Origin of the sequence: Plantibacter sp. ME-Dv--P-122b, from assembly GCF_030209375.1 — a bacterium.
Lineage (GTDB): Bacteria > Actinomycetota > Actinomycetes > Actinomycetales > Microbacteriaceae > Plantibacter.
In genome coordinates, this window is record NZ_JARVSC010000006.1 from 1 (window position 1) to 56,943 (window position 56,943).

A 56,943-nucleotide genomic window follows, 5' to 3' on the forward strand; every position below is an offset into this window, starting at 1 on the left:
ACCGCGGAGGTGCAGGGACCCTGGGAAGCGGGTCACGATCAGGTCTCGCGACGCGACCGCTGCTCGAGTTGCAGCTCGGCCCAATCGCCGATGGCCTTCGTGGTCTCCGCCGGGCGGTCCCGGTGCACGTTGTGACCGGCCCCTTGGACGATCGTCAGGCTGACCTGGCGATTGGCGAGGACCTCGGCGGCGAGCGCGCCGCGGAAGAGGCTGTACACCTCCGGGTCGGAGGCGATCACGAAGGTCGGGTTGCGCAGAGCGGCCGCCGCGGGGCGGACGTCCCACGGATGGTTCTGCTCGCTCGTCTGCTCGATCGCCCATCGGCTCGCCTCGGACACGGCCTGGACCTTGATCTCCACGTCCAGCGGGTGCCACTCGGGGTTCTTCGCGCGGACGGATGCGATCGTGTTGTCGGCGAAGGCGGCCTCCTGGCTGGCCCGGATGATCTCGGCGTCGTGGTCGTCGAGCGCGATGGCGGGGTCGAGCAGCACGACCGCCGCCGCCCATCGCGGATCGGCTGCGGCGGCGACCGCCGTGGCGGCGCCTCCGAGCGAGTGTCCGACGACGAGGTCCCACGCGGCGTGCCCGACGCCGGGCGCCGGTGCCGGCCTGGTGGCCAGCAGATCGGCGGCATAGGCCTCGACCCGGTAGTCGAGCGCACGCGGGGCGACGCCGTGGCCGCGGAGGTCGACCGCCTCCACGAGCCAACCGCGGTCGGCCAGGGCTGCGCAGATGCGCCAGGTACTCGGACCGTTGCTGCCGAGTCCGTGGACCACGAGCGCCCGAGCCGGAGCATCGTGACGACCCCAGCGGTGACGCGGGAGTTCCACGGGCGTGATCGTGCGGGCGGCGAGGCTGGAAGCGGTGTCGACGACGGGCTCGGTCATGCGTTCAGCCTACGGTCTCGCGTCAGTCGAGCCGGTCCGGGTCGGTGCCGGTGCGCTCGCCGTTCTCGAGCGCCGAGATGGCGGCCAGGTCGTCGGCGTCGAGGCTGAAGTCGAACACCGCGAAGTTCTCCGCGATCCGCGCCGGCGTGGCCGACTTGGGGATGACGATGTTGCCGAGCTGCAGGTGCCAGCGCAGCACCACCTGCGCGACCGTGCGTCCGTGCTTCTGCGCGATGGCTCCGAGATCGGAGGTGACGTCGGACCCGTCTGCGGCGGGCGTGAAGAAGCGGCCGCGCGCGAGCGGCGACCAGGCCTCCGTCGCGATGCCGTGTGCCGCGTTGACGGCGCGCAACTCCCGCTGGGGGAGGAACGGGTGGAGTTCGATCTGGTTGACGGCCGGGGTGACCTCCGCCGACTCCAGGAGCCGCTCGAGGTGGCTGCGGTGGAAGTTGGAGACGCCGATGGAACGCGTACGTCCTTCGGTCCGCAACCGCTCCAGCGCGCGCCAGGTCTGGCGGTACCGGTCCTGCCCCGGTGCCGGCCAGTGGATGAGGTACAGGTCGACGTGGTCGAGGCCGAGGAGGTCCAGGCTCGTGTCGAACGCGCGCAGCGTCTCCTCGTACCCCTGATCGGTGTTCCAGACCTTCGTCGTGACGAAGAGTTCGTCGCGGGGGATGCCCGACTCGCGGATCGCGACGCCGGTGCCGCGCTCGTTGCCGTACAGCGAGGCGGTGTCGATGTGGCGGTACCCGACCTCGAGCGCCGTCCGCACGATGTCGGGGCTGTCGAGGTCCGGGACCTTGTACACGCCGAAGCCGAGCTGGGGGATCGTGTGCCCGTCGTTGAGGAGGACGGTCGGGGTGGTGTCTGCCATGGCACCAGTATCCTCGACAGGGCCACCGTCACCGTCGAAAGGGAGCCCATGCCGCAACTCATGATCGTCACCGGGAGCGTCCGTCCCGAACGGGTGGGCGGTGCCGTCGCCGATTGGGTCACCGGCGTGGCCGAGGCGGACGAACGGTTCACCGTGGACGCGGTCGATCTCCGGGAGCTGGCGTTGCCGTTCATGGACGAGCCGGCGCACCCGCGGAAGCGCGCCTACGTCCACCCGCACACGATCTCCTGGAGCGAGCGGGTCGACCGGACGGACGCCTTCGTGTTCGTGACGCCCGAGTACAACTACAGCTACGCACCCGCCCTCAAGAACGCGCTCGACTACCTCATGCACGAGTGGGCGCGGAAGCCGGTCGGGATCGTCAGCTACGGCGGGCTGTCGGGCGGAACGCGCGGCGTCGTCGCGCTTCGACCTGTCCTGCAGGCACTCGGCCTCGTCAGTACGGGTGCGAACGTGGAGATCCCCTACGTCTCACGGCAGATCGTAGACGGCGTGTTCACGCCAAACGACCGCCAGACGACCATGTTGCCGATGATGCTGGGCGAACTGGCCGCACTCGACGGGGCCCTCGCGCCGCTGCGCGCCGCCGACTGAGGCGAGACAGCTCAGGACGGGTGGGTGTTGATCGGCTCGGTGTCGGGGATCGGGCTCGCATCGCGGCCGCGGAGGTCGGGGTGCCAGCGGTGACCGATCCACGGGATCACGAAACCGAACAGCGCGAACGCACCGGCGACCCAGAACGCGCCGACCGCTCCGGAGCCGTCGATGAGGAAGCCGGCCGCCGCCGACCCCATCGCGGCACCGATGAGCTGACCGGTGCCGACCCAGCCGTAGGCCTCGGCGGTGTCGCTGAACTTCACGCTCGCTGAGACGATGGCGAACAGCACGGCGAGGGCCGGAGCGATGCCGATGCCCGCGATGAAGAGGGTGACCGAGAGCCACCAGGCGTTGAGGAAGAGGCTCGCGACGGCGAGTCCGGCGAAGACGATGAAGATGCGGCGCGCCAGCGCGTAGGGGCCGATCGGGGTGTGTCCGAGGGCGAGGCCGCCGGCCAGTGAGCCGACCGAGAAGATCGCGAGCACGATGCCCGCCTCGAGGCCGTCGTGCCCGAAGGTCGCGACGACGCCCGCCTCGACGGCCGAACAGGCGCCGATGAGGAGGAAGCCGACCACGGTGGCGAGGAGGACCGGCGGGCGCTTGAGCACCTGCCCGAGTTTGCGACGGCTCCGCGGGATGCGGACGCGCCCGACCTCCGGTGAGGAGATGAACCACAGGCAGCCGACGACCATGATCGCCGCCGCGAGCGCGATGCCCCAGACGGTGCCGACCTGGGTGGACACGAAGGTGGTCACGACGGGCCCGAGCACCCAGATGATCTCCTGGGCCGAGGCGTCGAGGGAGAACAGCGGGGTGAGCTGCTGGGAGGTGACGAGCTTCGGGTAGATGGTGCGGACCGCGGGCTGGACGGGCGGGGTGCTCAGCCCGGCGACGAATCCGACCGCCATGTAGGCGGGGACGGTCATGGTGACGAGGGCGATGGTCGTGACGGAGACGGCACACACCGCGAGGGTGAGGAGGAGTACCTTGCGGATGCCCCAGACGCCCATCCATCGACTCGTGAGGGGCCCGGCGATCGCCTGCCCGATGCTCGTCGCGGCGAGGACGAGCCCGGCGGCCCCGTAGGAGCCGGTGACCTGCTCGATGTGGAGGAGGAAGGCCAGGGAGAGCATCCCGAACGGGAAGCGTGCGGTGAGCTGCGCCGCGATGATCCGGGCGACGCCTGGGGTACGAAGAAGGTCACGGTAGCTGCTCACAAGGACACCAGTCTAGGGACCGGTTCCGACACGCGCGACACGCCCGCGACACGCCCAAGCCGACAACTGATGTCGGAGGTGCGGAGGAGAATCTCGCCTGTGGATAGATATCCCTCAGACGGGGGAGAAAAGGCCGTCAATCCGGGATTTTCGTGTCGCCCACGAGCGTTGTACCCAGTGGAGAACCGGTGGATAACTCGCCCGAAACGGTGGAGAACCCGGTGGAAAACTACAGGGCTGTAACTACTAGCCCTTGGGGTTGGCCTGAAGGTCGCCAACTATATGTAGTATTGGAACCCCGGCGCAGGACGCCGCGGGAATCACCAGATTTTGAGGGGAAGGCACGAAGAGCTATGGCAATCACGGTCTACACGAAGCCCAGTTGCGTGCAGTGCACCGCGACGTACCGCGCACTCGACAACAAGGGCATCGAGTACAACATCCTCGACCTCTCGGTCGACGAGAACGCGCTCGAGCAGGTCAAGGCCCTCGGCTACCTGCAGGCACCGGTCGTCATCACCGAGGAAGACCACTGGTCGGGCTTCCGTCCCGACAAGATCGAAGAGCTCGCCGCACGTCTGGCTTGAGCCCACGGTCGCAGGCGTCATCATGAGCCGGCTCCAGCAGCACCGCACCATCCGCCCGTCCGGACGGCGACGAGGAGGCCTCCCGTGCAACCACGGCTGATCTACTTCTCCAGCATTTCCGGCAACACGCATCGCTTCATGCAGAAGCTCGACCTGCCCTCGTTGCAGATCCCGCTGTATGCGAAAGACGAAGCCGTGCACGCAACGGCACCCTACGTCCTCGTGACCCCCACCTATGGCGGGGGCAACGGCGACGGAGCGGTGCCCAAACAGGTGATCCGGTTCCTCAACGTGGAGGCCAACCGCTCCCTGATCCGCGGGGTCATCGCCGCCGGCAACACGAACTTCGGCGAGGCCTACGGGCTCGCCGGCGACGTGATCGCCAGCAAATGCAAGGTCCCGCACCTGTACCGCTTCGAACTCTTCGGAACCCAGGACGATGTCACCACCGTCCACAATGGATTGGAATCATTTTGGCAGCAGCGCCAGTTTCAGTGATCGACGCACCGTCGACGAGCCAGATGGACTACCACTCGCTCAACGCGATGCTCAACCTCTACGGCCCGAACGGCGAGATCCAGTTCGACAAGGACCGTGAGGCCGCGCGGGAGTACTTCCTCCAGCACGTCAACCAGAACACCGTGTTCTTCCACTCGCTGAAGGAACGGCTCGACTACCTCGTCGAGAAGGAGTACTACGAGCAGGCAGTGCTCGACAAGTACTCGTTCGACTTCATCCAGGAGCTCAACGACCTGGCCTACTCGAAGAAGTTCCGCTTCCAGACCTTCCTCGGCGCGTTCAAGTACTACACCTCGTACACGCTGAAGACCTTCGACGGCAAGCGCTACCTCGAGCGCTTCGAGGACCGCGTCGTCATGACCGCCCTCGGCCTCGCCGACGGCGACCAGCAGCTCGCGGTCGCGCTCGTCGAGGAGATCATCGCGGGTCGGTTCCAGCCGGCGACGCCCACCTTCCTCAACTCGGGCAAGGCCCAGCGCGGCGAGCTCGTCTCCTGCTTCCTCCTGCGCATCGAGGACAACATGGAGTCGATCGCCCGTGGCATCAACTCCGCGCTCCAGCTCTCGAAGCGTGGCGGCGGTGTGGCGCTCTCGCTGTCGAACATCCGCGAGTCCGGTGCGCCGATCAAGCAGATCGAGAACCAGTCGAGCGGCATCATCCCCGTGATGAAGCTCCTCGAGGACTCCTTCAGCTACGCGAACCAGCTCGGTGCCCGCCAGGGCGCCGGAGCCGTGTACCTCAACGCGCACCACCCCGACATCCTCCGCTTCCTCGACACCAAGCGTGAGAACGCCGACGAGAAGATCCGGATCAAGACGCTGTCCCTCGGCGTCGTCGTCCCCGACATCACCTTCGACCTCGCGAAGAAGGGCGAGGACATGTACCTGTTCTCCCCGTACGACGTCGAGCGCGTCTACGGTGTGCCGTTCGGCGACATCTCGGTGAGCGAGAAGTACCACGAGATGGTCGACGACTCCCGCATCAAGAAGACGAAGATCAACGCCCGCGAATTCTTCCAGACCATCGCGGAGATCCAGTTCGAGTCCGGCTACCCGTACATCGTGTTCGAAGACACGGTGAACAAGGCGAACCCCATCAAGGGCCGCATCAACATGTCGAACCTCTGCTCGGAGATCCTCCAGGTCAACACGCCGACCACCTACAACGAGGACCTCTCGTACAAGGAGATCGGCAAGGACATCTCCTGCAACCTCGGCTCGCTGAACATCGCGCTCACGATGGACTCGCCCGACTTCGGTCGCACGGTCGAGACCGCCATCCGCGGCCTCACCTCCGTGTCCGACCAGAGCCACATCTCCTCGGTGCGTTCGATCGAGGACGGCAACGACAAGTCGCACGCCATCGGCCTCGGCCAGATGAACCTCCACGGCTACCTCGCCCGCGAGCGCGTGCACTACGGCAGCCCTGAGGGCATCGACTTCACGAACATCTACTTCTACACGGTGGTGTTCCACGCGCTGCGCGCCTCGAACCTCATCGCCAAGGAGCGCGGGGAGACCTTCGACGGTTTCGCCGACTCGCAGTACGCGTCGGGTGTGTTCTTCGACAAGTACATCGACCAGGTCTGGGAGCCCGAGACGGCTCGCGGCCGCGAGCTCTTCGAGCAGGCCGGCGTGCAGATCCCGACGCAGGCGGACTGGACGGCTCTCAAGGCGTCCATCCAGGAGTACGGCATCTACAACCAGAACCTCCAGGCCGTCCCGCCGACCGGTTCGATCTCCTACATCAACAACTCCACGTCGTCGATCCACCCGATCGCGTCGAAGATCGAGATCCGCAAGGAAGGCAAGCTCGGTCGCGTGTACTACCCGGCTCCGTTCATGACGAACGACAACCTGGAGTACTACGAGGACGCCTACGAGATCGGTGCCGAGAAGATCATCGACACGTACGCCGCGGCGACGCAGCACGTCGACCAGGGGCTGTCGTTGACGCTGTTCTTCAAGGACACCGCCACCACGCGCGACATCAACAAGGCGCAGATTTACGCATGGAAGAAGGGCATCAAGACCATCTACTACATCCGTCTCCGCCAGCTCGCGCTTGAGGGCACGGAAGTCGACGGCTGCGTCAGCTGCATGCTCTAACCCCTTCGACAGGCTCAGGGACCGGACGGTCCCTGAGCCTGTCGGCGGGCCACCCGCATCACCTCGGTCCCTGAGCCTGTCGAAGGGCCAACCCCACTTCCCGATAGAGGACACCAATTCATGTCAGAGAAGCTCAAGCTGGTCGACCGCGTCCAGGCGATCAACTGGAACAAGATCGAGGACGAGAAGGACGTCGAGGTCTGGAACCGCCTCGTCAACAACTTCTGGCTGCCCGAGAAGATCCCGCTGTCGAACGACGTCCAGTCGTGGAACACCCTGACGCCGCAGGAGCAGCAGCTCACCATGCGCGTGTTCACGGGCCTCACGCTCCTCGACACGATCCAGGGCACCGTCGGCGCCGTCGCCCTCATCCCCGATGCGATCACCCCGCATGAGGAGGCCGTCTACACGAACATCGCGTTCATGGAGTCGGTGCACGCGAAGAGCTACTCCTCGATCTTCTCCACGCTCAGCAGCACGAAGGAGATCGACGAGGCGTTCCGCTGGTCGGTCGAGAACCCGAACCTGCAGAAGAAGGCGTCCATCGTCCTCGACCGCTACCACGGTGACGACCCGCTGAAGCGGAAGGCCGCCTCGACCCTCCTCGAGTCGTTCCTCTTCTACTCCGGCTTCTACCTCCCGATGCACTGGTCGAGCCGCGCGAAGCTCACCAACACGGCCGACATGATCCGCCTGATCATCCGCGACGAGGCCGTGCACGGGTACTACATCGGCTACAAGTTCCAGAAGGGCCTCGAGAAGCTGACGCAGGCTGAGCGCGACGACGTCAAAGACTACACGTTCTCGCTGCTCTACGAGCTCTACGACAACGAGGTGCAGTACACGCAGGACCTCTACGACGAGGTCGGCCTGACCGAGGACGTCAAGAAGTTCCTGCATTACAACGCCAACAAGGCGCTCATGAACCTCGGCTACGAGGCCATGTTCCCGAAGACGGTCACGGACGTGAACCCGGCGATCCTGTCGGCGCTCTCCCCGAACGCCGACGAGAACCACGACTTCTTCTCGGGTTCCGGCTCCTCCTACGTGATCGGCAAGGCCGTGGTCACGGAAGACGAGGACTGGGACTTCTAGTCACCGCGCAACTGCGCTGAACGCACGAGGGCCGGATGGAATCATCGATTCCATCCGGCCCTCGTGCGTTGAGCGACCTCAGCGGTTAGCGTGGAGGGACGCACGATCGATCTTGGGGGAGACCACCGTGAGCGCGACACTCGAACAACACCGCGAGGCCATCGGACCGGAGCTGCCTGGTGCAGAGGTCATCCGAGCGATTCGCGCGCTACTGATCTGGGCCGTCTTGGCGTCATTGGTCTACACCGCGCTGACGCACGCGACGGAGGGTATCTGTCCCGGCGGGTTCGACGGCAGCGGTGGATTCATCGATGCCGACGGCGGACCGACGGACACCGCACCCACGTGCTTGACCGTTTCCCTGCTGCCGAGCCCGATCGTCTACGGCATCATCGGCGGCACCATCATCGGGGTGCTGAGTGTCATCCTCCGCCGAGCGTCAGCTCAGGCCCAGGCCCTGCGATTCATCTCCCGTGCCCGCTGGATCGTCTGCGGCGTTGCGCTCGTGAGCATCCTCGTCGCGCAGGTCTGGTTCGCTCAACTCGACGTGACCAGTTGGAATGGAGGCCAGATCGACGTGATGTTCCCGTTCCCGTTCGCATCAGGAAGCGTGGAGATCTCACCTCTGCAGGACTGAGCCGCTCAGCCGCCCAAGGCGGTGCTGATGCCACCGAAGCCGACCAGGAAGAAGTAGAAGAACGCCGTCGCGCCCTGGACGACCGGGAGGAAGAGCACCGCGATCGCGGTGATCACGATCGTGAGGATGACGACGAGTGAGACGAGACTCACGACACCGTTGCGTCCAGCGCTCGGAGCCTCGACGGGTTCGGCGACGAGCAGCTCGTCCATGGTCGCTTCGGTCGTCAGCATCGTTCTCCCGGTGGTTCTGGTGTCCTCGACCCTACCTGGCGATCGGCCGTGCGCCGCTGACTCGCCCGAGGATGTCCAATTTCGACGAGGAAACGTGCAGATTCGGGCGACTCAGCGACGGCGGGTGGTCAGCGACGGGTGGACCAGAGGGCCCAGGCGATGAGCACGGGCTGGAAGAAGAGGCGGGTGAACCGGCGGCTGTCGGTGTCGAGACCGAAGGCGTCGCGGCGGTTGAGCCACTGGGAGAGGTTGCCTGGGAAGATCGCAGTGAAGAACGCCGCAGCGAGGTTGCCGACGGCCGTCCGCTTGACGCCTGAGGCGAGTGCCGCACCCAGCGCGATCTCGACGACGCCCGAGGCGAGCACGGTGGTGTCCTCGTCGATCGGGACCCATTCCGGTACCTGCGCCTGGAAGTCCTTCCGAGCGAAGGTCAGGTGGCTGATGCCGGCGAACATGAGCGCGCCTCCGAGCAGCAGACGTGCGGCGGTGCGGGCTTTCGATCCAGCCATGAGGGTCCTCTCGACGATGGTGATGTCACCACGCTATCCGGAGATCGGTGGACCGACGGCGGGTTGGAGTGCACAGATGTCCAGCAGCCGAGCGCTCAGTCGTCGATCTGCGAGTTCGCGTCGAGACGATGCCAGGTGCGGTTGTGGTAGACGAGCGGTGCACCGTCGAAGCTGGGGCTGAACGTCGGGGCGGCGGGAGCGGGCGCCTCGGCGGCAGGCTCGGCCCGGACCGGCTCCGTCGGAGCTTGCGGCTGTGAGACGCTCGACTCCAGCGCGTGCACCGCGATGACCGTTGAGGTCCCGGCCTCCATGCGGTTCACGATGCGTCCGCGGATCCAGACGCCGTTGCCCGTGAAGTACGGCTCGCCCGTCGGCAGGCGGTCCCAGATGGAGGTGTCGGCGAAACGATTGATGCCGCTCGTCGCGCAGAGCTTCGCGATGTGCAGCTGCTCGGATCCCAAGAGGTGGACGACGACGGTGTCGGACGCGGTGATCGTCGGTGCGCTGGAGGACAGCGACGACACCGAGAAGACGAGGAGCGGTGGTTCCGCACTCACGGAGAAGACGGAGGTGGCGGTGAGTCCGACCGGGCCGGAGCCGTCGTCGGCGGTGATGACCGAGACACCGGCCGGGTGCTGACGGAACGCCGCCTTGAAGTCGTCGGGGGACAGGGAGGCGAAACCGGGGGCGACCTCGCCACCGTCGACGGGGGACGGCAAGGCGGTCACGGAGGCGGCTGCCGGGTGGACTGAGCTCACGGTGGATCCTTCGAACGGCTGTGGACGACGACTGCAACGCCCGATTCGGCGAACGCTGCACAGGCTACGTTTCGCTCATCCGGCGATCGCTGCAACTCTGTTACCCGGTGTGACGGTGACCGAGCGGTCGGGCGGGGGTCTCGTCGACCGCGCATGCGTACGCTGGACGCATGCCCATCCTCATCGCCCCGGACGACCTCGCCGCCCTGATCGCCTCCGAGACGCCGGTGCGCATCCTCGACGTGCGGTGGCGACTCGACGCACCGGACGGACGGCCCGCCTACCTCGAGGGGCACCTGCCCGGCGCGGTGTACGTCGATCTCGACCACGAGCTGGCCGACCACGTGCCGACCGGAGAACCGGCCGTCCGAGGTCGTCACCCCCTACCGGATCGCGAGGCGCTCCAGGCGTCCGCGCGAGCGTGGGGCGTCGACGACGGCGACGTCGTCGTGGTCTACGACGACCTCAAGAGCCTGTCGGCGTCACGAGCCTGGTGGGTGCTGCGGGGCGCCGGCATCGCGGACGTCCGCATCCTCGACGGCGCGTTCCGGGCGTGGTCGGACGCCGGACTGCCCGTGGAGCGCGGCGAGGTCGTCCCGGAACCCGGGACGGTCACGCTGACGGCGGGTGTCCTGCCGAGCATCGACATCGACACGGCCGCGACGTGGGCAGGCGAGGGACGCGTCCTGCTCGACGCGCGCGCCGGCGAACGGTACCGGGGTGAGGTCGAACCGATCGACCCTCGGGCCGGCCACATCCCTGGCGCGCTCAGCACGCCGACGACCGCCAACGTCGGCGCCGACGGCCGCTTCCTGTCACCCGAGACCCTCCGCGAGCAGTTCCTCGCCGCTGGCGTGCCTGAGGACGCGACGGTCGCGACCTACTGCGGCAGCGGGGTGACCGCGGCGCACAACGCGGTCGCACTCACGCTGGCCGGGTTCGAGCCGGTGCTGTACCCCGGGTCGTGGAGCGAGTGGGCGAACCACCCGGAGCGTCCGGTCGCGACGGGACCTGAGGCCTGAATCGCTGACCCAGGTTGTCGAGCCTGTCGAGATGCGCCCTTCGACAGGCTCAGGGACCGGGGTCCGAGGGCGGGGCCCTTCGACAGGCTCAGGGACCGGGGCCCTTCGACAGGCTCAGGGACCGGGCGCTTCGACAGGCTCAGTGACCGGGCACGGCTAGCCCGCGAGGACCTTCTGCAGGCGCTGCAACGACACCGACTCGGCCGTGCCCAGCTGCTGGGCGAACAGGCTGATCCGGAGCTCCTCGAGCATCCACCGGGCCTTCACGAGGTGCTCCGGAGCCTCGGCGGGCAGTGGGATCGTGCCGCCGGCGGCCTCGAACCGCGCCGACGCCGTCTGCGCCTCCGTCATCCACACCCGGTCGCGGTTCGGGTTGTCCGTCAGTCGCTCGGCGCGGTAACGGATGCCGGCGAGGTAGCGGGGCAGATGCTCGAGTCGTGCTGAGCCCGTCCGGGAGACGAAGCCCGGGAAGACCAGTCCGTCGAGCTGGCCCCGCATGTCGGTGAGCGCCGCGAGCAGCGTCATGCTCGTCGCCGCCTTCATGGCCTTCTCCGTGTCGCGCGCGGCCTGCAGGATGCGGGCGACGATGGCGACCGTCTGGAACATGCGGTCCATGACCGAGGCGGACACGCGGTCGCGAAGCGTCTCGTACTGCAGCCGGGAGAACACCTGTCCGTCGGGCACCACGCGGAACAGGACGTCGTCGATGCAAGCGGCGAGGCAGTCCTCGAACAACGCGGGGGTCGACCGGTAGGGGCTTGTCGCGAGCGCGAGTTTCTCGTTCGCCTTGAGGTGCTGCTGCACGTACGCCGTCGGGGACGGGATCGCGAGCAGGAGGAGGCGGCGCACTCCCGCGGGCATGGCGCGGGCCTGGTCGGCCTCCGTGCTCATGATCCGGATCGACACGCTCGTGCCGTCGTCGACGATCGCGGGGTAGCCGCGGATCACGCCGTCCTCCTGGCGGATGTCGATGAAGCGGGGGAGGTCGTCGAAGTCCCACCGGGTGAACCCGGAGCGCTCGATGGCGTTGGGCACTCTGGCGGCCGCGACCTTCGCGACGCTCGCCCGGGTGCGCTGCTTGAGGCGCTGCTGCAGCTCGACGAGATCCTTGCCGCTGGCGAGCGTCCGGCCGCGCTCGTCGATGACCCGGAAGGTCACGAGCAGGTGCTCGGGGACGCGTTCCATCTCGAAGTCCGAAGCCGAGATGTCCATGTAGGAGAGCCGCTTGATCGCGTTCGCGAGACGGGTGGCGAACGAGTCCTCGGCGGCGGGACTGCCGGGGGCGACGGCCGGGACATCGGCGGGGAGCTCGGCGAGCAGCTTCGCCGCCCAGTCGGCCGCAGGCACGATGTTCCGACGCAGGGCCTTCGGGAGCGCCTTGATCATCGCCGTGATGAGGTCCCGACGGAGACCGGGGACCTGCCAGTCGAAACCGGCTGGCGAGAGCCGGTCGAGCAGGGCGAGCGGGACGATGACCGTCACGCCGTCGTCGTCGCTCCCGGGCTCGAAGCGATAGCTGAGCTTCAACCGCTGGTCGGCCTGCACCCACTCGGCGGGGAAGCGGTCCTCATCCACCGCCGGAGCGTCCTCGGGGAGGAGGTCCTCCTGGCGCATCGTGAGCAACTCGGGCTGGTCGACGCGCGTCTTGCGCCACCAGGACTCGAAGCCCCGCGTCGTCGAGATCTCGGCGGGGACGCGGGCGTCGTAGAAGTCGAAGACGGCCTCGTCGTCGAAGAGGATGTCGCGGCGTCGCGTCCGCTCCTCGAGCTCGCTCAGCTCCTTGCGCAGCCGTCGGTTCGCGCGGTGGAAGTCGAACAGCTTGTCGCGACCGATGTCGTGGGTCCACTCGCCGTCGACGAGCGCGTGCCGCAGGAACAGTTCACGGGCCTGCTCCTGGTCGATGCGACCGAACTGCACCCGGCGGCGCGGCACGATCGGCACGCCGAAGAGGGTCACCTTCTCGAAGGCGACGGCGGAGCCCTGGTTCTTCTCCCAGTGCGGTTCGCTGTACGACCGCTTGCAGAGGTCGCCGGCGATCTGTTCCGCCCATGCCGGGTCGATCGAGGCGTTGGTGCGGGCGAACAGCCGACTCGTCTCCACGAGCTCCGCGCTCATGACGGCGTTCGGCTGCTTCTTCGCGAGCGCTGACCCCGGGAAGAGCACGAAGCGCGTCTGGCGGGCGCCGATGTAGTCGCCCTTCTTCGCGGTCTTCGTCGCCGGTGGGGCGTTCCGGCCCTTCACGACCGGAGCGACGGTCTGGTCTTTCAGCCCGATGTGGGAGAGGAGCCCCGCGAGGAGCGATTTGTGGATGCCGTCAGGGTTCACCGCCGGCTCGTTGATCGTCAGGCCGAGGGGCTTCGCGAGCTGGCGCAGCTGGCGGTAGACGTCGTGCCACTCACGGACGCGGAGGTAGTTGAGGAACTCGTTCTTGCAGAGCCGACGGAACGCGCTCGACGACAGCTCGTCCTGTTTCTCCTCGAGGTAGTTCCAGAGGTTCAGGAGGGCGAGGAAGTCGCTCGTGGGGTCGACGAACCGGCGGTGCAGTTCGTCCGCCTTCTGCCGGTGCTCGAGCGGTCGTTCGCGTGGGTCCTGGATGGTGAGCGCCGCGACGATCGCGAGCACCTCACGGGAGACGCCGTGGCGCTTCGACTCCACGACCATGCGCGCGAACCGCGGATCGATCGGCAGGCGGCTGAGGTCGCGCCCCACCCGGGTGAGGCGCGGACCGCCGCCGCGAGGTGAGCCGTCGGCGAAGGTGCGGGTCTCGATCGCGCCGAGTTCGGAGAGGAGGTCGACGCCGTCCTTGATGCCGCGGGCGTCCGGTGGCTGGAGGAAGGGGAAGGCGGCGATGTCGCCGAGGCCGAGGGAGATCATCTGGAGGATCACCGCGGCGAGGTTCGTGCGGAGGATCTCCGGTTCGGTGAACTCCGGGCGCTTCGCGAAGTCGTCTTCCGAGTAGAGCCGGATCGCGATGCCGTCGCTCGTGCGGCCGGAGCGACCCGAACGCTGGTTCGCCGACGCCTGCGAGATCGCCTCGATGGGGAGCCGCTGCACCTTGGAGCGCACGCTGTAGCGCGAGATGCGGGCGGTTCCGGCGTCGATGACGTACTTGATGCCGGGCACCGTGAGGCTCGTCTCGGCCACGTTCGTCGCGAGGATGATGCGCCGGCGGAGGCCTGCCACGGTCGACGGCTGGAACACGCGGTGCTGGTCGGCGGAGGAGAGGCGGCCGTAGAGCGGCAGCACCTCGGTGCCGGGCAGGTTGCGCCCGCGGATGGCGTCGGCGGCGTCGCGGATCTCCGTCTCACCGGACAGGAAGACGAGGACGTCGCCCATCGACTCGCGCGCCAGCTCGTCGAGGGCGGCGTTGATGCCTTCGAGGTAGTCGCGGTCGGCGGCCTCGGACTCGGGAGCGTCCTCATCGTCGTCCGTGGGCTCGTCGGCCACGAGCGGCCGGTAGCGGATCTCGACCGGGTAGGTGCGGCCGGAGACCTCGACGATGGGCGCTCCGTCGAAGTGCTTCGAGAAGCTCTCCGGATCGATCGTCGCGGACGTGATGATGACCTTGAGGTCGGGGCGCTGGGGGAGGAGCTGCTTGAGGTACCCGAGCAGGAAGTCGATGTTGAGGCTGCGCTCGTGTGCCTCGTCGATGATGATCGTGTCGTACTTGCGCAGCATCCGGTCGCGGTGGATCTCGTTCAGCAGGATGCCGTCGGTCATCAGCTTGATCTTCGTCGCCTTCGACGCCTGATCGGTGAACCGGACCTGGTAGCCGACGATGCCACCGAGCTCCTGGCCGAGCTCCTCCGAGATGCGCTCGGCGATCGTGCGCGCGGCCAATCGTCGGGGTTGCGTGTGCCCGATGGACTCGCGTCCGAGCTCGAGGCAGATCTTCGGCAGCTGGGTGGTCTTGCCGGAACCCGTGGCTCCCGCGACGATGACGACCTGGTTCTCGCTGATGGCACGCGCGATGTCCGCTCGGGCGGCACTGACCGGCAGCTCGGGCGGGTAGGAGATTCGGAGGTCGGACATCAGCCCTCCATCGTATCGGGCTGGACGCGGTGTGCTGCCGCTCCGGGGTCCCTGATCCGCGAATCTTCCTCCGTCCCTGAGCAACCTCCTTCGGTCCCTGAGCTTGTCGAAGGGCACGCTGAGTACCTCCCGAATTGGCCGCGCTCCTTCCGGTCCCTGAGCTTGTCGAAGGGCGCACGGACAGACTTCCACAACCCCGCGACTCAGCGTCTGGAATGTCAGTGGTCCATGGTGGACTGGTTCCATGACCGAGACCACGACCGTCGCCGCGATCCGCGCGAACGACGAGTACTCCGCGCAGCTCGCCGAGTTCTCGGACCACTTCGCGGACATCCAGCGGCGGCGTGCGGCGCTGGACGCCGAAGAGGTCCGGCTACTGGCCCGTTCCGCCGCTTACGCGGACGCCTTCGCCGACGCCACGGTCCCGGCGATCTTCCCGCCGGCCGAGCGCCAGGCACTCTCGCGCCGCTCCACCTGCGCGGCCCTCGCCATGGCGGCCCGGATACCCGAGCGGACCGTTCAATGCGCGACGAACAACGCGGAACGTCTCGTGAACGACGCACCGACCGTGCTTGCCTCGCTCGAGGCGGGCCGTATCTCGGCCAGTCACGCACAGACGATCACCGACCAACTCCGCGACGTGCCGGCCGCAGGTCGGGCGGCGTTCCTCGCTCAGGTCCTACAGGTCGCGGAAGAGTCCACCAACGCGAACCTCCGGAGACGCGCCCGCATCCTGCGCGAGCGCCTCCACCCCGAGTCCATCACGACACGCGCGGTCCGCTCCGAGGCAGACCGTCGGGTGGAGTTCGAGCCGGCCGCCGACGGCATGGCCTGGGTACATCTCTTCACCACCGCACCCATCGCGCAAGGCATCATCGAGCGCGTCGAAACGGCCGCGGCCGAGTCACGCAAATCGGGCGACACCCGCACCTGCGCCCAGTTGCAGGCAGATGCCCTCGCGGCGCTCGCGCTCACCGGCGTGACCCCTGACGACGTCATGTCCAGCCCAGTCCTCCCGCACCCCATCGAGGTCCAGGAACACATCAAGCCCACCGTCCAGATCACCGTCCCCGCCCTGAGCATGGCCGGCGCCAGCGACGCCCCAGCCACGCTCGACGGCTACGGACCGATCGACCCGGAGACCGCCGCCCGCATCGCGGTGAACGCACCCAGCTTCACCCGCATCCTCGTCCAACCGGAAACCGGCGCGGTCCTCTCCGTCGGGCGGAACCAGTACCGCGTTCCGGCCGACCTGCAGCGGGCCGTCCGCCTCCGGGACGGCACCTGTCGGGCACCCGGCTGCGGCAGACGAGCCAGAGCCTGCGACCTCGACCACTCGGTCGCGTGGGAGGACGGCGGGACAACGGATGTCGGGAATCTCGCCTGCCTGTGCCGACATCATCACCGGATGAAGCACTTGCCCGGGTGGAACCTCGACCACGGGCCCGGCGGGGTACTCGAGTGGACGACACCTGACGGGAAACACCATCGAACGGAACCGGATCCCGCACCGTTCTGACGAGGAACGATGAGGTGTTCTCGTGGGCACTTCGACAAGTTCAGTGACCGGGAGAGGTGTGCCCGGGATGATGAGGCGTCCTCGTGGGTACTTCGACAAGCTCAGTGACCGGGAGAGGTGTGCCCGTATGTATCTGCAAACAGGGTTGCCTTGCAGAGTGGTTTGCGTTACAAAGTAGGTATGACTTCACCGATGGAACCCACCGACGGCTCGGACGCGCTCGACCCGGCCTCCATGCTCGCTCTGCAGGAGCGACAGGCGAGCCGTGTCGACGACATCTTCACGAGGCCCACCATCGCGATCGTGTACATCTGGGGTGTCGCGTGGACCGTCGGGTTCCTCGCGCTCTGGTCCGCGAGCGACGAGAACCCCTGGTTCACCACGCCGCCGACGGTCGCCGGATGGCTCTTCGGGATCCTGATGGTGGGCGGCATCGTCTCGTCGTCGATCATCGGCTCCCGCGTGTCGCGCGGGATCCAGGGAGCACAGCAGGTGCAGGGGACCATGTACGGCATCGCCTGGGCGATCGGGTGCACGGCAGCGGCGGTGTTCGGAGGCGCCCTGTTCGCTGCGGGGATGGCACCGGCACTCGCCGCCATCTTCTACCCCGCCATCTACAGCCTCGTGGTCGGTCTGCTCTACCTCGCAGGTGGAGCAGTCTGGCGCGACCGCCTCATGTACGGCATGGGTGTCTGGATCATCGTGGTCGGCATGGCCGCGCCGTTCTTCGGCTCGCCGGGCAACGCGCTCATCATGGCCATCGCCGGTGGAGGAGGGTTCCTCGTATACGCGACCTTCCTCGAAGCGACCCGCCGTCGTCGTGCCCACCGATCGGCGGCGTGACCGATGGACGAACTCGACCCCCTCATCCACGCGCAGGCCCGTCTGCGCATCATGTCGACGCTCGCGGCGATCGATGCGGACAGCAGCATGTCGTTCCCCCGCCTGCAGGAGATGCTCGACATGACCGCCGGGAACCTGTCCACACACCTGCGGAAACTCGAGGACGGCGACTACGTCCTCGTCACGAAGACCCACCGGGGACGCACTCCGGTCACCTACCTGGAACTCACCACGCTCGGGCGCCGCGCGTTCGAGGACTACATGAACGGCCTCCGAGCGATGCTCGGCGGCGCGGCGGGAACCGGGACATCATGACGATCACACCACTGGCCACCCTCGAGGGCGTGACACGACGCTACGGCGAGGTGACCGCGCTGCACGACGTCGACCTCAGTATCGAGCCGGGCTCGCTCGTCGGGCTCCTCGGGCCCAACGGCGCCGGCAAGTCCACCGTGCTCTCCCTGCTGCAGGGCACCCGACGTCCGACGACCGGCACCGTGACCCTCTTCGGAGGCGATCCGGCCCAAGCGGTCAACCGCACGCGGCTCGGATCGACACCGCAGGAGACGGCACTGCCGCCCACGCTCCGGGTGGGAGAGGTCGTCGACTTCGTCGGACGGCACTTCGCAGACCGCGTGCTGACGGCCTCCCTGGCGGAGCAGTTCGGTTTCGGCGACCTCCTCCGACGCCAGACGGGCTCGCTCTCGGGCGGCCAGCAGCGACGCCTCGCGGTCGCCCTCGCGTTCGTCGGCAGGCCGCGTCTCGTGCTCCTCGACGAGCCGACGACGGGCCTCGACGTCGACGCCCGCCGGACCCTCTGGGACGCGATCCGCCGACAACACGAGCTCGGGGCGACGATCGTCCTCACCAGTCACTACCTCGAGGAGATCGAAGCGCTCGCCGAGCGCGTCGTGGTGCTGGGCGACGGACGGGTCGTCACCGATGCCCCACTGCGCGACGTGCTCGGGCTCGTCGGTATCCACCGGGTGCGGCTCCGGAGCACCGACCCGACGGCGGTGGAGCGGCTCGCCGGGATCGTCCAGGTGAGTCGGGACGGGGACGCCGTCGAACTGGACGTCCGCGACGCCGACGCGTTCGTGCGCGATCTCGTCCGGTCCGAGGTCCCGTTCACCGATCTCGCCGTGCGCGGAGCGACTCTCGAGGAGGCGTTCCTGACCCTCACCGCGGATGCCCGGGCAGACGTCGGACGGAGCGCCGCCTGATGGCCACGACGCTCCAGCTCACCGCCCTGCACGCACGGTACTCCCTGCTCGAGACCGCGCGCGTCCCGATCGCGCTGATCGGCTCGCTCGTCTTCCCGGCGCTCTCACTCCTCTTCTTCGTCGTCCCGCAGGCGCAGGTCGCCGGCGATCCCGTCGTCGCCACCCAGGCGGTCATCTCCCTCATCGTCTTCGCAGTACTCGCCAACTCCCTGTTCGGCTTCGGGCTGACCATCGCCCAGGCGAGGGAGCAGTCGTGGGATCCGTACCTCCGCACCCTTCCGGTGACGGGCATCGCTCGTGTCCTCTCCCACCTGTGCTCGGTCGGTCTCCTCGGGTTCGCGGCCGTCCTACCGGTGGTCGTGCTCGGAGCGCTCCTGACCGCCGCCACCACGACGCCGATGGGATTGCTCGGCGGCATCGTGGCGCTCCTGGTGGGTGCCCTGCCGTTCATGCTCCTCGGCACCGCGATCGGGTACGCCCTCCCGAGCAAGGCCGCGATCGCGGTGGTGCAGGTGGTCATGTTCTCGTTGGCCTTCGCCGGCGGACTGTTCATCCCACCGTTCCTCTTCGCCCCGTGGCTCGACCGGCTGTCGATGTTCCTCCCGAGCCGTCAGACCCGGGAGCTCGTCGTCTGGGCGGTCCAGGGTGGCGAGTTGCCATGGTGGTCGTGGGTCGGCGTCCTGGCGTGGACGCTCGTCCTGACCGTCGTGGTCCTCGCCCTCTACCGTCGCGACGAGGGACGCCGCTACCGCTGAGGTCGACGGGTTCCTCAGCGAGCACCGGCCGTCTCCGCGTTCCGTCATATGTCGACACACACCGTGCACGGGCTGCCAGGCGCTCGGACGCACCGCATGGAGGCGGGGCCTACCACCGGGGACCCGGTCACGGGCGGACGCACCCACGTCGTCGCATGCCATGTATTTCGACACGTGTCGAGGGGGTGGGCGATGTCAGTGCCCTCCGGTAGGTTCGGACCACCGACCGAGAGACGTTCAGCGAGCCACCGACCGCGGCGGCGACGACCCTTGGAAGACGACCTGTCACGAACAGCCGTGCAGAGAAGAGGCATCGGTCCAGCATGATCTCCTTCGAACACGTCTCCAAGCGTTTCGACGACGGCACCCTCGCGGTCGACGACTTCTCCCTCACGATCCCGTCGCGGTCCACCACCGTCTTCGTCGGGTCCTCCGGCTGCGGCAAGACCACGCTCCTGCGGATGATCAACCGCATGGTCGATCCGAGCGAGGGACGCATCGTCATCGACGACGAGGTCGTCTCCGCCGTCGACCCCGTCCGTCTCCGTCGCCGCATCGGCTACGTCATGCAGAACTCCGGTCTCCTCCCGCACCGCACCGTGATCGACAACGTGGCCACGGTGCCCATGCTCACCGGCGTCAACAAGAAGCAGGCCCGGGCGGACGCCCTCACCCTCCTCGACACCGTCGGACTCGACCGCGCGCTCGCCGACCGGTACCCGAGCCAACTGTCCGGCGGCCAGCAGCAGCGCGTCGGCGTCGCACGAGGCCTCGCGATCGACCCGAACATCCTGCTCATGGACGAGCCGTTCGGCGCCGTCGACCCCCTCGTGCGTGCCGAGCTCCAGCGGGAGCTGCTCCGGCTGCAGCGCGACATCGCGAAGACGATCGTGTTCGTCACCCACGACATCGACGAGGCTTTCCTCCTCGGCGACCAGGTCGTCATCCTGCAGAAGGGCGGCCACATCGCCCAGGTCGGCACGCCCGCCGAGATCGTCGCCAACCCGGCCGACGACTTCGTCGCCCAGTTCATCGGCGCCGACCGGGGCCAGCGGACCCTGCACGTCGAGCGCGTCGACGGACGCGACGTCGTCGTCGACGAGTCGGGCCGGCCCGCCGGGGTCCTCGGAGCCGGGCGCGGCGCAGGCGACCGCCCGGGCCTCGACGTCCGGAAGGACGGCGCCTCCACATGAGCTGGGTCATCGCGAACTGGGACATGATCTGGGACCTCACCCTCACCCATGTCCAACTGAGCCTGCCCCCGATCATCCTGGGGTTCCTCATCTCCCTGCCCCTCGGCTGGCTCGCACACCGGTACCGGTGGTCGCGAGGCGTGCTGCTCACGTTGAGCGGCATCCTCTACGCGATCCCGTCCCTGCCGCTGTTCGTCCTCATGCCGTCCCTCATCGGCACGAAGATCCTCGATCCGGCGAACGTCGTGATCGCGCTCACCATCTACGCCGTGGCCCTGCTCGTCCGCACGGTCGCCGATGCCCTCGACGCCGTCGACGCCGGGGTCCGGCAGTCCGCACAGGCCGTGGGGTTCTCCACCGGCCAGCGGTTCTGGCGGGTCGAGTTCCCGCTCGCCGGCCCGCTCATGCTCGCCGGCATCCGGGTCGTCTCCGCGAGCACCATCAGCCTGCTGAGCGTCGGCGCCCTCATCGGCGTGACGAACCTCGGCTACCTCTTCACCGACGGCTACAACCGGCAGTTCCCGATCGAGATCCTGACCGGCATCGTCGGGACGGTCGTGATCGCGATCGTGTTCGACGTCCTCCTGGTGCTCCTCGGTCGGCTCCTCATGCCGTGGACGCGCATCAGCTCGAAGGGCGCGATCCGTCGTCGCCGCGCCGCCACCGAAGCCCGTGAGCTGGCCACCGCCGGGGGAGGAGCAGCATGATCAACTTCCTCGCGGCCTTCGCCTGGATCTTCGACCCCGCGCACTGGGAAGGCCCGGGCGGCATCCCCGTGCGGGTGCTCCAGCACCTGGCCGTGACCGGCCTGACCGTCCTCATCGCCTGCGTCATCGCGATCCCGCTCGGGCTCCTCATCGGGCACACGGGGAAGGGACGGGAGGTCGCGGTCGCGATCACCGGCGCGCTCCGGGCGCTGCCGACCCTCGGCCTGCTCTCGCTCCTCGCGCTCATCACCCTCGGGTGGGGTTTCTCCAGCACGAGTCTCGTCCCGGCGATCACGGCCCTCGTCGTGCTCGCCGTCCCGCCCGTCCTCGCCGGTGCGTACGGCGGGGTCGAGTCGATCGACCGCCAGACCGTCGACGCCGCGCGTGCCGTCGGGATGAACGAGTGGCAGATCCTCGGCAAGGTGGAGATCCCGCTGGCACTCCCGCTCATGATCGGCGGTGTCCGCTCGGCGGTCCTGCAGACGATCGCGACCGCCACCGTCGTCGCGTTCCTCACCAACGGCCCCGGTCTCGGTCGCTACATCCTCGACGGCCTCCCGGTACGGGACTACGCGCAGATGCTCGCCGGCTCGATCATCATCATCGTGCTCGCCCTCCTCCTCGAGGGCGTCTTCTCCCTGCTGCAGCGCGCCGTCGTACCGCGCGGTGTCCAGGCGACCCACACGCGGGTCGACGAGACCCGGGGTCACGCCGCCACCGGCGGCGACCGGTCCACCGCACCAGACCCCGTCGTCGCAGAAGCGGAGGCGAACATGCAGACCGCGGCATATCGCAACAACTGACGCGTTCAACCATCCCGGGCGACAGCACCGCCCGGCTCCCAGACCCACAACGGCACCACCGTTCTCGCCCATCACAGATAGGAAACACCATGTTCACAGTTCGACAGGGTCGACGCCTCGCCGTCGGCATCGCCGCGACCGCCGTCGCAGCCCTCGCGCTCAGCGCCTGCTCCGCAGGCGACCCGACCGCCGGGGAGACCGCGGCATCCGACACGATCACGGTCGGTTCCGCCGGATTCCCCGAGTCGGAGATCATCGCCCAGATCTACATCCAGGCGCTCGAGGCCAACGACATCAAGACGGCCGAGTCCCTCAACATCGGCGCGCGCGACGTCTACATCGCAGCGCTCGAAGACGGCTCGATCGACCTCGTCCCCGACTACAGCGGTAACCTGCTGCAGTTCTTCGACGACTCCGCCACGGCCACGTCGAGCGACGAGGTCTACTCCGCCCTCCAGGAGGCCACGCCGAAGGGCTACGAGGTCCTCGACCAGTCCAAGGCGGAGGACAAGGACTCCTACAACGTCACGAAGGAGTTCAGCGAGGCGAACAACGTCACGAGCCTCGCCGACCTCGCGGCCCTCACCATCCCGCTGGCCATCGGCGGCGCACCCGAGCTGGCTGAGCGCCCGTACGGCCCGAAGGGCCTGACCGAGGTGTACGGCGTCCCCGCCGACAAGCTCACCTTCGTCCCGATCAGCGACGGCGGCGGCGCACAGACCACCGCGGCCCTGCTCGACGGCACCGTCCAGCTCGCCGACATCTACACCACGACCCCGTCGATCACCGAGAACGACTTCGTGACGCTCGAGGACCCGGAGAACCTGATCCTCCCGCAGAACGTCCTGCCGCTGATCAACTCGGCCAAGGCGAGCGACAAGGTCAAGGAGGTCTTGAACGCCGTGTCCGCGGAGCTGACCACCGAGGACCTCATCGAGCTCAACGCCCGCAACCAGGGCGACGAGAAGGCCGCTCCGAAGACCCTCGCGGCCGACTGGCTGAAGGACAAGAAGCTCTTCAGCTGAGCAGCAGCCACACGTCGATGGCGTCGTCCGGTTCACCGGGCGGCGCCATCGCGCTGTTCGCGGGGAGCGCATCCGGCCGCAGCCGGATGTCCAGGGGGTCTTCGACACCCGAGGAGTTGGTAGCGTCAGGGTATGAGTTCCGAGACCCCCGCAGAGTTCATCGCGTCCTGGACCGCCTGGCACACCGCTCGCGAGCGTTCCGTCCGGGCACCCCACGGTATCGCCGCCCTCCGGTTCACCCACTGGCTGACCGAGGAGGCGACCGCCCTCGAGGGCGCGCCGGGCACCTGGCGTGCGGACGCGACGGGCATCGTCGGTGAGCGGCTCACGGGCACCGGACTGACCACGCCGAGTGGCGCACAGATCATGACCGACCGCGTCGAGCTCGTCCACGGCGACGAACTGCACTTCGGCGATGCGCTGCTCCGAGGGATGGAGCGGGACGGCGTCTACGCCCTCCGCGTGCTCGACCCTGAGGCGCCGACGCGGACCTCGCTCGCAGGCATCAGCGCGTTCGCCCCCGACGTCGCCTGGATCCGTCCGGCACGGTTCGTGCCGTCCCCGGGGGTGACGGTCGAGACCGAGTCGATCGACGGCCACGTCACGACCGAGACCCCCGTCGGTCGGGTCGAGTTCGAGCTCGGCGATGAAGCGGTGTCGCTGACGGTCACGGGTGGCCCGAACGGCCTCTGGGCGGTCTTCTCCGACGGTACGAGTGGCGACGAGAGCTACCGGTTCCGGTTCATCAGCATGCCTGCCCCGACCGCGGACGGCCATGTCCTCGTCGACTTCAACCGCGCGTACCTGCCGCCGTGCGCGTTCAGCGACCACTATGTGTGCCCGCTGCCTGCGTCGAACAACCGGCTCCGCACGCGGATCACGGCGGGCGAGCGACTGCCGCTCGGCCAGTAGGCTCCGGGCGACGGTCCCCGCATGACGAACCGGCTCGCCGATGCGATGAGCCCGTACCTCCGATCGCACGCCGAGCAGCCGGTCGACTGGTACCCGTGGGGGCCCGAGGCCTTCGCCGAGGCGGCCCGTCGTGACGTCCCCCTGCTCGTCTCGATCGGCTACTCGACGTGCCACTGGTGTCACGTCATGGCACGCGAGTCGTTCTCGGACGAGCGCATCGCCGAGCTCCTCCGCCGTGACTTCGTGGCGGTGAAGGTCGACCGCGAAGAGCATCCCGACGTCGACGCGAGTTACCTCGCCGCCGCTGGCGCATTCACCCGTGACCTGGGTTGGCCGCTCAACGTCTTCGTGACACCGCGCGGACACGTCTTCCACGCGGGGACCTATTCGCCTCCCGTGCCGCTCCGCGGGCATCCATCGTTCCCGCAGGTGCTCGAAGCCGTCCGCGTCGCGTGGACCGAGCGACGGGAGCAGGTCGTCGCGAGCGCCGACGGACTCGCGCGGGCGATCGCCGAGACGATGTCGTCCACGGATGACGCCCCGCTGCCGGCGCCCGCTGACCTCGACGCGGCGATCGTGGCGGTCGAGGCGCTGGAGGACCAGGAGCTCGGCGGCTTCGGCACGGCCCCGAAGTTCCCGATGGCCCCGCTGTTCGACTTCCTGCTGACACCGCGCGACGGGGAGACCGCCCGCCGCGGGGTCGACCTCGCGCAACGGACCCTCAGGACGATGGGGGCCTCGGCGCTCCGGGATCCGGTCGAAGGCGGGTTCTTCCGGTACGCGGTCAACCGGGACTGGACCGAGCCACACTACGAACGCATGCTGACGGACAACGCGCTCCTCCTGACCGCGTACACGCGGGCCTGGGCCGAGCGCCCGAGCTCGTGGGCGGCCAGCGTCGCCGCAGGGATCGCGGAGTTCCTCATCGGCACGCTGCAGCAGCCGAGCGGCGGCTTCGGGTCGGCGCAGGACTCCGAGAGCGTCGTCGACGGCGTGCGGTCGGAGGGCGGGTACTACCGCCGCGATGCGGACGGCCGGGCGACGCTGACCCCGCCGGCCGTGGACAGCAAGGTGCTCACCGGGTGGAACGGGCTCGCGATCGGCGCGCTGTCGGAGGCCTCGACGGTCTTCGACCGCTCTGAGTGGCTCGAATCAGCGAGGTGGGCGGCGGACGCGGTGCTCGAGGACCACCTCGGCTCGGACGGCACACTCGCCCGGGCCTCGCTCGAGGAACGGCGGTCGGGCGCCGCGGCAGACCTCGAGGACTACGGCATGCTCGCGGAGGGGCTCCTGCGCCTCGGCCTCGCGACGGGCGAGGTCCGCTACGCGGAGGTCGCCCGCGACCTCGTCGACCGGTGCTTGCCCGACGAGACGGCGACCGACGCCTCCTCCGCCACCGTGGCCGGCTTCATCCTGCCGGGCGGCGGTGACCCGGTGCTGTCGGCTCAGGGCATGCGGATCGACGGCGACCCGTCGGAGGGCGCGTATCCCTCGGGGATATCCTCGCTCGGACGCGCGTCGCTGCTGCTCTACCAGCTCACGGGCGACGGCCGGTTTCGGGACGCCGCTGAGGGCGCGGTCCGATTCGCTGCGGCGGCCGCGTCGTCTGCGCCGACCGCGTTCGGTACGACCCTGGGCCTGGCGGCCTCGCTCACCGGGCCGGCGTCGCAACTGATCGTCGTCGGGCCGGATCGGGCGGACTCGGGGGCGGACGAGGATGTGGATCGCGCGACGGCGGACCAGGCGATGCGCGACGCGGTCAGGACGCGTCGCGACGATGTGGTGGCGGTGGTCTCCGAGCGGCAGGCGACGGCCTGGGCGACGAGCGGGTTCGACGTCTTCGCCGGACGGACGAGTCGGGACGGCCGCCTGACCGCCTACCACTGCCGTGACTTCGTCTGCCGCCTCCCCGTGACGGACGTGGCGCAGCTCGACGCCCGCTGATCCGGCGCGCCCGTCGAACCCACACTCGGGTGGGTCAGGCTCCGAACGAGCCGTCCGGACGGCCGAACCGCAGCTCGCGGGCTTCGGAGCGCCAGCGCCCGAGTCCGCCGTCGAGGAGTGCGACGCGTTCGTACCCGGCTCCGGCCAGCGCCGCACGGAGGCGCTCGGCGGAACGCCCGTCCAGCTGGTCGTACAGGACGAGCGTGTGCTGCTCCGTGACACCGATGGCCTGCGCACCGCGTCGGATCTCGTCCGACGAGGACGCTCCGAGCCCCTGGCCTGTGTCGAGCAGCTCGACGAACACGGCGCCGGGCACATGGCCGTCGAAGAGGTACAGGTCGTAGCCGCTCACCAGTCGTACCGGGCCGCCGTCCAGCGCAGGCAGCTCGACGACACTCGCGTCGAGGACGATGAGGCTCTCGCTGCCGAGGTGGTCCGCGAGCCACTGGGTGGAGACGAGCGGGTCCACCAGGAACGGCGCGTGCGTGGAGGTCATGGGCCCACCGTAGGAGGCAGCGGCCCGGATGACCACGGTGGTCGGCAACACGCGGTCACACGACGCCGCGGTTCAGCACTCGATGACGTTGACCGCGAGCCCGCCCTCGCTCGTCTCCTTGTACTTCGTCGACATGTCGACGCCGGTCTGGCGCATGGTCTCGATCACGGTGTCGAGCGACACCAGGTGCGTCCCGTCACCGTGCAGCGACAGGCGTGCGGCGCTGACGGCCGTCGAGGAGGCGATCGCGTTGCGTTCGATGCACGGGACCTGGACGAGCCCGCCCACCGGGTCGCACGTGAGGCCGAGGTGATGCTCCATCGCGATCTCCGCGGCGTTCTCGACCTGACGCGGTGTGCCGCCGAGGACGGCGCACAGGGCGCCGGCGGCCATGGCGCAGGCCGAGCCGACCTCGGCCTGGCAGCCGCCCTCGGCCCCGGAGATGGACGCGTTCGCCTTGAAGAGCGAGCCGATGGCGGTCGCCGTGAGCAGGTACCGACGGATCCCGTCGAGCGAGGCGCCAGGAACGAACCGGAGGTAGTAACTCCCGACGGCCGGGATGATCCCCGCAGCCCCGTTCGTGGGTGCGGTCACGACCCGCCCGCCCGAGGCGTTCTGCTCGTTCACCGCCAGGGCGAACGCGTGCAACCACTCCGTGGGCAACTCGCGCCCGCTCTCGGCCTCGGCCACGTCGAGGCGCTCACGGACGGCACGTGCCCGGCGCTTGACGCCGAGACCGCCCGGGAGCGTGCCGGTGTCGGCGAGCCCGGCGGTCACGCACTCGTGCATGGCCGCCCAGATGGCGTCCAGGCCGGCGTCGACCTCGACCGCGGACCGCATGGCCTCCTCGTTCCGTCTGGCGATCGCATCGATCGGCAGCCCCGTCTCGTCGCAGAGCCCGATGAGCGCCTCCGCGGTCCGGAACGGCATCGGAACGGGTGTCGAGGGCAGCACCGTGCTTGGGTCGTCGCCGTCACGACGGATGAAGCCGCCGCCGACGGAGTAGTACGTCTCGGAGCGGACCGGGAGGTCGCTCCGCTGATCCCAGGCGTGGAGGGTCATGGCGTTCGGGTGGCCCGGGAGTCTGGTCCTCGGCACGAACGAGACGTCGTCCTTCGAGAACGCGATGGGGCGGGTCCCGGCGAGCGTGAGCGGAGCGCCATCGAGGTGGTCGCTCCAGGCACGGCGGACCTCGGCCGGATCACACGCTTCGGGGGTGAGTCCCTGCAGTCCTGCGACGACGGCGTCGGGAGTCCCGTGACCGATCCCGGTCGCGCCCAGCGACCCGTACAACGAACACGTGACGCGGTCGACCCGGTCGAGCAGGCCGTCGTCCGCGAGCCCGGTGGCGAAGGCCAGAGCCGCCCGCATCGGTCCGACCGTGTGCGAGCTGGACGGCCCGATCCCGATGGAGAAGAGGTCGAACGCGGACACGTATGCGGTCACTGGACGACCCCCTTCGGTGCGACTGGCTCCTCTCACTCTAAGCGTCTTCGACGCCGGGTGCGGTGTCAGCGGTCGTCAGCGGGTGTCAGCGACAGGTGAGTGATCCGTGAGTGCCCCCGCCCACACTGGTGTCCGGGTCGCCCACCGGCGGCCGACACCTGATTTCGAAAGGCATCCGCATGAGCATCAGCTCCGACTGGGCGATCGAAGCCCATGGCCTCGTGAAGACCTTCGGCGACAACCGGGCGGTCGACGGCGTCGACCTCTCGGTCCGCACCGGCACCGTCTACGGCGTCCTCGGCCCGAACGGCGCCGGCAAGACCACCACCATCAGCATGCTGGCGACGCTCCTGCGTCCCGACGCCGGCACCGCCTCCGTCTTCGGACACGACATCCAGCGGGAGTCGCAGGTCGTCCGCCAGCTCATCGGCGTGACCGCGCAGTTCGCGTCCGTCGACGAGAACCTCTCGGCCACGGAGAACCTCGTCATCTTCTCCCGACTGCTCGGACTCGGCCGTGCGGAGGCGAAGCGCAAGAGCGCGGAACTCCTCGAGGAGTTCGGCCTGAGCGACGCGGCGTCCCGGCCCCTCAAGAAGTTCTCCGGCGGCATGCGTCGTCGGCTCGACCTCGCGGCGAGCCTCATCGCCCAGCCGCCGCTCATCTTCCTCGACGAGCCGACCACGGGCCTCGACCCGCGGACCCGCGCGCAGATGTGGGACACGATCCGCCGCCTCGTCGCGACGGGCTCGACCGTCCTCCTGACCACCCAGTACCTCGACGAGGCGGACCAGCTCGCCGACCGGATCGCCGTCATCGACCGCGGTCTCGTGGTCGCCGAGGGCACCTCCGACGAGCTGAAGGCGTCCGTCGGGGAGTCGTCGCTGCAGCTGCGGCTCGCGGACCCTGCCGACCTGGAGGATGCGCGTCGGGTCATCTCGAGTGTCCTCGGTGTCGACACCATCGTCTCGCCGGAGGCCACCCGCATCACGGCTCCGATGCGCGACCCCGACGCTGTGACCGACCTCTTCATCACCCTCCGGGAGGCCGGGATCCGGCTCGCCGAGATGAGTGTCCAGAAGCCGACACTCGACGAGGTCTTCCTCACCCTCACCGGGCACGGCGTCGAGGCGGACGACGCCGACGCCGCGTCCGACACCGATTCCCTCGACACCGCAGAGCAGGTCCACGCATGAGTACGATCACCATCACCCCGGCCACAGAACGGTCCCTCCGGAACCACGTCAGCCTCTCGCAGACGGTCCGCAACTCCTTCACCATGGCGTACCGCGGACTGCTCAAGATCAAGCGCACGCCCGAGCAGCTGATCGACGTGACGGTCCAGCCGATCATCTTCACGCTGATGTTCACGTACATCTTCGGCGGCGCGATCGCCGGCGACGTCGCGAGCTATCTGCCGATCATCATCCCGGGCATCCTGGTCCAGACCGTCATCACGACCTCGGTCGTGACCGGCATCCAACTCCGCGAGGACATGGACAAGGGTGTGTTCGACCGCTTCAAGTCGATGCCCATCGCCCGTATCGCACCCCTGGCCGGTGCCCTGCTGGCCGACACGGTGCGGTACACGATCGCCACCACGCTCACCTTCGCGATGGGCTTCGTCATGGGGTACCGACCGGAGGGCGGCATCGGCTTCGTGGCCCTCGCCGGGCTCCTCGTGATCGTCTGCGCCTGGGCCATCAGCTGGATCTTCGCGTTCTTCGGGGTCATCGCCCGAAGCGCCAGCAGTGTGCAGGGCATCTCCTTCCTCGTGCTGTTCCCGTTGACGTTCCTCTCGAACGCCTTCGTGAACCCGGAGACGATGCCCAGCTTCCTCCAGGGCTTCGTGAACGTGAACCCGGTCTCGCACCTCGTGACGGCGGTGCGGGACCTCGCGAACACGGGCGTCTTCGGCGCTGACGCCTGGCTCGCACTCCTCGGGGCGGCCGTCATCGTCGCGGTGTTCGCACCGCTCACCGTGCGGGCGTACATGCGCCGCGCCTGACGCGCTCCGGGCGCCCGGACTACCGCGCCGCCAGGGCCTTGCTGCTGAGCAGCTCCAGGGCCCTGGCGGCGCTCTCGTCGACGGTGAGCGGTGCCACCTCGGCAGCCTGACGCTCCAGGTCCGGCGCCGTCGATCGATCCGTCACGGCTCGCTCGTGCTGGGCTCGCACCAGGGACGGAATGTCCTGACGTGACGCCAGGCGCGCAGCGAGTGCCACGAGTTCGACACCCGCGCTGCGGACCGCAGGATCCTCGGACCGCGCGTACCAGGAGCCGAGGGCGAGAACTCCGGAACCGAGCACCGGACGGTCGAACCGGTTGGGGAGCAGTCGACCGAGCGCGACGGTCCGGGTGCGGAGGCGACGTGCGATCCGTCCGAGCCAGGCGTCCTCGTGGGTGTCGTCGAGCACGGCTGCGGCGAGCGCCGCCGCGGTGACGAGGGCGAACCAGGGGGAGCGGCGCGACTCCGCCGCTGCGAACGAGCCGAGGGCGAGGTCGTACAGCTCGGCGCCGCGTCGCAGATCGCCCTGTGCGCGTGCGACCTCGGCGAGGCCGGCCCAGACGATCGATCGGCGCTCGGGGATCGGCGCGAACGCGGAGTCGGCGACGTCGTCTCCGAGGAATCGTTCGAGGACGTCCGTCGCGGCGGTGAACTCGCCGCGCGCGACGTCGCCGAGTGCGACGAGCCAGTCGAGTTGCCGGAGGTCGGCGTCCGCCCCCACGGCGCGCAGACCGGACGCCGCGTCGGAGGCCCAACGCAGCGCCTCCGTCGGCTCCGCGTTCTGGCTGTGCAGCTGGGCCAGCATGTGGGCGCTCATCGCCGCTCCCCAGACGTCGCCGATGGCATGGGAGAGCTCGTTCGCGCGCAGCGCTGCCGCCTCGGCGCTGCGCGGGTCACCGCTGTTCTCGGCCATCTGCGCGGCGAGGAGGTTGCCGACGTTCGCGACCTGCGGGTCGGGTGCGTTCCGGTACTCCTGCATGAGTTCCAGCGCCCGCTCCTCACGGCCGGCGGACAGCATGAGTTCGACGAGGGCGCGCATCCTCGGGTGCTGCGTCACCCGCTCCCGCTCGACCCGGCGCAGCGCACCGATGGCACGGGCCGAGGTGCGGAAGTCGGTGCTGAGGAACGTCACCGCGATGACGGCGCAGGAGACCGCTGTCGCGTCGTCGGTGACGGTGCGCGGGTCCTGCCGACGCAAGACGTCGAGGACCGCCTCCCCGAAGACGAGCACCTCCTGGTGCGCGCTGCGGATGGTCCAGAAGACGGCGAGCCCGGCGAACACGGAGGCGACGACGTCGTGCCGCTCGTCGGCGATGCCACCGCGCAGGACGCCGACGAGCGTGTCCTGCTCCAACGCGAGGGTGGCGAACGCGCTGAGCTGCTCTGGCCCGTGCATGGACGGGAGCTGCGCACCCGCGAGTCCGATCGCCCAGGCCCGCGTCGACTCCAGGACCCGCCCACCTTCGCCCGCCTCATCGAGGGCGAGCATGCCGAACTCGCGGACGGTCTCGAGCATCCGGAAGCGGAGCGTCCCCGTCGCCGGGTCGTCGCGGACGGTCAGGAGGGACTGCCCGACAAGGGCGTCGAGCGCCTCCGGGACGTCGTCGATCTCGTCGGCGACGGCGGTCGCCGCGTCGATGCCGAAGCCGTCCGGGAATCGGGACGTACGTCGGAGGACGATGCGCTCGCGTTCGCCGAGCAGGTTCCAGCTCCAATCGATCACCGCCAGGAGCGTCTGATGCCGCTCTGGTGCGCTGCGGTCGCCCGCGGTGAGCAGGGCGAACCGGTTCCCGAGGCGACGCTCGACCTCGTCGACCGACATGGAACGGGTGCGGGCCGCCGCAAGCTCGATCGCCAAGGGGAGGCCGTCCAGCCTCGCGCAGAGCCGTGCGGCCACGGCGAGGGGGATGTGGGCGTCCGGGCGGGCCGCTCGGGCCCGTTCGACGAACAGCCGGACGGCTGGACCGGCGTCCTCGAGGAGCGTCGCGTCACCGGCGGGCAGGGGGTCGAGCCGGTACACGTGCTCGGCCGCGATCGACAGCGGGCTCCGGCTCGTGGCCAGGATGCGCAGCTCCCTGGTCCAGTCGAGGGCGTCGGCGATCCACCGTGCCGCTGCGTCGACGAGGTGTTCGCAGTTGTCCATGACGAGCAGGGTCGGGCGCTCAGCGAGGGCGGCGATGATCCGGTCGTGCAACTCGACGGGGTGTGCGGTCAGTGCCTCGCTCAGTCGACGGGCACTCGGCGCCTCCCTGATGCCCAGGGCTGTCGCGACGGCGAGTGGCAGGTCCGCCGCGTCCCGGATGCTCGCGAGTTCGACGAACACCACACCCGGCGTGGACGCGGTCGCCTGCCGCGCGATCTCCTGGGCCACCCGCGTCTTGCCGAGCCCACCCGGACCGAGGATCGTCGTCATCCGGGTCGAGCCGATGAGCGACCGGATCGCTTCGATGTCGGCGTCCCGACCGATGAGCTCGTTCGGTGCCGTCCGCAGCCCCGAAACCAGGCGTCCCGACCGTTCGGGCGACGGGACCGTGGATGTCGCGTGACCGCCCGCGGTGTCCTCCTGGAGCAGGGAGGTGTGCGCGGCGACGAGGGCGCTCGCCGGATCCGCACCCAGGCGGTCGCGGAGTCGGGCGCGGTAGTCGGCGAAGAGCCCCATGGCGTCGGCGCGTCGGCCGCTCTGAGCGTAGGCGTTGAAGAGCATGAGGTGCGTCGCGTCGTCGAGCGGATCGGCCGCCGACAGGGCTTCGAGATCGGCGATCACGGCGGCGCCCTCACCCAGCTCGATCCTGCTCTGTGCGCGTACCCGGCGCAGCTCGTCGCGCAGACGCTCAGCGCGTCGGCCGAGTTCGTCGGCGATGCGGTCATCGAGCGCCGCTCCGGGATCGCCTGCCCAGAGGTCGAGCGCCTGCTGCGCGAGTGCTCCGGCGAGGCCTGCGTCTCCGGAGCGGACCGCGCTCGTCGCGGCGTCCGACATGGTCGCCGCGGCACCGAGGTCGGTCTCCTCGGGTCCGAGTGCGAGCCGGTAGCCGGCCGCGGACGATTCGATGAGGCCAGGGGCGGATACGGCACGCACCCGTGAGACCAGGGTCTGCAGTGCGGCTTTGGCACCCGTGGGCGGCGCGTCGTCCCACAGCTCGTCGATGAGGGCGGCTGTCGACACGGCGCGCCCGTCGGCGAGGACCAGGATGGTCACCAGCGCTGTGGCGAGCCGGCCGCCGGGTTCGACGAGCCGACCGGTGCGTCCCTCGACGAGCACCGGTCCCAGGACGGTCACTCGGAGGTTCGACGCAGGCACGTCACGAGTGTATCCAGGGCGGTATCCCGGAGCCGGCCGAGTCGTCGTGAGCCGGACTGCCGTCAGCGCAGGGTCTTGCGGGCGGTGATCTGGCCGGTGTCGAAGCCGAGCAGGTGGAGGCCACCGTGGAACCGGGCGTGCTCCACCTTGATGCAGCGGTCCATGACGACGTTCAGACCCTTCGACTCGCCGTATTCGGCCGCCTCCTGGTTCCAGATGCCGAGCTGCACCCAGACGGTCGGTGCTCCGATGGCGACGACCTCGTCGATGACCTGGGGGATGTCGCTCGCCTTGCGGAAGACGTCGACGATGTCGGGTACCTCCGGCAGGGAGGCGAGGTCGGGGTAGGCAGGCTGGCCGAGGATCTCCGTGGCGTTCGGGTTCACGAAGTAGATCCGGAAGTCGCTCGACTGCTGCAGGTAGGTGCCCACGAAGTAGGAGGAACGCGCCGGGTTCGGGGAGGCGCCGACGATCGCGACGGACTTCGCCTCACGGAGGAGCTTCAGGCGGGCCTTCGCGTCGGGGCCGGCCCAGGTGCGCTGCGAACGCAGGAGCTTCGCGAGTGGCGAATCGGCGGGCAGCGAGCAGGTGAGGCCGTTGGTGAGCCGGACCGTCTCGGTCGTGTCCACACCGGTCTCGGTCGTGTCCACACCGGTCTCGGTCGCGTCCACACCGGTCACTGAGCTTGTCGAAGTGCTCATGCCATTACTCCTTCACCGCGGCGGCGAGCGCCTGGTCGAGGTCGTAGATGATGTCGTCAGGGTCCTCGATGCCGACGCTCAGCCGGACGATGCCCGGTAGCACCCCGGCGTCGACGAGTTGCTGGTCGGAGAGCTGTGCGTGGGTCGTCGATGCGGGGTGGATGATGAGCGTCTTCGCGTCGCCGATGTTGGCCAGGTGGCTCGCGAGGTCGACGGACTCGATGAGCTTCTGGCCGACCTGACGGCCACCCTTCACCTCGAAGCTGAAGACCGAGCCCGGCCCCTTCGGCAGGTACTTCTTCGCGCGCTCGTGGTGCGGGTGAGCCGGGAGTCCGGCCCAGTTGACGGCGGCGATGCGCGGGTCGGCGTCGAGCCACTCGGCGACGATCCGCGCGTTGTCGACGTGGGCCTGGATCCGGAACGGCAACGTCTCGACGCCCTGGGCGAGCAGGAAGGCCGAGTGCGGTGCGAGCGCCGGGCCGATGTCGCGGAGCTGCTCGGCGCGAAGCCGGGTGAGGAAGGCGTACTCGCCGAAGTTGCCCGACCACTGCAGGCCGCCGTAGCTCGGGACGGGCTGACCGAACAGAGGGAACTTGTCGGTGTTCCAGTCGAAGCGCCCGCTCTCGACGACGACGCCACCGAGGGTCGTGCCGTGCCCGCCGAGGAACTTGGTGGCGGAGTGCGTGACGATGTCGGCACCCCACTCGATCGGGCGGTTGAGGTAGGGCGTCGCGATGGTCGAGTCGATGATGAGCGGAATGCCGTGCGCGTGCGCGACGTCGGCGAGGCCCTCGATGTCGGCGATCTCGCCCGACGGGTTCGCGACCGTCTCGGCGAAGGCGAGCTTCGTGTTCTCCTGGATGGCGGCGGCGTAGTCGGCGGCGTCGGACGACTGCACGAAGGTGGTCTCGATGCCGAACCGGCGGAGGGTGACGTCGAGCTGCGTGATCGAGCCGCCGTAGAGGTTGGCCGAGGCGACGATGTGGTCGCCCTGCCCCGCCAGCGAGGCGAAGGTGATGTACTGCGCGGCGAGGCCGGAGGCGGTCGCGACGGCACCGAGGCCGCCCTCGAGGCTGGCGATGCGCTCCTCGAAGCTCGCGACCGTCGGGTTGGCCAGGCGGGAGTAGATGTTCCCGTACTTCTGCAGGGCGAAGCGCGCGGCGGCGTCGGCGGTGTCGTCGAAGACGAAGGCGCTCGACTGGTAGATGGGCAGCGCCCGTGCGCCGGTCACCTGGTCGGGGATGTTGCCCGCGTGGATCGCACGCGTGCGGAAGCCATACTCACGATCTGCCATGCGTTCACGCTACCGGAGCACCGTCGAGCGCTTCACCGTGCTGCAACATTGCGTCGCATTCGACCGCACTGCACAGGGCCTGCCCAGGGCGTCGGCGTATCGTGTGGGGCACAGCCCTGATCGGGCTGCCGGACGAGGGCGCAGTACCCGGAACGCGACAAGACTGACCACCTGGGAGTGATCGTCATGTCATGGATCGTACTCATCGCCTCCGGCGTCCTGGAAGCCGTCTGGGCCACCGCGCTCGGCAAGTCCGAGGGCTTCACGAAGCTCTGGCCGACCGTGACGTTCGCGGGGGCGCTCGTGCTCAGCATGGCCGGCCTCGCTTGGGCCATGCGCGATATCCCGGTGGGCACCGCCTACGCGGTCTGGGTCGGGATCGGCGCAGCGCTCACCGTCGGGTACGCCATGACCTTCGGCGGCGAGCAGCTGTCGGTCGTCAAGGTGCTGCTCATCCTCGGGCTCATCGGCTGCGTCATCGGCCTGAAGATCGTGGGCGGCGAGCACTAGCCGCGCTGGTCAGGCACGCCTGCCTCAGGCCAGGTGCACCGCTCCGAGTGCGAGCACCGCGATGAGGAGCCAGGAGACGAGCCCGACGACGAGCGCGCGCCACCCGGTGGTGACGAGTGTGCGGACGCGGATCGCGGCACCGAGCGCGAAGAGCGCCATCGCGAGCAGTGCGGTCTGCACGCCGTCGGCGACGTCGAGGACGAGCTCGGGCATTGGGAGCAGGGTGCGGACGAGGACCGCGGCGATGAAGCCCGCGACGAACAGCGGGACGATCGGCGGTCGGGCTGCGGTCGCGGTTCCGTCGGCATCGACCTGTGCACCGGCGTCGGCCGACACCGTCAGGAGTCGGCGGCGCTCGATCGTCGCGGCGGCCGCGACCATGGGGGCGAGGAGCACGACACGGGTGAGCTTGACGACGACGGCGATCGCGAGTGCGCTCGTGCCGGCGATCTGGGCTGTCGCGACGACCTGACCCACGTCGTGCACACTCGCCCCCACCCAGTGTCCGAACTGCTCGTCGCTGAGCCCGAGGGGGCCACGGAGCGCCGGGAGGACGAAGATCGCGAGGGTCCCGCAGAGGGTGACGAGCGCGACGGGCGTCGCCTGCTCCTCGTCCTTGGCCTTCACGACGCCGCTCATCGCGCCGATGGCGGAGGCGCCGCAGATGGAGAAGCCCGTGGCGATGAGGAGCGGCTCGGGGCCCGCGAGCCCCAGTCTCCGGCCGAGCCAGAGGGTGACGAAGAAGGTGACGACGACGATCGCGACCGTGGTGGCGAGCGTGACCCACCCCAGGCCGGCGATGTCGACGAGGCTCAGCTTCAGCCCCAACAGGACGACACCGATCCGCATGAACCGTTTCGCGCTCATGCCGAGCCCAGGCTTCAGGACACCCGCAGCGAGCCGCTGGAACGCGGGGAGCTGGCCCACCACCATGCCGAGCAGGACGCTCGCGGTCAGCAGCGGGACGACCGGCAGGAGGGTGTGGAGGCCCAGGGCGGCGAGCGCCGCTGCACCGGCCACGAGGACTCCGGGGAGCGCCTTCATCGTCGTCCTCCCGTCACACCCATGACGGCAACCAGGCGTGCAGGTGCCAGAACCAGTAGGGCACGGTGATGGCGGTCCACAGCGGATACCAGAAGATGCTCAACAGCGTCGTGATGGTCACGAACACCCCGATGACGCCGACGCCGGCGAACCGTCGTTCCTCCGGATCATCGCGGGACCCGAGGATCTTCCCGATCGCGAAGACGAGCGCCAGGATGAGGTACGGCTCGAAGACGATCGTGTAGAACTGGAACACCGTCCGGTTCAGGTAGAGCAGCCAGGGCAGGTATCCCGCTGCGACCCCGAGGACGATGAGCCCGACCTGCCACTCGCGGTAGCGGACGAGCCGGTAGACGCAGTACCCGAGCGCGACGGCGGCGCCCCACCAGATGAGCGGGTTGCCGATCGAGGTGATCGCCGAGGAGCAGGCGTCCCACGCGCAGCCGTCGGTCCCGGTGGCGGGGGACTGGTAGTACATGCTCGTCGGCCGGATCATGAGCAGCCAGCCGAGCGGGTTCGCGGCGTACGGGTGCGGGGTGCTGAGGCCGACGTGGAAGCTGTAGGCGCTCTGGTGGTAGTGGAGGAGGCTCTGGAACCAGTGGGGGACCCAGGCGAAGGCGCCGGTCCAGGCGTTGCCCACCGCGTCCGCCCACTGGCGGTCGTACCCGCCGGACGTCCTGATCCACCCGGTCCAGCTGGCGAGGTACACGACGGCGGCCACGGGGACGAGGGTCACGAAGGACACGGGGCCCTGCTTGAGGACCGCCGCGCTCGCCCACAGGCTGAGGCCCAGTCGGCGTCGGACCAGCAGATCCGTGACGATCACGTACACGCCGAACGCGGCGAGGAAGTACAGTCCGTTCCACTTGACCGCGGTGGCCGCGCCGAACGCGACCCCTGCGGCGAGCAGCCACGGCCGCCACCAGAGGACGGGACCCCAGGCCGGATCGGCGCCCCTCGCCCGGGCTGACGCAACCTTCGCCGCCAGGCGTGACGCGTGCCACGACCGGTCCAACAGGATCGCGCCGAATCCCGCCAGTACGAAGAACATGACGAAGTTGTCGAGCAGCGAGACCCGGGCCATGACGATCGCGTGGCCGTCGATCGCGAACAGGAACCCGGCCAGGACGGCGAGGATCGAGGAGGTGAACAACCGCTTGGCGATGAGCGTGACGAGCAGGACCGCGAGCGTCCCGGCGATCACGGTGGAGATGCGCCACCCGGTGCTGTCGTCGATGCCGAACACGGCGATGCCGAGCGCGATCAGCCACTTGCCGAGTGGCGGGTGCACGACATAGGAGGGATTCGTGCTCGGGCTGCCCGCGTCGCCGTTCGCGAAGCCCTCGTCGGCCCCGTCCGGCCAGGTGCTCTCGTAGCCGTTCAGCCACAGCGACCACGAGTCCTTGACGTAGAAGGTCTCGTCGAAGACGAGCGAGTGCGGGTGACCGAGGTTCCAGAACCGCAGCACGAACGCGAGGAGCGTCACGGCGGCCGGGCCGCCCCAGATCCAGAGCTTCCGGCGGCGCTCGGTGCGGAGCATCCGCTCCCACCAGCGGTCGAGGCGGGATCCCGTCACAGGGGCTTCCAGAAGATCGACCGACACCGTCTCATCTAACCACCCCGACCGGATGGGAGACTGGTCCGGTGATCATCCTCGGAGCGACCCCCATCGGCAACCTCGGCGATGCGTCGCCACGACTCCGGGAGGCGCTGGCCGCGGCGGAGGTCATCGTCGCCGAGGACACCCGGACGGCCATCCACCTGCTGCGCGCCCTCGGTGTGGAGTCGCGGCCGCGGCTCATCGCCATGCACGACCACAACGAGCGCGAACGTGCGGCCGAGATCGTCGACCTGGCCCGCGAGACCGACGTCCTCGTGCTCAGCGACGCCGGTATGCCGACCGTGTCCGACCCCGGCTTCCACCTCGTCGACGCGGCCGCGGCCGCAGACGTCCAGGTCACGGCGATCCCGGGGCCGTCGGCGGTCGTGACGGCGCTCGCCGTGTCCGGCCTCGCGACGGACCGCTTCACCTTCGAGGGGTTCCTCCCGCGCAAGCCGGGCGACCGACGCAGCAGCCTCCGGGCCCTCGCGACCGAGCCGCGCACGATGGTGTTCTTCGAATCGCCCAACCGACTCGCCTCGTCCCTCGAGGACATCGCCTCCGTGCTCGGAGCCGATCGTCGCGTGGCGGTGTGCCGGGAGCTCACGAAGCTGTTCGAGGAGGTCAAGCGGGGAACGGCCGCTGAACTGGCCGAGTGGGCGTCCGGGGGTGTGAAAGGCGAGATCTGCATCGTCATCGCCGGTGCAGAGGCCGTCGAGGCCGATCCGGCCACCGCGCTCGAGCAGGTGCTCGCGCTCGTGGCCTCTGGCACGCGCCTGAAGGACGCCTCCAACGAGGTCGCCGAGGCCACCGGCCTCTCGAAGCGCGACCTGTACCAGGCGGCCCTCGCAGCCCGGCCCCCGAAGGCGTCGCCGGACGCGCAGGTGCGTCCCGCACCGTAACAGGCACGGTGGTGACGCCCGCTCGTCCTAGGATTGACCCCATGGCCGACGGCACCTCGTTCTACATCACCACGCCCATCTTCTACGTCAACGACGCCCCGCATATCGGGCACGCCTACACGGAGGTGGCCGCGGACGTCCTCGCGCGCTGGCACCGCCAGGCCGGAGACCGCACCTGGTTCCTGACCGGGACCGACGAGCACGGCCAGAAGATCCTGCGCACGGCGACCGCGAACGGCGTGACGCCGAAGGAGTGGGCCGACAAGCTCGTCAGCGAGTCCTGGTACCCGCTGCTCGACACGATCGACATCTCGAACGACGACTTCATCCGCACGACGGACGAGCGGCACGAGCAGAACGTCCAGCTCTTCCTCCAGCGCCTGTACGACGCCGGCTTCATCTACACCGGTGAGTTCGAGGGGTACTACTGCGTCGGCTGTGAGGAGTACAAGCAGGAGAGCGACCTCGTGCAGGGCACCGGCGAGTACGTCGGGCAGCTCGTGTGCGCGATCCACTCCAAGCCGGTCGAACTGCTCCAGGAGAGCAACTACTTCTTCCGGATGAGCGACTTCGCCGAGCGCCTGCTGGCCCTCTACGAGGAGCGCCCGGAGTTCGTGCAGCCGGAGTCGGCGCGGAACGAGGTCATCCAGTTCGTGCGCCAGGGGCTCAAGGACCTGTCCATCTCCCGCTCGACGTTCGACTGGGGCATCAAGGTGCCGTGGGACGAGAGCCACGTCGTCTACGTGTGGTTCGACGCCCTGCTCAACTACATCACCGCCGCCGGATATGGCTCCGACGAGGAGGCGTTCGCCGAGCGCTGGCCCGCCACGCAGATCGTCGGCAAGGACATCCTGCGGTTCCACGCGGTCATCTGGCCGGCCATGCTCATGGCCGCCGGGCTCGAGGTCCCGAAGCGGGTCTTCGGTCACGGCTGGCTGCTCGTCGGCGGCGAGAAGATGTCGAAGTCGAAGCTCACCGGTATCGCACCGAGTGAGATCACCGACACCTTCGGCTCCGACGCGTTCCGCTACTACTTCATGCGCGCCATCGCCTTCGGGCAGGACGGTTCGTTCAGCTGGGAGGACCTCTCCGCGCGGTACCAGGCGGAGCTCGCGAACGGCTTCGGCAACCTCGCGTCGCGCGTGCTCGCCATGGTGACGCGGTACTTCGACGGCGTCGTGCCGGCGAGCGGCCCCGCCGAGCCTGCAGACGTGGCCATCCAGGAGACGGTCGCCCGGGCTGCAGCCGACGCCGACGCCGCCATCGAGCGGCTCGCCATCCAGGACGCGCTCGCGGCCATCTGGCGGATCGTCGACGAGCTGAACGGCTACATCACCGAGCAGGAGCCGTGGGCGCTCGCGAAGGACGAGGCCAAGCGGGAGCGGCTCGGCACCGTGCTCGCCACGGCGGTCGAAGGCCTGCGCGCGTTGTCGGTCCTGCTGCACCCCTTCGTTCCGAAGGCGACCACCAAGCTGTGGTCCGCCCTCGGCGCCGAAGCCGCCCTCGGCGAGCTCGGGGCACAACGCATCGGCGATGTCGGCACCTGGGGGCAGCTGCCCGCCGGCACCTCGGTTGCAGGGCTCGAGCCCCTGTTCCCGCGGATCGAGGCCGTCGCCGAATGAGCGGGGGCGTCGCGCCGGATCCGGCCGTCACACCGCACCTGCGGCAACGCGAAGCGGGGGAGCGGAAGCAGCTGAGCTACCCCGAGGCACCTGAGACGCTGCCGGTCGCGGTCTACGACAACCACACGCACCTCGAGCACGCCGACGGCGACGCCCCGCTGACCCCGTCCGAGCACTTGGACCGTGCGGCGTCCGTCGGGGTCCGCGGCATCGTGCAGGTCGGCACCGACGTCGAGACCTCCCGGTGGTCGGCGGCGATCGCCGCTCGGGACCCCCGCGTGCTCGCGGCGGTCGCGATCCACCCCAACGACGCACCGGACCTCGACCGCGCGGGCACCCTGGACGAGGCGCTGGCCGAGATCGATCGTCTGGCGGCGGAGCCTCGCGTCCGCGCCGTCGGCGAGACCGGCCTCGACTTCTTCCGCACCGAGGAGGACGGCCGCGCGGCGCAGTTCGCATCGTTCGAAGCGCACATCGCCATCGCGAAGCGCCACGGTGTCGCACTGCAGATCCACGATCGCGACGCCCACGACGAGGTCGTCGAGACGCTCCTGCGCGTGGGCGCTCCGGAACGCACCGTCTTCCACTGCTTCTCGGGCGGCCCGGAGCTCGCCGAGCTGTGCGCCGAGCACGGCTGGTACGCCTCCTTCGCCGGGACGGTCACGTTCAAGAACGCCGCACCGCTGCGTGAGGCGCTCGCGATCATGCCCCGCGAGTTGATCATGGTCGAGACCGACGCGCCCTACCTCACGCCCGCCCCGTTCCGCGGTCGGCCGAACGCGCCGTACCTCCTCCCGTACACGGTGCGCGGCATGGCGGAGCACCTGGGCGAGGACGTCGCCGCGTTCGCGACGCAGCTCGCGTCCAACACCGAGCGCGTCTACGGCTCCTGGAGCGACTGAGCCCTCCCCTCCGTCGACGCCAGCGCGGTGCGCTGGAGTGAGCGCGCCCCATGAGCCGCGAGCGCGCCCCTCCGGAGGCCCGCGCTCGAGGCTATGCCCCGCGCCCGAACCCGTTCGGCGGTGCTGACGCGAGCGCACCGCGCTGACGCCCGAACACCCGCGCTCACCCCGAGACCCGGCTTGCGCCAGCGCGGTGCGCTGGCGTGGGCGCGCCCTATGAGCGTGAGCGCGCCCCTCCGGAGGCCCGCGCTCGAGGCTATGCCCCGCGCTCGGGCCAGCGCACCGCGCTGGCATCGCCCAGGGGAGGCTCCACGATCAGGGATACTGGAGGGATGACCGCCTCCGTCGCCCTGCTCGGCCCCGCCGAGATCCGAGATCTCGCCACCCTGCTGGACGTGACACCGACGAAGAAGCTCGGTCAGAACTTCGTCATCGACGCGAACACCGTCCGCAAGATCGTCTCGGTCGCGCATGTCGCGCCGGGCGACGTCGTCGTCGAGATCGGCCCCGGCCTCGGCTCGCTGACCCTCGGCCTGCTCGAGGCCGACGCGAGCGTCGTCGCCGTCGAGATCGACGGACGGCTCGCCAAGCAGCTGCCGCTCACCGTGGGGGAGATGGCACCGGGCATGATCGACCGGTTGTCGGTCGTCCACGAGGACGCGATGCGCATCGAGGAACTCCCCGCGCAGCCCAACCGACTCGTCGCCAACCTGCCGTACAACATCTCCGTGCCCGTCCTCCTACACTTCCTCGAGCACTTCACCTCACTCACGGCCGGTGTCGTCATGGTGCAGGCCGAGGTCGGCTACCGCCTCGCCGCGGTGCCCGGCAGCAAGGTCTACGGCGCCCCGAGCGCGAAGGCCGCCTGGTACGGTGCGTGGCGCATCGCCGGCCAGGTGAGCCGCCAGGTGTTCTGGCCGATCCCGAACGTCGACTCCGTGCTCGTCGGATTCGAGCGGCGGAGCGACGTCATCGGCACGGAGGAGGAGCGCATCAAGACCTTCGCGCTCATCGACGCGGCGTTCCAGCAGCGTCGCAAGATGCTCCGGCAGGCACTCGGGAGCGTCCTCGGCAGCTCCCAGGCCGCGACGGAGCAGGTGGAGGCCGCCGGGGTGAAGCCGACGGCCCGCGGCGAGGAGCTCACGGTCCACGACTTCCTGTCGATCGTGCGTGCGGGACGATAACGTTGGCGCATGACCGCTGATGCTCGATTCCCGCTGAACGTCCCCGACATCCACCGCCCGTACGCCGCGGCGGACGACCGCTACGCGCGGAACGACTACCGCCAGGTCGGGACCTCGGGGCTCTTCCTCCCGCCGATCTCGCTCGGCCTCTGGTATAACTTCGGCGACAACCGGCCGTTCGACGGGCAGCGCGCGCTCCTGCGCCACGCATTCGACCACGGCATCACCCACTTCGACCTCGCGAACAACTACGGCCCGCCCTACGGTTCCGCCGAGACGAACTTCGGTCGCATGATGCGCGAGGACTTCGGTCCGTACCGCAACGAGCTCATCATCTCCTCGAAGGCCGGCTACGACTTCTGGCCAGGCCCGTACGGCAACTTCGGTTCGAAGAAGTACCTGACTGCGAGCCTCGACGAGTCGCTCGAGCGGATGGGTCTCGACTACGTCGACGTCTTCTACTCGCACCGGGTCGACGAGGTCACGCCCATCGAGGAGACCGTGGGCGCGCTCGACGCGATCGTGCGCACCGGCAAAGCCCTGTACGTCGGCATCTCGTCGTACTCGGGCGAGCGGACCGCCGCCGCACACGCCGTCGCTCGCGAACTCGGCACGCCGCTCGTGATCCACCAGCCGTCGTACTCGATCCTCAACCGCTGGGTCGAGGACGGCCTCACCGAGGTGCTGACCGAGACCGGCCTCGGCGCCATCGCCTTCGTGCCGCTCGCGCAAGGCCTGCTCACCGACAAGTACCTCGGCGACGGCCCGGCCGAACGTGCGACGAACCGGCCGTCCCTGCCCGACCGCCAGGTGAGCGAGGAGATGGCGACCCGCCTCCGGTCGCTCAACGACATCGCCGTGGAGCGCGGGCAGACCCTCGCGCAGATGTCGCTCGCCTGGGTCCTGAACAACCCCGCCATCACCTCCGCCCTCATCGGCGCCTCCCGCCCCGAGCAACTCGACGAGAACCTGGCGGCGCTCGACGGCCCCGCGTTCACGACCGAGGAGCTCGAGGAGATCGACCGACTCGCGGAGGGCGCCGACGTCAACATCTGGGCGGACTCCTCCGACAAGTGACGCGGTCTGAGGCGCCTGCTCGATCGACTAACTTGGAACAATGACCACCGAGGCCATCCTCAAGCACGTCCACGTGCGAGCACCGGGGAAGATCAACGTCTTCCTCAAAGTCGGCGAAGTGATGGACGACGGCTACCACGACGTCGCGACCGCGTACCAGGCGATCTCGCTGTACGAGGACGTGCACGCGTACCCGGCCGACGACTTCAGTGTGTCGTTCTCCGGCTCGGTGGACGTGTCGGGTGTGCCGACCGACACGAGCAACCTCGCCATCCGCGCCGCGAAGGCCCTCGCGAGACGGACCGGGTACCGCGGCGGTGTCCGGCTCGAGATCGAGAAGCACGTCCCGGTCGCCGGCGGGATGGGCGGCGGCTCAGCCGACGCCGCGGCCACGCTGCTCGCCTGTGACGCCCTCTGGGGGACCGAACGCAGCCGCGACGACCTCCTGGCGCTGGCGGCACGCCTCGGCGCCGACGTGCCCTTCGCCCTGCTCGGCGGCACCGCGGTCGGCACCGGCCGCGGCGACCAACTGAGCAGCGCGTTGGCCAAGGGGCAGTTCGAGTGGGTGCTCGCCCTCGCCGACTTCGGCATGTCGACCCCGCAGGTCTACCAGGAGCTCGACGCCCACCGGGCGCGGCACATCCTCGACATCTCTCCGTCCGGTCGCCAGCCGACGGTCGACGCCGCGGTGCTCCAGGCGTTGCGGGCGGGCGACGCCCACCTCCTCGGAGAGGTCCTCTACAACGACCTGCAGGCCGCTGCGCTGCAGCTGCGCCCGGTGCTGGGCGAGGTGCTCGAGTTCGGCGACTCCCAGGGCGCCCTCGGCAGCCTCGTCTCCGGCTCCGGCCCGACGATCGCCTTCCTGGCGGCCGACACCGACGACGCCGTCGAACTGCAGGTGACGCTCGCCTCGCACGGGCTGAAGGTCATCCGTGCCCACGGGCCGGTCCACGGCGCCCGCATCGTCTCGCAGAGCTGAGACGCGGCCCGCACGACACGAAGCAGCCCCGGTCGGAGATCCGACCGGGGCTGCTGTGCCAGGCGGCGCGGTTCAGGCCGCGACGCCGCGCACGCGGAGCGAGTTCTCGATGATCGTGAGCCCCTCCATGCCGGGGAGCTTGGCGATGTGCCCGTCGATGCGGCGCACCTCGGCCAGCCCGTCCTCGTCGCCGAAGAGGTGCCCCATGACGTGAGTGACCTCGGAGTCGGGCATGACGCCGGAACCGACGGGACCCCACACCTTGCGGAGTAGGAAGCGGGTGAGTCGACGTGCGCTCTTCGACGACTCCAGGCGTGCCTTCGCCTGGCTCGCGTAGAACGCCACGTGACGCGTCTCCTGCTTCGCGATGCGCTTGAGGAGCACCGAGAGCACCGGGTGCCGCTCCAACTGCGCGAGGCGGGTGTACGCGGCGGTCGCCGACCACTCGTTCGCGGCGCCCCAGCTCATGTGCACCGCGATGAAGTCGGTGCCGACGAGGTTGCCGAGGATGGACTGCTTGATGGGGTCGAGGCGGTCCTTCCAGCCGAGCTTCAGGCGCGTCGCCTTGAGCTCGTCGAAGTCGACCGTGATGTCGTGGGCGGCGAGGACGGCGGCGAGCGCCTCCCCGTGCCAGAACTCCTCACGGTTCCACATCGTCATGAACGCGCCGACCTCGTCGTCCTCATGGGACGGCGTCATGAGCATGTCGCGCAGGTAGCAGACCGTGTGGTACTCGATGTCGCACATGTAGCGCAGGCTGCGCAGGGTGGAAGCGGGGAGCGGGTTCGTCTTGAACTCGTCGAAGTCGAGGTCGCTCCAGTTCACCGAGACGCTCGTCTCGGTGAACTTGTCGATGTCAAACGCCATGTGCGGTGGGGCGGTCGGGGATCGTGTCCTCGGCCGTCCGCTCTCCTCTCGGCTGTGCGGGGCGCGGTGCGCGGGTCAGTTCGTCTTCGGAGCGGACGCCTCCGGTGGTTCGTGCCCATTCTCGCACCGTCCACCGTCCGGCCTGCGCCAGCTTGTACAGGGTGTGGTCGGGGTTGACAGCGACCGGGTTGCCGACTAACTGGAGCCAGGCGGCGTCCGCATGGGAGTCGCCGTAGCCGTAGGAATGGGCGAGGTCCATGCCGTGCTGCTCGGCGTACTGGGTGAGCCAGGCGCCGCGCGCTTCGTCGACGAGCGGCGGGCTGTCGAGGTAGCCCGTGAGACGTCCGTTCTCGGCGTGCATCGCACCCGCCACGACCTCGTCGAAGAACGGCTCGAGCGGAGCCGTCATGAGGTCGATGGTGCCCGTGACGAGGATCGTCCGGTGACCGGCCGCCCGGTGCGCGGCGATCTGCTCGAGCGCCTGGGGGAGGAGGCGGGACCGGACAGCCTTACCGAAGCCGCCCCGGACGATCTTCTCGAGCTGCGCCACGTCGACGCCCTCGTAGCGGCGCATGAACGTGCGGATGAACTCACCGCGGTCGCGGAGTTCGGCACCGATGTACCCCGGCATGGAAGCGCCCAGTGTGGCGATCTCGATGGGCCAGCGCGACCGTGAGGTCGCGGCGAGCCGCAGCCAGAGGTACTGCTCGATGAGGTTCCAGGCGAGCACCGTGCCCTCGAGGTCGAACACCGCGAGGACGTCGTCGCGCACGGGCAGGATCTTCTGCTGCTTCGCGGCGCCCGCCTTGCGGTTGGCGAAGGCCCGGGTCAGGGTCGTGACGGCGGGGAAGTGGATGCGCTGGAAGTAGTCGTCCCAGTCGATCGTCGTGACGTCGAACCCTCGGTCCGCCTGCTGCTCGGGCGTCAGCGAGTCGTGCAGGGCACGGGTGCGCTGGTCGTCGAAGACGATCTCGCTCTGCACGTAGGAGCGGTAGAGCCCGGTGAAGTCGCGCAGCGACCCGAGATCGCTCGACGCCTTGCGGATCCGGTCCTGCCACCCGCGGGTGGTCGCGTTCGCCGGCAGGTGGGAGACGACCCGGCCGGCCGCCGTCGTCGCCTTCTGCCGCCGGTCGATGGAGCGCTCGATGGCGCGCCCGCCGGGGAAGTTCCAGGTCGGGACGCTGATGTCGCCGGCGTCCGCCGGGATCGGGTGCTCCGTGAAGTAGCTGTGCACGTTCGCGTACATCTTGTGGAAGGGCAGCGGGTTGCTGGCTCCGGAGCTCACGTGGAAGTAGCGCGCCGCAGCCGGCTCCGGCGGGGTCTGGGCCGCAGCGAGGATCGCGTTGACGACGAAGTCGACGGGGATGATGTCGAGCACGCTGTCGGGGAGGCCCGGGAAGTCGGGCAGCTGTCCGCGCCCGTAGGCGATGATCAGCGGGTCGGCGACCTTGTAGCCGTCGATCCAGCCGGGGAAGGGGTGCGCGAGCGCGCTCTCGATGATCGACGGACGCACGACGGAGAGTCGGTTGCCCTCACCGGCCCAGCGCTCTTCGGCGACCCGCTCGGCCATCGCCTTCGTGAAGGTGTAGACGTCGGTCCAGCCGAGGCTCTCGGCGCGTGCACGGCCGTGGGCGACGAGTCGGGCGTCGACCCAGGCGATGCGTGCAGCCTCGGCGGCGTTCGAGACGGCCTGGGGGCCGGCCTTGCCGTGCTCGCGACGGGCGGTCTGCATGAGCTTGCGCAGGACCTCCGGACGACGGGACGACTCCTCGGTGCGGACGCGCGCCGAGCGGGCTGCCTCGGCCTCGACGCGCCAGTCGACGTCGTGCGCGAGGCTGCGTTCCGGCTGGATGCCCTTCCGCGTACCGCCGACGTAGGCGGTTGAGACGTGGACGACGTGCGGGGTCGCGCCGCTCTTCGCGAGCGCCGCGTACAGGGTGGTCGCGCCGCCGACGTTCGTGGCGAAGGCCTCGTCGATCGGCGGGTCGAAGGAGACGGTCGACGCGCTGTGGATGACGACGTCGAGGTCGGCCGGCAGTGCCATCTCGTCGAGGCCACCCTCGATCACGCTGACGCGTTCGGCCACGATCGCCGCAGCGGCTTCGGCGCCGACGCGTTCGCGCCAGGCCTTGAACACCGGCTTGCGGAGCAGTGTCTGGAGACGGTCGCTCCCGCGGACCGACCCCTTCTTCCGGATGAGCAGGCTGACGCGGGTGGTCGGGTGATCGGCGAGCAGGCGCTCGAGCACCGCCTGGCCGAGGAAGCCGGTGCCGCCGGTGACGAGCACGTGCGCGCCGTCGAGGGCATCCGGGACGGTGGTGGGCTGCTCGGCCGCGGGCTCTTGAGCCTCCGGCTCCTGGGCGTCCGGCTGCTCGGCGTCTGGGGTGGGGGTGTCGGTCATGAGTTCTCCTCGAGGCTGCCGCGGCGTCCGCGGCGGGCAAGTCTGGCGGCGAGATGGAGGCCCGACTGACCGGGCAGCGCGTCGATCGACGCGTCGATGCCGAGGACGGCGGGGTCGCTCCAGGTGGCGGTGCTGCGGAACACGAGCGCGGCGAACCGCGCCGTCTGTCGGGGGCCGTTCGCATCGGAGCCGGTGGGCCACACGGCGTTCCGGATACGGCGACGGGTGATGCCCTGTGCACGGGGCGACGCGGCGAGGCGGTCATTCGCCTGAGCGGTGAAGAACTCGAGGTGCCTGGCCTTCGTCTCGAGGATCTCGTCGACGAGGCGGTCGAGCACGGGGTGCGGCTCGCGCTCGCGCACCGCACGGTAGGCCGCGTGGGTGATGAGGTCGTCGATCGTCCCGATCGTCATGTGCCAGGCGATGATGTCCTCGCCGAGCACGTTCGCGATGAGGGCCTGGCCGATGGGCGCGAAGCGGTCGCGCACACCGTGGACGGTGCGGCGGAGACCCGTCGAACGCGTCTTGTCGCGCGGGGTCCCGTTCGCCTTGAGCACGGTGTCGAGGGTGTCGGTGATCCAGTACTTCTCGTACGCCCAGGTGATGAGGAACGCGGTGACCCTGGCGTCCTTGTGGGTGGGGGTGACGAGCACCCCGCGGAGGTACTGCATGGTGGCGCGCTCGATGTCCGACAGGGCGCGGAGCAGCGCGACCGTCTCAGCACTCAGCGGCGTCTCGGCGAAGGCTTCGGCGTCGATCTCCTTACGACGACTGCCGACGGCGGACTTCGCATAGTCGCGGACGCTGAAGCCGTGGGCAGGCCGCAACATGGCGCTCTCCTGCTCCGCGTCCTCGAGGGCCGCGGGTGCTGTTCCGCGCGGCGAATCCCGGTTCACCATGGCGTCTCCATTCCGTGACGATCCGACCTCATCACTGTAGCTTGCAACGATACGCAACGCGTAGCGTATTCTGATCCCCATGGCTACAGCTCTCGTCACCGGTGGGACGTCCGGCATCGGTGCCGCGTTCGCCACGGCGCTCGCCGGACGGGGCTTCGACCTGGTGCTCGTCGCCCGTGACGTCGAGCGGCTCGAGCACTCGGCCGAGCGACTGCGCGCGACCGGTCGCACCGTCGAGGTGATCAGTGCCGACCTCTCGGACCGCGCCGACGTCGCGAGACTCGCCGCACGGATCGAGGATCAGGCGTCGCCGATCGAGGTGGTCGTGAACAACGCCGGGTTCGGCGTGCACGCCCGCCTCACCGACCCCGACACGAGCGAACTCGACAACGCGATCGAGGTCATGTGCCGGAGCGTCACCACGCTCTCGGGCGCCGCGGCCCGCGCCATGCGGGAACGCGGACGCGGCACCATCATCAACGTCTCGAGCACGGCGGGGTACATCACCACCGGCGGCTACTCGGCGGTGAAGGCGTTCGTCACCACCTACACCGAGGCGCTCGCGGTCGAGCTCGCCGGCTCAGGTGTCCGCGTCACGGCCCTGTGCCCCGGGTGGGTCCGTACCGAGTTCCACGATCGCGCCGGCATCAGCACCCGATCGATCCCGTCAGGTCTGTGGATCGACGTGGACCGGCTCGTCGCCGACGCCCTCCGCGACGCCGGGAGGGGGGTCGTCGTCTCCATCCCGAGCCTCCGCTTCAAGGCCCTCATGGCCCTCGTCAAGTTCGCGCCCCGTGCGTCCATCCGGTGGATCTCCGGCCGGATGTCCTCGAGCCGTCGAGCCGCCAACGCCGCCCAGTCAGGAGCCCGCCGATGACCGCAGAGCCGCGGTTCACCTCCTCCCTCCACGCCAACGCGCGGTTCGTCGCCCAGCGTCTGCTGTTGAAGCCGCTCGTCTGGTCGCTGACCCGCGTGACGGTGACGGGTCGCGAGCGCCTGTCGGGCGTCACCGGGCCCTACATCGTCGTCGCCAACCATCAGTCGCACCTCGACGCACCGCTCGTCGTCGGGGCGATGCCGCGTCGGCTCTCGCGCTACCTCGCAGCCGGTGTCGCGGCCGACTACTTCTTCGACGTCCCCGCCCGCCGCATCTTCGCCGCGCTCTTCTTCAACGCGTTCCCGGTCGACCGCTCGGGTGACCGCAAGCGTGCAGGCGTGTCGCGGGAGCTGCTCGAGAGCGGCGTCCCGATCCTCATCTTCCCCGAGGGCGGCCGATCGCGGACGGGTGAGCTCGGCCGGTTCAAGCCAGGTGCCGCGGCACTCGCCACGCGCCAGGGCATCCCCTGCCTCCCGGTGGCCGTCCTGGGCACCCACTCCGCCATGCCGAAGGGTCGCAACTGGCCCGTCCCCGGACGACCGCCGGTGCGCGTCGTCTTCGGGCAACCGATCCACCCGCAGCCGAACGAGACGCCCGTCCAGCTGATGGACCGCGTCGTCGCCGAGATCGTCGCACTGCGCGCCTCGGCCGAGCCGGGAACACACGTTTCGATCGACACACCACGAAAGGAAGCCGGATGACGTCTGTGGAGCACATGAAGTGGTGGGGCTGGGGAGTCGAAGGGGTCGCCTTCGAGCACAGCAACAAACCGGACTTCGCGCCGTTCGTGAAGCAAGCCGTCGGTCTCGACCTCCGGAAGCCTGCGCAGGCGCACCTCAGCTTCGACGAGCTCACCGTCCCCGCATCGCGCGCGTCCGAGGAGTTCATCGCCGAGCTCTCGACGCTCGTCGGCCAGGGTCACGTGACCACGGACGACCAGGAACGCGTCGTCCACACCTACGGCAAGAGCATCCGCGACCTGCTCCGGATCCGCGCGAACGACCTGCCGCGCACGCCCGACCTGGTCGTGTACCCGGCTGACGAGGCGGAGGTCGCGTCGATCGTCGCCGCAGCCGTCGCCGCAGACGCCGTGATCATCCCGTTCGGCGGTGGAACCAACATCGCCGGCTCGCTCGACCCGCAGCCGACGGAGGAGCGCGTCATCATCTCGCTCGACCTCGGACGGCTCGACCGCGTCCTGTCGATCGACGAGGGCTCCGGCCTCGCGACCATCCAGGCCGGTGCGCAGGGTCCCTCGATCGAGGAGCAGCTGGGCGCCAAGGGCTGGACGATGGGCCACTTCCCCGACAGCTTCACGCACTCCACGCTCGGCGGATGGGTCGCGACCCGCTCCTCGGGCATGCAGTCCGACAAGTACGGCGACATCGCCGACATCACCAAGGGCCTGCGGATGGTGCGCCCGAACGGCATCGTGGCGATCCGCCCGGTCCCGAGTGCGTCGACCGGGCCGAGCGTCCGCGAGATGATCATCGGCAGCGAGGGCCGACTCGGCATCATCACCGAGGTCACCGTGCAGGTCCACCGGACGCCCGCCGTCCGCGAGGTCCTCGGCTACTTCTTCCCCACCTGGGAGGCCGGGCTCGCGGCGATGCACGAGATCGCGGAGAGCGACGCCAGCCCCTCGGTCACCCGGGTGTCGAACGCGCGTGAGAGTGGCTTCTCGCTCGCGACCCGTAAGGCCAGCACCGGCGTCTCGGCGCAGGTCACCAAGGGCCTCATGAAGGTGCTCACGGCCAGGGGCTGGGACCTCGAGCAGCTGTGCCTCTCCTTCATCGGCTACGAGGGCAGCGCGTCGCACGTGCGGTACGAGAAGGGCCTCGTCGGCTCGATCGTCCGGAAGCACGGCGGCATCGGCGTCGGCAAGGGCCCCGGTGCCCTCTACGACCAGAAGAAGTTCGACACCCCGTACCTGCGGGACTTCCTCCTCGACCGCGGAGCCGCGGCCGACGTCTCGGAGACCGCAGCGCCTTGGTCGCGCCTGCAGGAGGTCTACGACGCCGCGAACGATGCTGCCAACGCCGCTTACGACAAACTCGGGGTGCACGGGTGGATCATGTGCCACCTCTCGCACTCGTACCACTCCGGCGCGTGCCTGTACTTCACCTTCGCGTTCATCACCGGCGACGACCCGATCGGCGAGTACGAGCAGGTCAAGTCGGCGATCCAGCAGTCGTTCGTCGACCACGGTGGCACGCTCTCGCACCACCACGCGGTCGGCGTCGAGCACTCGCCGTGGATGGAGCAGGACATCTCGACCGAGGGCGTCGCGATCATGCGCGGACTCTTCGACAGCGCGGACCCTGGCTCGAACTTCAACCCCGGCAAGATCCTCGCGGACTGAGCCGTTCCTCCGGTCCCTGAGCAGTCTCCGGTCCCTGAGTCGTCCCTCCGGTCCCTGAGCCTGTCGAAGGGCGGGCTCAGGGCCGGAGTCGACCCGAGCGCGCCGCCGTCGCCGGCAACCGCACGATGAGCGCACCGGGGTCGACGGTCAGCCTGGCCGCCGAGACCGGGCCGATCCCGTCGCCGTCGGCCTGGAATTCGGCGGGCGGCGAGACCGTCACGTCGATGCGTCGTACCCGGAGGTATCGGAGCGCGCCTCCAGCCGAGCCGGCCGTCTCGACGGCACTCGGCTGCACGCGGCGGCCCCGCGTCCGTCTGCCCTTGGAGAATCGGGCGACGGGGTTGTTCGCGCGGTGCAGCCAGCGCGTGACGCGCACGCCGTCCCACCCTTCGAGTGACCGCACCATGAGGACGTCGAGCACACCGTCGTCGAGGAGTGCGTCGGGGAGGACGTCGAGGCCCGCCGAGACGGTGCCGCAGTTCCCGACGAACATCGTGTGCGTCCGTCCACTCCGGATCGGTCCGCCGTCCTCCTTCCAGGAGACGCGGGGCCGGTCGCGGCGGAACAGCCCGCGGACGATCGGGACGACGTAGGCGATCCAGCCGAAGCGGCGCTTCAGGACGGGGTCGGCGTAGGCCACCATGTCCGCGTCGACGCCGAAGCCCGACATGACGAGGAACGGGGTGCTGCGCTGGACGCCGTCGGGGTTCCGGTACTCGATGACGCCGACGTCGACGCTCCGTTCCTCTCCGGTGAACGCGGCCCGCACCGCGGTGGCCGTGTCGATCGGGATCCCGGCGTTGCGGGCGAAGAGGTTCGCGGTGCCGACGGGGACGACGGCGAACGGTGTCCGGGTGTGACGCATCGCCCCGGCCACCTCGCGGACGGTCCCGTCGCCGCCGGCGGCGATCACGAGCGACGCGCCGCCTCCGAGCGCCTCCGCGACCTGGTCGACCGCGGTCGACCGCTCGCGGGTCGGGATCCAGCTCGTCGGTCCCCAACCGGCCTCGGCGGCCGAGGCGTCGACGAGCCTCGTCACACGCTCGAGCTGGATGCGCGTCGGGTTGTAGATCACCGCAGCGTGCGGTGGGGTGCTGCCTCGCGTCATGCGGCCAGTGCCGGCCAGAGGACGGACAGGACCTGGTCCGCCCAGTCGTCGTCCATGTCGGCGCCACGGACGAGCTGGCCGAGCACCGCGCCGAGGAGCAGGGTCGCGACGAGGCGGCCGTCGAGTCCGGGCTTCAGATCGCCGGTGGAGATCCGTTCGTCGACCAGGTTGGACAGTGCGCGTGCCCGGTTCCTCGTGAGGTCGCGGAGCAGCGTCGAGAACTCGGGGTCGTCCTGGAGCAGGATCGACGCGATCGTGCCCCGGCCTACCACGTCCTCGATCATCGCCCGGGCTTCGTGGAGCAGCCAGGTGAAGGTGTCGTAGGTCGAGAGGTTCTCGGGGATCTCGACCGGGGTCTCCATGGCGCGCGCGACGGCCGCCGTGAGCAGCTCGGAGCGGTTGCGGTACCGCCGGTAGATCGTGGTCTTCGCCACGCCGGTGGTCTCCGCGACCGCCTCGATGTTGACGGCGACGGAGCCATGCGAGCGCATGAGGTCGAGGGCTGCGTCGAGGATGCGGTCGCTCATCTGCTGAGCGCGGGAGACGCGTCGGGAGACGGGCACCGACCAACCTCCTCCGCGCGACGCCGGAGTCCGGTCGGATCGGTCCATTGCGCTACGCCCACCGTAGCGCAATGGGATGGGTGCGCATAGGGAGGCCTCGGCGGCGGCGGTGTCGTCAGTCCCAGCGGGGGTCGTCGGGGTCGGGGGAGTCCTCGCCGTCGGCATCGGTCATGACCGTCGCCCCGTCGATCCAGTCCGTGAGTGCGTCACCGTGCAGCTGCTCCGGGGCTGGTGCGCCGAAGAGCTGCGGGTGCGTGACGGCCGCGAGCGGTGCGTCGCTCGCGAAGACGACGACGTTGCCGAGCGGCCCCTCGTCGTCGACCGGATCGAAGTCGAGGACGACGGCGACATGCGCGAACACGGTTCGCAGGGTCGCCGCCTGGCGTCTCGAGTAGTCGAAGGGGCTGCCGTCGAGCAGGTTCACTGCGATCACGCCGTCGTCCGCGGACCGCGCTGCCACGCGGCGGTAGAACTCGAGGCTCGCGACGCGACGGTGGATCACGGCGGCGTCCCAGAGGTCGACGACGGTCACCTTCGCGTCCCGCCACGCCGTGACGTCCCCAGGGGTGGTGGCGGCTTCGCCGATCGGCTCGTCCGCGACGGCCCTGGCATCACCGAAGCGGACCTCGACCCGGTGTCCGTCCGGGAGCGGCAGCGCGTCCAGCATCCCGGCGTACAGTTCCGGCTCGAACTCGACGACCAGCTGCGGTGATCCGGGACGCGTCGCCTGGACGTAGCGGGGGAGCGTCAATGCTCCGGCACCGAGGTGGACGACGAAGAGCGCCTCGCCCGCCGGCGCCTCGGCGTCGATCACGCGGGCGATGTGCCGGATGTACGGGTACTCGAGCAAGCGGGGATCCGCGAGGGAGACCACCGACTGCGGGATGTCGTCCACGCTGAGCTCGTAGCGCAGCGTCCGCTTGTCGAGGAGGGTGATCCGGGCGTCGCGTCGGCCGAACGGGAGTCGGCGGGAACGGGAGAACAGAGGCACCCGTGCAGCCTACGGTGCACGGGCGGTGGTCGACGCCCGGGCCCGGTATCGTTGACCGGATATGGCACACCTTCTCGGCGCTGAAGCGCTCCACCTCGAGTACCCGACCAAGGTCGTCTTCGACGGCATCACGATCGGGGTGAACGAGGGCGACCGCATCGGCATCGTCGGTCGCAACGGCGACGGCAAGTCCACACTCCTCGGCCTCCTCGCCGGCCGCAAGGAGCCCGACTCCGGACGCGTGACGGTGCGCAACGGCGTGACGGTCGGCGTGCTCGACCAGTCCGACACCCTCGACCACGACAAGACCGTCGGCCAGACCATCGTCGGCGGCTTCGACGAACACGAGTGGGCGGGCGACCCGAAGGTCCGCGACGTCATCTCCGGCCTCGCCTCCGACATCGCCTGGGACGCGCTCGTCGCCGACCTCAGCGGTGGTCAGCGCCGCCGGGTCGCGCTCGCCGCCCTGCTCGTGGGCGACCACGACATCCTCTTCCTCGACGAGCCGACGAACCACCTCGACGTCGAGGGCATCACCTGGCTCGCGCAGCACCTCAACCGTCGCTGGTCGAAGAACTCCGGCGGCCTGCTCGTCGTGACCCACGACCGGTGGTTCCTCGACGCCATCTGCACGGCCACGTGGGAGGTGCACGACCGCATCGTCGAACCCTTCGAGGGCGGGTACGCGGCCTACGTCCTGCAGCGCGTCGAGCGCGACCGCTCCGCCGCGGTCTCCGAGGCCAAGCGCCAGAACCTCATGAAGAAGGAGCTCGCCTGGCTGCGCCGTGGCGCTCCCGCCCGGACGGCCAAGCCGAAGTTCCGCATCGAGGCCGCCAACGCGCTCATCGCCGACGAGCCGCCCGTGCGCAACACGGTCGAGCTGGCCGGCATGGCGACCGCCCGCCTGGGCAAGGACGTCGTCGACATCCTCGACGTCACCGTGTCCTACGGCGACCGGACGGTCATCAAGGACGTCGAGTGGCGCATCGCCCCGGGTGAGCGCACCGGCATCCTCGGCGTGAACGGCGCCGGCAAGTCCACCCTCCTCGGTCTCGTCACGGGCGAGGTCGAAGCGACCGAGGGTCGCGTCAAGCGCGGTAAGACCGTGCAGGTCGCGACGCTCACGCAGCAGCTCGACGAGCTCGCCGAGTACGAGCAGGACCGCGTGAGCGACGTCATCGGACGCAAGCGCACGAGCTACGTCGCCGGCGGCAAGGAGATGACCCCGGGGCAGCTCCTCGAGCGCCTCGGCTTCACGAGTGCGCAGCTGTCGACGCCGGTGAAGGACCTCTCGGGTGGTCAGCGCCGCCGTTTGCAGCTCCTGCTCATCCTGCTCGACGAGCCGAACGTCCTCGTGCTCGACGAACCGACCAACGACCTCGACACCGACATGCTCGCCGCCATGGAGGACCTCCTCGACTCGTGGCCGGGCACCCTGCTCGTCGTCTCGCACGACCGGTACTTCCTCGAGCGCGTGACCGACCAGCAGTACGCGATCATGGACGGCCACTTCCGGCACCTGCCCGGCGGCATCGACCAGTACCTGGAGCTCAACGCCGGGACGGCCGGCAGTCGCTCCCAGGAGCACGACCGCCCGACGGCTTCCGGCGGTGGCCCGACCAAGAAGACGCCGAAGCTGAGCGGTGCGGAGCTCCGGAACGCGCAGCAGGAGATCAAGGCGATCGACCGCAAGCTCCACAAGCTCAACGGTCAGATCGAGCAGGCGCACGAGAAGGTCGCGGTCCACGACCAGAGCGACTTCGCCGGCATCACGGCTCTCGGCGCCAAGATCCAG

At 69.4% G+C, this 56,943-nt stretch carries 51 protein-coding genes and 1 riboswitch (1 of these 52 only partly in view); of the genes, 31 read left to right on the forward strand and 20 right to left on the reverse strand.

Annotated elements, in window-relative coordinates; genetic code table 11:
* Positions 1–38 precede the first annotated feature (38 nt).
* Complete coding sequence (locus QRN19_RS12875; RefSeq protein WP_285027344.1) at positions 39–887, reverse strand: alpha/beta fold hydrolase; 849 nt, start codon at positions 885–887, stop codon at positions 39–41.
* Positions 888–909: 22 nt separating this feature from the next.
* Complete coding sequence (locus tag QRN19_RS12880) at positions 910–1,761, reverse strand: aldo/keto reductase (protein WP_285027345.1); 852 nt, start codon at positions 1,759–1,761, stop codon at positions 910–912.
* A gap of 48 nt (positions 1,762–1,809) precedes the next feature.
* Between QRN19_RS12880 and QRN19_RS12885 the strand changes: the two genes are divergently transcribed.
* Entirely contained in the window at positions 1,810–2,376 is a 567-nt protein-coding gene (locus QRN19_RS12885; protein ID WP_285027346.1) for an NADPH-dependent FMN reductase, read from the forward strand.
* An 11-nt stretch (positions 2,377–2,387) separates the two neighbouring features.
* Here the strand turns inward: QRN19_RS12885 and QRN19_RS12890 are convergent, their stop codons facing one another.
* Positions 2,388–3,596, reverse strand: a complete 1,209-nt coding sequence (locus QRN19_RS12890) for an MFS transporter (RefSeq protein ID WP_285027347.1) — start codon at positions 3,594–3,596, stop codon at positions 2,388–2,390.
* A gap of 353 nt (positions 3,597–3,949) precedes the next feature.
* Here QRN19_RS12890 and nrdH point away from each other — a divergent pair, with 353 nt between their 5' ends.
* The 5 genes from nrdH to QRN19_RS12915 all read left to right on the forward strand — a co-directional run bounded on the left by nrdH (position 3,950) and on the right by QRN19_RS12915 (position 8,542).
* Complete coding sequence (nrdH, locus tag QRN19_RS12895) at positions 3,950–4,183, forward strand: glutaredoxin-like protein NrdH (protein ID WP_056007615.1); 234 nt, start codon at positions 3,950–3,952, stop codon at positions 4,181–4,183.
* Between the two features lie 84 nt (positions 4,184–4,267).
* The gene (gene nrdI, locus QRN19_RS12900; RefSeq protein WP_064296523.1) at positions 4,268–4,681 is read left to right on the forward strand and encodes a class Ib ribonucleoside-diphosphate reductase assembly flavoprotein NrdI; all 414 of its coding nucleotides are present in this window, start codon (positions 4,268–4,270) and stop codon (positions 4,679–4,681) included.
* A gap of 23 nt (positions 4,682–4,704) precedes the next feature.
* The gene (nrdE, locus tag QRN19_RS12905; RefSeq protein WP_285027771.1) at positions 4,705–6,810 is read left to right on the forward strand and encodes a class 1b ribonucleoside-diphosphate reductase subunit alpha; all 2,106 of its coding nucleotides are present in this window, start codon (positions 4,705–4,707) and stop codon (positions 6,808–6,810) included.
* Positions 6,811–6,930: 120 nt separating this feature from the next.
* Positions 6,931–7,905 carry a class 1b ribonucleoside-diphosphate reductase subunit beta gene (nrdF, locus tag QRN19_RS12910; RefSeq protein ID WP_056007612.1) on the forward strand — a complete coding sequence of 325 codons (975 nt, stop codon included), beginning with the start codon at positions 6,931–6,933 and terminating at the stop codon, positions 7,903–7,905.
* A gap of 127 nt (positions 7,906–8,032) precedes the next feature.
* Positions 8,033–8,542 (forward strand): hypothetical protein, encoded by a 510-nt coding sequence (locus tag QRN19_RS12915; protein ID WP_285027349.1) that lies wholly within the window; start codon positions 8,033–8,035, stop codon positions 8,540–8,542.
* 5 nt (positions 8,543–8,547) lie between these two features.
* Here QRN19_RS12915 and QRN19_RS12920 read toward each other — a convergent pair whose 3' ends face one another.
* The 3 genes from QRN19_RS12920 to QRN19_RS12930 form a co-directional block, all read right to left on the reverse strand.
* Positions 8,548–8,775 carry a hypothetical protein gene (locus tag QRN19_RS12920; protein WP_285027351.1) on the reverse strand — a complete coding sequence of 76 codons (228 nt, stop codon included), beginning with the start codon at positions 8,773–8,775 and terminating at the stop codon, positions 8,548–8,550.
* Between the two features lie 128 nt (positions 8,776–8,903).
* A complete protein-coding gene (locus QRN19_RS12925; RefSeq protein ID WP_285027352.1) occupies positions 8,904–9,284 on the reverse strand; it encodes a DoxX family protein in 381 nt (126 codons plus the stop codon).
* 95 nt (positions 9,285–9,379) lie between these two features.
* Complete coding sequence (locus QRN19_RS12930; protein WP_285027772.1) at positions 9,380–10,012, reverse strand: flavin reductase family protein; 633 nt, start codon at positions 10,010–10,012, stop codon at positions 9,380–9,382.
* A gap of 200 nt (positions 10,013–10,212) precedes the next feature.
* Here QRN19_RS12930 and QRN19_RS12935 point away from each other — a divergent pair, with 200 nt between their 5' ends.
* Positions 10,213–11,064, forward strand: a complete 852-nt coding sequence (locus QRN19_RS12935; RefSeq protein ID WP_285027353.1) for a sulfurtransferase — start codon at positions 10,213–10,215, stop codon at positions 11,062–11,064.
* 156 nt (positions 11,065–11,220) lie between these two features.
* Here QRN19_RS12935 and hrpA read toward each other — a convergent pair whose 3' ends face one another.
* Complete coding sequence (gene hrpA / locus QRN19_RS12940) at positions 11,221–15,096, reverse strand: ATP-dependent RNA helicase HrpA (RefSeq protein WP_285027355.1); 3,876 nt, start codon at positions 15,094–15,096, stop codon at positions 11,221–11,223.
* Positions 15,097–15,340: 244 nt separating this feature from the next.
* Between hrpA and QRN19_RS12945 the strand changes: the two genes are divergently transcribed.
* From QRN19_RS12945 to QRN19_RS12995, 11 genes are all read left to right on the forward strand, one after another.
* Positions 15,341–16,615: an HNH endonuclease signature motif containing protein gene (locus QRN19_RS12945; protein WP_285027356.1), complete on the forward strand. Its 1,275-nt coding sequence runs from the start codon at positions 15,341–15,343 to the stop codon at positions 16,613–16,615.
* Between the two features lie 180 nt (positions 16,616–16,795).
* Positions 16,796–17,458: a hypothetical protein gene (locus QRN19_RS12950; protein ID WP_285027357.1), complete on the forward strand. Its 663-nt coding sequence runs from the start codon at positions 16,796–16,798 to the stop codon at positions 17,456–17,458.
* Between the two features lie 3 nt (positions 17,459–17,461).
* The gene (locus QRN19_RS12955) at positions 17,462–17,773 is read left to right on the forward strand and encodes a transcriptional regulator (RefSeq protein WP_285027359.1); all 312 of its coding nucleotides are present in this window, start codon (positions 17,462–17,464) and stop codon (positions 17,771–17,773) included.
* Positions 17,770–18,681, forward strand: coding sequence for an ABC transporter ATP-binding protein (locus QRN19_RS12960; protein WP_285027361.1), 912 nt, complete (start codon positions 17,770–17,772; stop codon positions 18,679–18,681). Before QRN19_RS12955 ends, QRN19_RS12960 begins: the two co-directional genes overlap by 4 nt.
* A complete protein-coding gene (locus tag QRN19_RS12965; protein ID WP_285027362.1) occupies positions 18,681–19,436 on the forward strand; it encodes an ABC transporter permease in 756 nt (251 codons plus the stop codon). The genes QRN19_RS12960 and QRN19_RS12965 overlap by 1 nt, the downstream gene beginning before the upstream one ends.
* A gap of 323 nt (positions 19,437–19,759) precedes the next feature.
* A complete protein-coding gene (locus QRN19_RS12970; protein WP_285027363.1) occupies positions 19,760–20,629 on the forward strand; it encodes an ABC transporter ATP-binding protein in 870 nt (289 codons plus the stop codon).
* Positions 20,626–21,336: an ABC transporter permease gene (locus QRN19_RS12975; RefSeq protein ID WP_079705429.1), complete on the forward strand. Its 711-nt coding sequence runs from the start codon at positions 20,626–20,628 to the stop codon at positions 21,334–21,336. Before QRN19_RS12970 ends, QRN19_RS12975 begins: the two co-directional genes overlap by 4 nt.
* Positions 21,333–22,139, forward strand: coding sequence for an ABC transporter permease (locus tag QRN19_RS12980; protein WP_285027364.1), 807 nt, complete (start codon positions 21,333–21,335; stop codon positions 22,137–22,139). The genes QRN19_RS12975 and QRN19_RS12980 overlap by 4 nt, the downstream gene beginning before the upstream one ends.
* Positions 22,140–22,228: 89 nt before the next feature.
* Positions 22,229–23,164, forward strand: a complete 936-nt coding sequence (locus QRN19_RS12985; RefSeq protein ID WP_079705431.1) for an ABC transporter substrate-binding protein — start codon at positions 22,229–22,231, stop codon at positions 23,162–23,164.
* A 132-nt stretch (positions 23,165–23,296) separates the two neighbouring features.
* Positions 23,297–24,076 (forward strand): DUF1684 domain-containing protein, encoded by a 780-nt coding sequence (locus QRN19_RS12990; RefSeq protein WP_285027366.1) that lies wholly within the window; start codon positions 23,297–23,299, stop codon positions 24,074–24,076.
* 21 nt (positions 24,077–24,097) lie between these two features.
* On the forward strand, positions 24,098–26,020 hold the full coding sequence (locus tag QRN19_RS12995) for a thioredoxin domain-containing protein (RefSeq protein ID WP_285027367.1): 1,923 nt from the start codon (positions 24,098–24,100) through the stop codon (positions 26,018–26,020).
* Positions 26,021–26,054: 34 nt separating this feature from the next.
* On the opposite strand, the gene QRN19_RS13000 is transcribed toward QRN19_RS12995, so the two are convergent.
* Both QRN19_RS13000 and QRN19_RS13005 read right to left on the reverse strand, forming a co-directional pair.
* The gene (locus tag QRN19_RS13000) at positions 26,055–26,516 is read right to left on the reverse strand and encodes a rhodanese-like domain-containing protein (protein ID WP_285027368.1); all 462 of its coding nucleotides are present in this window, start codon (positions 26,514–26,516) and stop codon (positions 26,055–26,057) included.
* A gap of 72 nt (positions 26,517–26,588) precedes the next feature.
* Positions 26,589–27,962, reverse strand: coding sequence for an L-serine ammonia-lyase (locus tag QRN19_RS13005; RefSeq protein WP_285027370.1), 1,374 nt, complete (start codon positions 27,960–27,962; stop codon positions 26,589–26,591).
* Positions 27,963–28,141: 179 nt separating this feature from the next.
* Between QRN19_RS13005 and QRN19_RS13010 the strand changes: the two genes are divergently transcribed.
* Entirely contained in the window at positions 28,142–29,155 is a 1,014-nt protein-coding gene (locus tag QRN19_RS13010; RefSeq protein ID WP_285027371.1) for an ATP-binding cassette domain-containing protein, read from the forward strand.
* A complete protein-coding gene (locus tag QRN19_RS13015) occupies positions 29,152–29,967 on the forward strand; it encodes an ABC transporter permease (RefSeq protein WP_285027373.1) in 816 nt (271 codons plus the stop codon). The genes QRN19_RS13010 and QRN19_RS13015 overlap by 4 nt, the downstream gene beginning before the upstream one ends.
* Positions 29,968–29,986: 19 nt before the next feature.
* Here QRN19_RS13015 and QRN19_RS13020 read toward each other — a convergent pair whose 3' ends face one another.
* The 3 genes from QRN19_RS13020 to QRN19_RS13030 all read right to left on the reverse strand — a co-directional run bounded on the left by QRN19_RS13020 (position 29,987) and on the right by QRN19_RS13030 (position 35,260).
* On the reverse strand, positions 29,987–33,265 hold the full coding sequence (locus tag QRN19_RS13020) for an ATP-binding protein (protein ID WP_285027374.1): 3,279 nt from the start codon (positions 33,263–33,265) through the stop codon (positions 29,987–29,989).
* A gap of 62 nt (positions 33,266–33,327) precedes the next feature.
* Entirely contained in the window at positions 33,328–33,846 is a 519-nt protein-coding gene (locus tag QRN19_RS13025; protein ID WP_342365696.1) for a CoA-binding protein, read from the reverse strand.
* Between the two features lie 124 nt (positions 33,847–33,970).
* Complete coding sequence (locus QRN19_RS13030; RefSeq protein WP_285027376.1) at positions 33,971–35,260, reverse strand: O-acetylhomoserine aminocarboxypropyltransferase/cysteine synthase family protein; 1,290 nt, start codon at positions 35,258–35,260, stop codon at positions 33,971–33,973.
* A 108-nt stretch (positions 35,261–35,368) separates the two neighbouring features.
* A riboswitch (guanidine-III (ykkC-III) riboswitch) is annotated at positions 35,369–35,432 on the forward strand.
* A 14-nt stretch (positions 35,433–35,446) separates the two neighbouring features.
* On the opposite strand from QRN19_RS13030, the gene QRN19_RS13035 reads away from it, so the two are divergent.
* On the forward strand, positions 35,447–35,770 hold the full coding sequence (locus tag QRN19_RS13035) for a DMT family transporter (protein WP_079003866.1): 324 nt from the start codon (positions 35,447–35,449) through the stop codon (positions 35,768–35,770).
* A gap of 24 nt (positions 35,771–35,794) precedes the next feature.
* Here the strand turns inward: QRN19_RS13035 and QRN19_RS13040 are convergent, their stop codons facing one another.
* Positions 35,795–36,814 (reverse strand): YeiH family protein, encoded by a 1,020-nt coding sequence (locus QRN19_RS13040; protein ID WP_285027378.1) that lies wholly within the window; start codon positions 36,812–36,814, stop codon positions 35,795–35,797.
* A 13-nt stretch (positions 36,815–36,827) separates the two neighbouring features.
* Positions 36,828–38,390: a dolichyl-phosphate-mannose--protein mannosyltransferase gene (locus tag QRN19_RS13045; protein WP_285027380.1), complete on the reverse strand. Its 1,563-nt coding sequence runs from the start codon at positions 38,388–38,390 to the stop codon at positions 36,828–36,830.
* A 68-nt stretch (positions 38,391–38,458) separates the two neighbouring features.
* Here QRN19_RS13045 and rsmI point away from each other — a divergent pair, with 68 nt between their 5' ends.
* The 6 genes from rsmI to QRN19_RS13075 all read left to right on the forward strand — a co-directional run bounded on the left by rsmI (position 38,459) and on the right by QRN19_RS13075 (position 45,080).
* Positions 38,459–39,316 (forward strand): 16S rRNA (cytidine(1402)-2'-O)-methyltransferase, encoded by an 858-nt coding sequence (rsmI, locus tag QRN19_RS13050; protein ID WP_285027382.1) that lies wholly within the window; start codon positions 38,459–38,461, stop codon positions 39,314–39,316.
* Positions 39,317–39,357: 41 nt separating this feature from the next.
* Positions 39,358–40,938 (forward strand): methionine--tRNA ligase, encoded by a 1,581-nt coding sequence (gene metG / locus QRN19_RS13055; RefSeq protein WP_079705443.1) that lies wholly within the window; start codon positions 39,358–39,360, stop codon positions 40,936–40,938.
* Positions 40,935–41,840 (forward strand): TatD family hydrolase, encoded by a 906-nt coding sequence (locus tag QRN19_RS13060; RefSeq protein ID WP_285027383.1) that lies wholly within the window; start codon positions 40,935–40,937, stop codon positions 41,838–41,840. Before metG ends, QRN19_RS13060 begins: the two co-directional genes overlap by 4 nt.
* Positions 41,841–42,172: 332 nt before the next feature.
* The gene (gene rsmA, locus QRN19_RS13065) at positions 42,173–43,024 is read left to right on the forward strand and encodes a 16S rRNA (adenine(1518)-N(6)/adenine(1519)-N(6))-dimethyltransferase RsmA (RefSeq protein ID WP_285027385.1); all 852 of its coding nucleotides are present in this window, start codon (positions 42,173–42,175) and stop codon (positions 43,022–43,024) included.
* A 9-nt stretch (positions 43,025–43,033) separates the two neighbouring features.
* Complete coding sequence (gene mgrA / locus QRN19_RS13070) at positions 43,034–44,101, forward strand: L-glyceraldehyde 3-phosphate reductase (protein ID WP_285027386.1); 1,068 nt, start codon at positions 43,034–43,036, stop codon at positions 44,099–44,101.
* A gap of 40 nt (positions 44,102–44,141) precedes the next feature.
* Positions 44,142–45,080 (forward strand): 4-(cytidine 5'-diphospho)-2-C-methyl-D-erythritol kinase, encoded by a 939-nt coding sequence (locus QRN19_RS13075; RefSeq protein WP_285027387.1) that lies wholly within the window; start codon positions 44,142–44,144, stop codon positions 45,078–45,080.
* Between the two features lie 72 nt (positions 45,081–45,152).
* Here the strand turns inward: QRN19_RS13075 and QRN19_RS13080 are convergent, their stop codons facing one another.
* From QRN19_RS13080 to QRN19_RS13090, 3 genes are read right to left on the reverse strand one after another with little or no spacing between them, the layout of a single operon-like run.
* Positions 45,153–45,947 carry a ferritin family protein gene (locus QRN19_RS13080; RefSeq protein ID WP_079705450.1) on the reverse strand — a complete coding sequence of 265 codons (795 nt, stop codon included), beginning with the start codon at positions 45,945–45,947 and terminating at the stop codon, positions 45,153–45,155.
* Complete coding sequence (locus tag QRN19_RS13085; RefSeq protein ID WP_285027388.1) at positions 45,937–48,348, reverse strand: SDR family oxidoreductase; 2,412 nt, start codon at positions 48,346–48,348, stop codon at positions 45,937–45,939. The genes QRN19_RS13080 and QRN19_RS13085 overlap by 11 nt, the downstream gene beginning before the upstream one ends.
* Positions 48,345–49,178: a hypothetical protein gene (locus QRN19_RS13090; RefSeq protein WP_285027389.1), complete on the reverse strand. Its 834-nt coding sequence runs from the start codon at positions 49,176–49,178 to the stop codon at positions 48,345–48,347. The genes QRN19_RS13085 and QRN19_RS13090 overlap by 4 nt, the downstream gene beginning before the upstream one ends.
* Before the next feature lie 148 nt (positions 49,179–49,326).
* Here QRN19_RS13090 and QRN19_RS13095 point away from each other — a divergent pair, with 148 nt between their 5' ends.
* Genes QRN19_RS13095 through QRN19_RS13105 form a run of 3 tightly spaced genes read left to right on the forward strand, consistent with a single transcriptional unit; the run spans position 49,327 to position 52,486 of the window.
* A complete protein-coding gene (locus tag QRN19_RS13095; protein WP_285027390.1) occupies positions 49,327–50,124 on the forward strand; it encodes an SDR family NAD(P)-dependent oxidoreductase in 798 nt (265 codons plus the stop codon).
* Positions 50,121–50,825: a lysophospholipid acyltransferase family protein gene (locus tag QRN19_RS13100; RefSeq protein WP_285027392.1), complete on the forward strand. Its 705-nt coding sequence runs from the start codon at positions 50,121–50,123 to the stop codon at positions 50,823–50,825. The genes QRN19_RS13095 and QRN19_RS13100 overlap by 4 nt, the downstream gene beginning before the upstream one ends.
* Positions 50,822–52,486 carry an FAD-binding oxidoreductase gene (locus tag QRN19_RS13105; protein ID WP_285027393.1) on the forward strand — a complete coding sequence of 555 codons (1,665 nt, stop codon included), beginning with the start codon at positions 50,822–50,824 and terminating at the stop codon, positions 52,484–52,486. Before QRN19_RS13100 ends, QRN19_RS13105 begins: the two co-directional genes overlap by 4 nt.
* 76 nt (positions 52,487–52,562) lie before the next feature.
* On the opposite strand, the gene QRN19_RS13110 is transcribed toward QRN19_RS13105, so the two are convergent.
* The 3 genes from QRN19_RS13110 to QRN19_RS13120 all read right to left on the reverse strand — a co-directional run bounded on the left by QRN19_RS13110 (position 52,563) and on the right by QRN19_RS13120 (position 55,148).
* Positions 52,563–53,594 carry a diacylglycerol/lipid kinase family protein gene (locus QRN19_RS13110; protein WP_285027394.1) on the reverse strand — a complete coding sequence of 344 codons (1,032 nt, stop codon included), beginning with the start codon at positions 53,592–53,594 and terminating at the stop codon, positions 52,563–52,565.
* Positions 53,591–54,157 carry a TetR/AcrR family transcriptional regulator gene (locus QRN19_RS13115; protein WP_285027396.1) on the reverse strand — a complete coding sequence of 189 codons (567 nt, stop codon included), beginning with the start codon at positions 54,155–54,157 and terminating at the stop codon, positions 53,591–53,593. Before QRN19_RS13115 ends, QRN19_RS13110 begins: the two co-directional genes overlap by 4 nt.
* Before the next feature lie 115 nt (positions 54,158–54,272).
* Entirely contained in the window at positions 54,273–55,148 is an 876-nt protein-coding gene (locus tag QRN19_RS13120; RefSeq protein ID WP_285027397.1) for a spermidine synthase, read from the reverse strand.
* 61 nt (positions 55,149–55,209) lie between these two features.
* Here QRN19_RS13120 and QRN19_RS13125 point away from each other — a divergent pair, with 61 nt between their 5' ends.
* Positions 55,210–56,943: the 5' portion of an ABC-F family ATP-binding cassette domain-containing protein gene (locus QRN19_RS13125; protein ID WP_137242013.1), read on the forward strand. The gene runs 66 nt beyond the window's last position; 1,734 of the gene's 1,800 nt are visible here — the first part of the coding sequence; the start codon lies at positions 55,210–55,212; its stop codon lies beyond the right edge, outside the window.

Excerpts from the sequence above, each read along its gene's own strand:
- QRN19_RS12875 (WP_285027344.1), bottom strand. The coding sequence starts at position 887 with ATGACCGAGCCCGTCGTCGACACCGCTTCCAGCCTCGCCGCCCGCACG.
- QRN19_RS12880 (WP_285027345.1), bottom strand. The coding sequence starts at position 1,761 with ATGGCAGACACCACCCCGACCGTCCTCCTCAACGACGGGCACACGATC.
- QRN19_RS12885 (WP_285027346.1), top strand. The coding sequence starts at position 1,810 with ATGCCGCAACTCATGATCGTCACCGGGAGCGTCCGTCCCGAACGGGTG.
- nrdH (WP_056007615.1), top strand. The coding sequence starts at position 3,950 with ATGGCAATCACGGTCTACACGAAGCCCAGTTGCGTGCAGTGCACCGCG.
- nrdE (WP_285027771.1), top strand. The coding sequence starts at position 4,705 with ATGGACTACCACTCGCTCAACGCGATGCTCAACCTCTACGGCCCGAAC.
- nrdF (WP_056007612.1), top strand. The coding sequence starts at position 6,931 with ATGTCAGAGAAGCTCAAGCTGGTCGACCGCGTCCAGGCGATCAACTGG.
- QRN19_RS12920 (WP_285027351.1), bottom strand. The coding sequence starts at position 8,775 with ATGCTGACGACCGAAGCGACCATGGACGAGCTGCTCGTCGCCGAACCC.
- QRN19_RS12925 (WP_285027352.1), bottom strand. The coding sequence starts at position 9,284 with ATGGCTGGATCGAAAGCCCGCACCGCCGCACGTCTGCTGCTCGGAGGC.
- QRN19_RS12935 (WP_285027353.1), top strand. The coding sequence starts at position 10,213 with ATGCCCATCCTCATCGCCCCGGACGACCTCGCCGCCCTGATCGCCTCC.
- hrpA (WP_285027355.1), bottom strand. The coding sequence starts at position 15,096 with ATGTCCGACCTCCGAATCTCCTACCCGCCCGAGCTGCCGGTCAGTGCC.
- QRN19_RS12945 (WP_285027356.1), top strand. The coding sequence starts at position 15,341 with ATGACCGAGACCACGACCGTCGCCGCGATCCGCGCGAACGACGAGTAC.
- QRN19_RS12950 (WP_285027357.1), top strand. The coding sequence starts at position 16,796 with ATGACTTCACCGATGGAACCCACCGACGGCTCGGACGCGCTCGACCCG.
- QRN19_RS12955 (WP_285027359.1), top strand. The coding sequence starts at position 17,462 with ATGGACGAACTCGACCCCCTCATCCACGCGCAGGCCCGTCTGCGCATC.
- QRN19_RS12960 (WP_285027361.1), top strand. The coding sequence starts at position 17,770 with ATGACGATCACACCACTGGCCACCCTCGAGGGCGTGACACGACGCTAC.
- QRN19_RS12965 (WP_285027362.1), top strand. The coding sequence starts at position 18,681 with ATGGCCACGACGCTCCAGCTCACCGCCCTGCACGCACGGTACTCCCTG.
- QRN19_RS12970 (WP_285027363.1), top strand. The coding sequence starts at position 19,760 with ATGATCTCCTTCGAACACGTCTCCAAGCGTTTCGACGACGGCACCCTC.
- QRN19_RS12975 (WP_079705429.1), top strand. The coding sequence starts at position 20,626 with ATGAGCTGGGTCATCGCGAACTGGGACATGATCTGGGACCTCACCCTC.
- QRN19_RS12980 (WP_285027364.1), top strand. The coding sequence starts at position 21,333 with ATGATCAACTTCCTCGCGGCCTTCGCCTGGATCTTCGACCCCGCGCAC.
- QRN19_RS12985 (WP_079705431.1), top strand. The coding sequence starts at position 22,229 with ATGTTCACAGTTCGACAGGGTCGACGCCTCGCCGTCGGCATCGCCGCG.
- QRN19_RS12990 (WP_285027366.1), top strand. The coding sequence starts at position 23,297 with ATGAGTTCCGAGACCCCCGCAGAGTTCATCGCGTCCTGGACCGCCTGG.
- QRN19_RS12995 (WP_285027367.1), top strand. The coding sequence starts at position 24,098 with ATGACGAACCGGCTCGCCGATGCGATGAGCCCGTACCTCCGATCGCAC.
- QRN19_RS13000 (WP_285027368.1), bottom strand. The coding sequence starts at position 26,516 with ATGACCTCCACGCACGCGCCGTTCCTGGTGGACCCGCTCGTCTCCACC.
- QRN19_RS13010 (WP_285027371.1), top strand. The coding sequence starts at position 28,142 with ATGAGCATCAGCTCCGACTGGGCGATCGAAGCCCATGGCCTCGTGAAG.
- QRN19_RS13015 (WP_285027373.1), top strand. The coding sequence starts at position 29,152 with ATGAGTACGATCACCATCACCCCGGCCACAGAACGGTCCCTCCGGAAC.
- QRN19_RS13030 (WP_285027376.1), bottom strand. The coding sequence starts at position 35,260 with ATGGCAGATCGTGAGTATGGCTTCCGCACGCGTGCGATCCACGCGGGC.
- QRN19_RS13035 (WP_079003866.1), top strand. The coding sequence starts at position 35,447 with ATGTCATGGATCGTACTCATCGCCTCCGGCGTCCTGGAAGCCGTCTGG.
- QRN19_RS13040 (WP_285027378.1), bottom strand. The coding sequence starts at position 36,814 with ATGAAGGCGCTCCCCGGAGTCCTCGTGGCCGGTGCAGCGGCGCTCGCC.
- metG (WP_079705443.1), top strand. The coding sequence starts at position 39,358 with ATGGCCGACGGCACCTCGTTCTACATCACCACGCCCATCTTCTACGTC.
- QRN19_RS13060 (WP_285027383.1), top strand. The coding sequence starts at position 40,935 with ATGAGCGGGGGCGTCGCGCCGGATCCGGCCGTCACACCGCACCTGCGG.
- rsmA (WP_285027385.1), top strand. The coding sequence starts at position 42,173 with ATGACCGCCTCCGTCGCCCTGCTCGGCCCCGCCGAGATCCGAGATCTC.
- mgrA (WP_285027386.1), top strand. The coding sequence starts at position 43,034 with ATGACCGCTGATGCTCGATTCCCGCTGAACGTCCCCGACATCCACCGC.
- QRN19_RS13075 (WP_285027387.1), top strand. The coding sequence starts at position 44,142 with ATGACCACCGAGGCCATCCTCAAGCACGTCCACGTGCGAGCACCGGGG.
- QRN19_RS13080 (WP_079705450.1), bottom strand. The coding sequence starts at position 45,947 with ATGGCGTTTGACATCGACAAGTTCACCGAGACGAGCGTCTCGGTGAAC.
- QRN19_RS13085 (WP_285027388.1), bottom strand. The coding sequence starts at position 48,348 with ATGACCGACACCCCCACCCCAGACGCCGAGCAGCCGGACGCCCAGGAG.
- QRN19_RS13090 (WP_285027389.1), bottom strand. The coding sequence starts at position 49,178 with ATGTTGCGGCCTGCCCACGGCTTCAGCGTCCGCGACTATGCGAAGTCC.
- QRN19_RS13095 (WP_285027390.1), top strand. The coding sequence starts at position 49,327 with ATGGCTACAGCTCTCGTCACCGGTGGGACGTCCGGCATCGGTGCCGCG.
- QRN19_RS13100 (WP_285027392.1), top strand. The coding sequence starts at position 50,121 with ATGACCGCAGAGCCGCGGTTCACCTCCTCCCTCCACGCCAACGCGCGG.
- QRN19_RS13105 (WP_285027393.1), top strand. The coding sequence starts at position 50,822 with ATGACGTCTGTGGAGCACATGAAGTGGTGGGGCTGGGGAGTCGAAGGG.
- QRN19_RS13110 (WP_285027394.1), bottom strand. The coding sequence starts at position 53,594 with ATGACGCGAGGCAGCACCCCACCGCACGCTGCGGTGATCTACAACCCG.